Origin of the sequence: Klebsiella sp. Q11, assembly GCF_964241505.1 — a bacterium.
Lineage (GTDB): Bacteria > Pseudomonadota > Gammaproteobacteria > Enterobacterales > Enterobacteriaceae > Klebsiella > Klebsiella michiganensis.
In genome coordinates this window covers 54620-111988 of record NZ_CAXSXW010000017.1, presented here as the reverse complement: position 1 = coordinate 111988, position 57369 = coordinate 54620, and the positions used below count along the sequence as shown (strand labels likewise).

The window sequence follows — 57369 nt, the reverse complement described above, 5'->3', positions numbered from 1 at the left end:
ACGCTAAACCATCGCTGTTCTCTGTACCTGCGCCGGGAGGATCTCTTCCTCCCGGCCATCCTACACGCATATTTGTCGTCGTATAAAAACTATCAGGACACTTGCATATGCAACAACAAAACAAGCCACACCTGCTGCGCGGGCTGAATGCCCGGCACATTCGTTTTATCGCCCTCGGCTCCGCCATCGGTACCGGGCTGTTCTACGGCTCGGCATCGGCGATCAAGGCCGCGGGCCCGGCGGTACTGCTGGCCTATCTGATCGGCGGCGCGGCGGTGTTTATCGTGATGCGGGCGCTGGGGGAAATGGCGGTACGCAACCCCGTTTCCGGCTCCTTCAGCAGCTACGCGCGCCAGTATCTTGGCCCGCTGGCGGGTTTTATTACCGGCTGGACCTACACCTTTGAGATGGTGATCGTCGCCCTCGCGGACGTTACCGCGTTCGGCATCTATATGGGGCTGTGGTATCCCGATGTTCCCCGCTGGATCTGGGTGCTGAGCATTATCTTTTTTATCGGCGCCATGAACCTGTGCAGCGTGCGCGTTTTCGGCGAGCTGGAGTTCTGGCTGTCGCTGATCAAAGTGGTGGCGATTATTGCCATGATTGTGGCGGGCGGCAGCATCATTTTCTTTGGATTCGGTAACGCCTTTCCGGCAACCGGGCTGGAGAATTTGTGGAGCCACGGCGGCTTTGCCCCTAACGGCTGGGAGGGGATTATAGCCTCGCTCGGTATCGTGATGTTTGCCTTTGGCGGCGTCGAGATTATCGGCGTGACCGCGGCGGAAGCGAAGAATCCGCAGAAGGTAATCCCGCAGGCGATCAATACTATCCCGCTGCGAATCGTGCTGTTCTATGTCTGCACCCTGGCGATTCTGATGGCGATTTTCCCGTGGAACAGCTTCGGCGAGCGGGGCAGTCCGTTCGTGCTGATTTTTGATGGTCTGGGGATTCCGGCGGCGGCCACCATCCTGAATATCATCGTGATCAGCGCCAGTATTTCGGCGATTAACAGCGATATTTTTGGCGCGGGGCGCATGATGTACGGCATGGCGAAAGAGGGGCTGGCGCCGAAGAGCTTCCAGCGCATCGCCAGCAACGGGGTGCCGTGGATGACGGTGGTGGTGATGGGCGTGGCGCTGCTGGCGGCGGTGGTGCTGAACTACCTGATGCCGGAGCAGGTGTTTGTGCTGATTGCCTCGCTGGCGGCCTTCGCGACGGTGTGGGTCTGGCTGATGATCCTGCTGGCCCACTTTGCGATGCGTCGCGGCCTGTCCGCTGAAGAGCGCGGCAATATCGCGTTCCCGGTGCCGTTCTGGCCGGTGGCGCCGCTGCTGACGCTGCTGTTTATGGGACTGGTCATCGCGGTGCTGGGGATGGTGGAGGAGACGCGGATTGCGCTTATCGCCGGTCTGGTATGGCTCGGGCTGCTGACGGCGGTGTGGTTTGCGCGGGTGCGCAAAAACGCCGTGCAGGCGGTGACGGAGTCGTGATTGTTTTGGTTTACCCGGGTTGCGGCTGACGCCTTACCCGGGCTACCCAATCGCACTCACCTGTAGCCCGGATAAGGCGTTAACGCCGCCATCCGGGGATTAGCTAAACAGGGCGGTAATCGACGCGCTGCCGAGGCTGTGGAAATGGACGTTAAAGCCGACCATCGCGCCGCTCGCGCCCTCATCGACCGCAATTTTTTCGACGTCCAGCGCGTGGACGGTAAAGATATAGCGATGGGTCTCGCCTTTTGGCGGCGCCGCGCCGCCGTATCCGGCCTGGCCAAAATCGGTACGGGTCTGAATCGCTTCTTCGGGCAGTTCCGCCTGTCCGGAGCCGGCTCCCTGCGGTAACACGCGGGTATCGGCCGGAAGATTGGCCACCAGCCAGTGCCACCAGCCGGAGCCGGTTGGCGCATCGGGATCGAAGCAGGTCACCACAAAGCTTTTGGTTCCGGCCGGCACATCGTCCCACGCCAGATGCGGCGAGATATTATCGCCATCGTAGCCCATGCCGTTAAAGACATGACGATTGGGCAGCTTCTCACCATCCTGTAAATCATGACTGATTAATTTCATCGTCTCTCCTCGTAGTCATCCGCTGATTAGCCAGAAAGTGTAGCGCGAGAGAGGCGCCATTACCGTCGCTTATTCGCTAAAAAATGTTTCTTCCTGAACCGCGGCGTTTACCGCCCGCGTCAGGCGGCTCAGCTGCTCCGGCGTAATGATGTACGGCGGCATCAGGTAAATCAGGCGACCGAACGGGCGGATCCACACGCCTTGTTCGACGAAAAAGCGCTGCAGGGCGGCCATATTCACCGGCCGATGCGTCTCGATCACGCCAATCGCTCCCAGCACCCGCACATCGGCAACCTGCGCGGATTCGCGCGCCGGCGCCAGCTCGGCGCTGAGCTGCGCTTCAATGGCTGCCACCTGCTGCTGCCATTCGCCGCTTTCCAGCAGGCGCAGGCTCTCGGTCGCCGCCGCGCAGGCCAGCGGGTTGCCCATAAAGGTCGGGCCGTGCATAAAGCAGCCGGCTTCCCCGTCGCTGATAGTTTCTGCCACCTGACGGGTGGTGAGGGTGGCGGAGAGGGTCATGGTGCCGCCGGTCAGCGCTTTGCCGAGGCACAGAATATCCGCCGCAATCCCCGCGTGCTCGCAGGCGAACAGCTTACCGGTTCGACCAAAGCCGGTGGCGATCTCATCGGCGATCAGCAGGATACCCTCGCGATCGCACATCCTGCGGATCCGCCTGAGCCACTCGGGGTGGTACATCCGCATTCCGCCCGCGCCCTGAACAATCGGCTCGAGGATCACCGCGGCGATTTCATGGCGGTGGGCGGCCATCAGACGTGCGAACGGCACCATATCCCGCTCATCCCAGTCGCCGTCGAAGCGGCTCTGCGGCGCCGGGGCGAAGAGGTTATCCGGCAGATAGCCCTGCCACAGGCTGTGCATTGAGTTCGTCGGATCGCAGACCGACATCGCGCCGAAGGTATCGCCGTGATAGCCGTTGCGGAAGGTGAGAAAGCGCTGGCGCGGGTCGCCTTTCGCCTGCCAGTACTGCAGCGCCATTTTCATCGCCACTTCGACGGCGACGGAGCCGGAATCGGCGAGGAACACGCATTCGAGGCTTTCCGGGGTCATCGCCACCAGCTGGCGGCACAGGGCGACCGCGGAAGGGTGGGTAATCCCACCGAACATGACGTGCGACATCTGGTCAATCTGCGCTTTCATCGCCGCGTTCAGGCGCGGGTGATTATAGCCATGAATGGCCGCCCACCAGGACGACATGCCGTCAACCAGCTGCCCGCCGTCGGCGAGGGTCAGCTCACAGCCGTGGGCGGCCACGACCGGATAGACCGGCAGCGGCGAAGTCATTGAAGTGTAAGGGTGCCAGATGTGGCGCCGATCGAAAGCGAGATCGTCCGTTGTCATAATCGACTTGTAAACCATTTTGAAAACATTTAGGTTTACGAGTATAAACCGAACCAACAATTAACAAAACCCTTTGGAGAGGCTAATGGCTCACCACCCCCGCTGGACATTGTCGCAAGTCACTGAGTTATTTAATAAACCATTTCTGGATCTGCTGTTTGAAGCGCAACAGATCCATCGCCAGCACTTCGACCCGCGCCAGGTTCAGGTCAGCACGCTACTGTCGATTAAGACCGGCGCCTGCCCGGAAGACTGCAAATACTGCCCGCAAAGCGCGCGCTATAAAACCGGTCTGGAATCCGAACGCCTGATGGAGGTTGAACAGGTGCTTGAGTCGGCGCGAAAGGCGAAACAAGCCGGTTCAACCCGCTTCTGTATGGGTGCGGCGTGGAAGAATCCGAACGATCGCGATATGCCGTATCTTGAGCAGATGGTGAAAGGGGTGAAAGCGCTGGGGCTGGAAGCGTGCATGACCCTTGGCACGCTCAACGATAGCCAGGCCCAGCGTCTGGCCGGCGCCGGTCTGGATTACTACAACCACAATCTCGATACCTCGCCGGAATTCTACGGCAATATCATCACCACCCGCACCTACCAGGAGCGCCTCGATACCCTCGATAAAGTGCGCGATGCCGGAATTAAAGTGTGCTCCGGCGGTATTGTCGGGCTGGGGGAAACGGTCAAAGACCGCGCCGGGCTGCTGCTACAGCTGGCCAATCTGCCGACGCCGCCGGAAAGCGTGCCGATCAACATGCTGGTGAAGGTCAAAGGCACGCCGCTGGCGGATAACGACGACGTGGACGCCTTTGATTTTATTCGTACTATCGCCATCGCGCGCATCATGATGCCGACCTCGCACGTGCGCCTCTCCGCCGGTCGTGAACAGATGAACGAACAGACCCAGGCGATGTGCTTTATGGCCGGGGCGAACTCGATTTTCTACGGCTGCAAGCTGCTGACCACGCCAAACCCGGAAGAGGACAAAGACCTGCAGCTGTTCCGCAAGCTGGGGATTAATCCGCAGCAGACCGAGGTACTTGAAGGCGATAACGCCCAGCAGCAGCGGCTGGAGCAGGCGTTGATGAACCCGGATACCGAGGAATATTACAACGCGGCGGCGCTATGAGCTGGCAGCACCGCATCGAGCTGGCGCTGGCGGAACGGCAGGCGGCGGATGCCTTGCGCAGTCGCCTGCCGGTGACGCTGGGCGCAGGACGCTGGCTCAGCCGCGAAGGGCGGCGCTGGCTCAATTTTTCCAGCAACGATTATCTTGGCCTCAGCCAGCATCCGGCTATCGTCAAGGCCTGGCAGCAGGGCGCGGATCGCTACGGCGTCGGCAGCGGCGGCTCCGGCCACGTCAGCGGCTATAGCGAGGCGCACCGCGCGCTGGAGGAGCAGCTGGCCGGCTGGCTGGGCTTTCCGCGCGCGCTGCTGTTTATTTCCGGCTTTGCCGCGAATCAGGCGGTGATTGCCGCGCTGGCGGGCAAAGAGGATCGGATTGTCGCCGACCGTCTCAGCCACGCTTCGCTGCTGGAAGCCGCCAGCCTTAGCCCGGCGCAGCTGCGGCGTTTTCAGCACAACGACAGCCGCCATCTTGACGGTTTGCTGGCGAAACCGCTATCCGGCCAGCAGCTGGTGGTGACCGAAGGTATTTTTAGCATGGACGGCGATAGCGCGCCGCTGGCTGAGGTTTCTCAGGCGGCGCGGGCGGCCGGCGCGCTTCTGCTGGTTGACGACGCGCACGGTATCGGCGCGCTCGGCGAAGAGGGGCGCGGCAGCTGCTACGCGCAGCAGGTACGCCCGGATCTGCTTATCGTCACCTTCGGTAAAGCGTTTGGCGTCAGCGGCGCGGCGGTGCTGTGCCGCGAGGCGCTGGCGGATTATCTGCTGCAGTTTGCCCGCCATCTGATTTACAGCACCGCCATGCCGCCGGCGCAGGCGGTGGCGCTGAGCGCCGCGCTGGCCGTGGTTCGCAGCGACGAGGGTCAACAGCGGCGGGAAACGCTGGCCGGCCATATCGCCGACTTTCGCCGGGGAATGTCCCACTATCCCGGTGAGCTCACTGATTCCGGCAGCGCGATCCAACCGCTGATCGTCGGCGACAACGCCCGCGCGCTACGGCTGGCGGCGCGTCTGCGTGAGGAAGGCTGCTGGGCGACGGCCATTCGCCCGCCGACGGTCCCCGTCGGCAGCGCGCGGCTGCGCCTGACGCTGACCGCCGCGCACGAGTCTGCCGATATCGCCCGCCTACTGGAGGTGCTGCATGACGGCGGTGAATAAGCGCGCCGTCGCGGCGGCGTTTGGCCGCGCGGCGGGACATTACGCTCAGCACGATGAATTACAGCGTCTTAGCGCCTCTCTGCTGCTGGAACAGCTCGATATCAGGACCTTTCCTGAGGTGCTGGACGCGGGCTGCGGCCCCGGCAGCATAAGCCGCTTCTGGCGCGATGCAGGGAGCCGGGTGACGGCGCTGGATCTTTCCGTCGACATGCTGGCGGAGGCCCGCCGCGGAAACTGCGCGCACCGCTACGTCGAGGGCGACATCGAAGCGCTGCCGCTGGCGGACGGCTGCGTTGATCTGGCGTGGAGCAACCTTGCGGTTCAGTGGTGCGACAATCTCGCGACCGCCATTGATGAGCTGTCCCGGGTCGTGCGGCCCGGCGGCCGCGTGGCGTTTAGTACGCTGCTGTCAGGTTCGTTACCTGAGCTTAATCAGGCCTGGCGAGCCATCGATGAGCGGCCGCACGCCAACCGTTTTCTCAGCGAGCAGGCGGTGCGTCAGGCGCTGGCCGGTCGCCGCGCCAGCGGCCACGTCCATGCCATCACGCTGCCGTTTCCCGACGCGCTTGGCGCGATGCGCTCGCTTAAAGGCATTGGCGCGACCCATTTGCACCACGGACGCAGCCCTGCGCCGCTCAGCCGCGGCAAGCTGCGGCAGCTCCAGCTCGCCTGGCCGCAGCAGCAGGGCCAGTGCCCGCTGACGTATCATCTTTTTACAGGAGTTATCGAACGTGACTAAACGTTTCTTCGTTACCGGCACCGACACCGAGGTGGGGAAAACCGTCGCCAGCTGCGCGCTGCTGCAGGCGGCCAATCGCGAGGGATTTAACAGCGCGGGCTACAAACCGGTGGCTTCCGGCAGCGACTATACGGCCCAGGGATTACGTAATGAGGATGCGCTGGCTTTACAGCGCAATAGCCGCGTGGCGCTGCGCTACGAGCAGGTCAATCCGTTCACCTTTGCTGAACCGACGTCACCGCATATTATCAGCGCCGATGAAGGGAGGCCGATTGACGCCGCCGCGATTTCTGCTGGCCTGCGCGAGCTGGAAGCGCTGTCCGACTGGCTACTGGTGGAAGGGGCGGGGGGCTGGTTTACGCCGCTGTCAGAAACGCTGACCTTTGCCGATTGGGTAGAGGAAGAGCGGCTGCCGGTGATTTTAGTGGTCGGCGTTAAGCTGGGGTGTATCAACCATGCCATGCTCACCGCTCAGGCGGTGCTGCAGGCCGGGCTGCCGCTGGCGGGCTGGATAGCCAACGATATCCAGCCGCCCGCCAGGCGCCACCCTGAATATCTGGCAACGCTGAAGCGCGTGCTGCCCGCGCCGTTTCTTGGCGAGATCCCGTGGCTGGCGGAAGCGGCTCAGCGCGAGGATCTCGGTCAGTATCTCGACCTCAGCGCGCTGGATCGGGCGTCATCCACTTCGCCAGCAGCGGGGCATCCAGTTGGATAACGTCGCCCTGGGCTACGCTGCGTCCACAGTGCAGCAGACAGAAACGATCCGCCACCCGACGAATAAACGGCAGGTGCTGTTCGGCGATCAGCACCGTCAGGCCAATATCGCGGTTCAGGCGCATCAGTAAATCCCCGAGCTTGTGCAGGAAGCGCTGGCCGCCGCCGCGCGAAGGTTCGTCGAGGATCAGCAGGCGCGGACGGGTTATCAGCGCCCTGGCCAGCGCCAGCTGGTACTGATCGTCGGCGCTCAGGGTAATCCCTTTACTTTGGCGCAGAGCGTACAGCTCGGGGAACAGATCGTAAATCTCTCCGGCGACCGCTGACGCCGGTTCGCCGCCCGCCGCAAGGGCAATGTGCAAATTTTCCTCCACGCTCAGCTGCGAAAAAATCCGTTTATCCTGCGGTACATAGCCAATGCCGATGGCGCTGCGCGACTGCGCGGAGAGCGGCATCAGGTCATAGGGCGCCGATCCTCCGTCCTGCCAGGTGATAGTGCCGCTGGCCACCGGTAGATGACCGGTAATACAGTTGACGAGCGTGGTTTTCCCCATTCCCTGGCGCCCCATGACGCAAGTGCATTTACCGGGTTTGAGCTCAAGGTCAACATTCCACAGCGTGTGCTGGCTTCCGTAATAGTGGTTCACGGCGCGTAGACTCAACATAGACGTTTTCTCCTTTCCTGGGATAGCAGGCGACGAGAAGATTCTGCAAATCTCTTGCCAGGAAAAAGAACTCTCGGTATTTGCTGGTCAATACAGGTGCGACCGGGCACAAGCGGACCGACCTTGCACTTTCCCGGTGCCCGCGCGCTGAAATGTGGTGCAAAAAATAACAAAAAATCTAGCCACTCTTCGCCAATAAACAGCAAAAAAAATTCAATTAATTTTTTTCGCGGCGGGTTTGGCCGGGGCGACGGGTTTTGTTCGGGTGGCTCGGGTCATGGGCTGCAGACAGTTATCCACTATTCCTGTGGATAACCTTGTGTATTAGAGTTAGAAAACTTGCGGTAAGCTAGAGAGTACGCGGCCTGCGGCCGAATTGGCGCGAAACCCGTCTTTTATTAAATTCTATTAAATATCAATTATTTAAATAAAATCAATGCCTGTAAGAAAAGTGTCACCGACTGCCATAAAACATTCATCCCCTCGCTTGACAAATGTTAAATGGCCATACTTTTTGGGGATAACCCTGAAGCGTGGTCGATTATCCCGTAAAGCGGTTTTTATTCGTCCATGTTGACGGTAAAAAGCGCTAATTAGTCCGACTACGATAATACGACACTGTTTTTATATCCAGTATTTTTTATTGGCAAAAGCTGAGCCGGCGAGTAGAATTAAACACCTGCCGTTCAACCCTTCTTCAGGTTCTGATTGATGAGTAAACCGTTCAAGCTGCATTCTGCTTTCCGTCCCTCCGGCGATCAGCCGGAAGCCATTCGTCGCCTGGAAGAGGGGCTGGAAGATGGCCTGGCGCATCAAACCCTGCTCGGGGTCACCGGCTCAGGTAAAACGTTTACCATCGCCAACGTCATTGCTGACCTGCAGCGTCCGACGATGGTGCTGGCGCCAAACAAAACCCTGGCGGCGCAGCTATACGGCGAAATGAAAGAGTTCTTCCCGGAGAACGCGGTGGAGTATTTCGTCTCGTACTACGACTACTACCAGCCGGAAGCCTACGTGCCAAGCTCGGACACCTTCATCGAGAAAGATGCGTCGGTGAACGAACATATTGAACAGATGCGTCTGTCGGCGACCAAAGCGCTGCTGGAGCGTCGCGACGTGGTGGTGGTGGCCTCGGTCTCCGCTATCTACGGTCTGGGCGATCCGGATCTGTATCTGAAAATGATGCTGCATCTGACGGTCGGCATGATTATCGACCAGCGCGCTATTTTGCGCCGCCTGGCCGAGCTGCAGTATACCCGCAACGATCAGGCCTTCCAGCGCGGTACCTTCCGCGTGCGCGGCGAGGTGATTGATATCTTCCCGGCGGAGTCTGATGACATCGCGCTGCGCGTTGAGCTGTTCGATGAGGAAGTTGAGCGTCTGTCGCTGTTCGATCCGCTGACCGGTCATATTGAGTCGACGATCCCGCGCTTCACCGTTTATCCCAAAACCCACTACGTCACCCCGCGCGAGCGTATCGTCCAGGCGATGGAAGAGATTAAAGTTGAACTGTCGGAGCGGCGTAAGCGATTGCTGGAGAACAACAAGCTGCTGGAAGAGCAGCGTCTGAGCCAGCGTACGCAGTTCGACCTCGAAATGATGAACGAGCTGGGCTACTGCTCGGGGATTGAAAACTACTCGCGCTATCTGTCGGGCCGCGGGCCGGGCGAACCGCCGCCGACGCTGTTTGACTACCTGCCGGCCGATGGTCTATTGGTCATCGATGAGTCCCACGTCACGATCCCGCAGATTGGCGGTATGTACCGCGGGGATCGGGCGCGCAAAGAGACGCTGGTGGAGTACGGTTTCCGCCTGCCGTCGGCGCTCGATAACCGTCCGCTCAAGTTTGAAGAGTTTGAGGCCCTGGCGCCGCAAACCATCTATGTTTCGGCGACGCCGGGAGCCTATGAGCTGGATAAATCCGGCGACGAGGTGGTGGACCAGGTCGTCCGTCCTACGGGGCTGCTGGATCCGGTCATCGAAGTGCGTCCGGTAGGCACCCAGGTCGACGATCTGCTCTCGGAAATTCGCATCCGCACCGCGATCAACGAGCGCGTGCTGGTCACGACGCTGACCAAACGCATGGCGGAAGATTTAACCGAATATCTGGAAGAGCACGGCGAGCGGGTGCGCTACCTGCACTCGGACATCGACACCGTGGAGCGCATGGAGATTATCCGCGACCTGCGCCTCGGCGAGTTTGACGTGCTGGTGGGGATCAACCTGCTGCGTGAAGGTTTGGATATGCCGGAAGTTTCGCTGGTGGCGATCCTGGATGCCGATAAAGAAGGCTTCCTGCGCTCTGAACGCTCGCTGATTCAGACCATTGGCCGCGCGGCGCGAAATATCAACGGCAAAGCGATTCTCTACGGCGATAAAATCACCCCGTCGATGGCGAAAGCGATCGGAGAAACCGAGCGCCGCCGCGAGAAGCAGCAGGCGTACAACGAAGAGCACGGTATCGTTCCGCAGGGTCTGAATAAGAAAGTGGTCGACATTCTGGCCCTCGGTCAGAATATCGCGAAAACCAAAACCAAGGGGCGCGGCAAGTCTCGCTCACCGGTTGAGGCGGATGCCGTCGCGCTAACGCCGAAGGCGCTCCAGCAGAAGATTCACGAACTGGAAGGGCAGATGATGCAGCACGCGCAGAACCTGGAGTTCGAAGAGGCGGCGCAAATTCGCGACCAGCTTCACCAGCTGCGCGAGCTGTTTATCGCCGCTTCGTAGCGGCGTTGCCAGATAAATATCGCCCGGGCCTTACCGGGTCTTCGGGGCGATGGACGGAATGTGTTTTTCGTGGGTCGGGTAAGGCGCCAGCCGCCACCTGACAGAAAAGCGGGCACATGAGCCGAAACGCTTTGGTTATTTGTTGCCCCTCTGTCGCGATTTTCCGTGATGCTTAATGTTGGCTTAATCTTGTTTGGCGAAACTATCCTCACTTTACTGAGGATAGCGCCATGCAAAAATTAACCTTCCGCGAATACCTGGCAGTCACCTGCGCGTTTGTTATCGTCGTTGCCTTTTTCCATCAGTGGGTGCTGACGTTCTGACGCGAAGCTTTAGGGAAGAGTACCCAGGCGCGAACGCCGGGACCGGGCTGTCGGTTATGTAAAAAGAACTGCGCGTCGTGCAGCTGGGCGATGCGAGTGACGATGCTTAACCCGAGACCAATACCGCCATAGCGGCTGTCCATGCGGACGAACGCTTTGCTTAGCTCACCGCTTTTAGCCTCATCAATTCCCGGTCCTTCATCCTCAACGGCCAGAATGGGCGTTGGGCCAGGCGCTATCGACACTTTAATCGTCGACCCCGTCGGGCTATAACGATGCGCGTTTTCGACCAGGTTACGTAAAATAACCTGCACCAGCGTGGCGTCGCCCGACACGATTGCCTCTCCATCCTTGACGTTGATCGCCAGCGTCTGCTGGCGCTGCTGCAGCATTGTCTCAAGTTCGCTCTGCAGCGGTTCAATCACATCCTCTTTCAGCGCAACCTGCTGATAGCTTCCGGCGGAGAATGACTGGCCAACGCGCGCCAGCTGAAGCAGCTGGGTAATGCTATTGGTCATTTGATCGAGACGCTGAATTAGCGGGTCCACGCTAACGCCATGCACTTTCGCCAGAAGCTCCAGGTGCAGACGCAGCCCGGCCAGCGGCGTGCGCAGCTCATGGGCGACGTCGGCGGTAAACAGACGCTCGCGATCGAGGGTTAAATTCAGGCGGGACACCAGCTGATTAATCGCGGTGGTCACCGCGGTGACTTCAGGAACCGATTCCTTCAGCGTGATAGGCTGCAGGTTGTCCGGGGTGCGGCTTTCCAGCTCGAGCTGCAGTCTGGAAAGCGGCTTTGTGATTTTTTTCACCGCCAGCAGGGAGATATACAGCGCCAGGCCGATAATCAGCAGGCTTGGGATCAGCAGGCTGGCTACCGCTTCGCGAACCTCATGCTCAATATGCTTCTGATTGTTATGCCCTTCAATGGCGCTGGCGACCAGCAGCTGAATCTGCTCCTGACTTTCATGCCACAGCCAGAACACGCTGATGAGCTGACAAACGGCCAGAATAGCGCCAATTGTCAGCAGCAGCCGATGACGCATAGTCCAGTTTTCACTGACAAAAAAAGCCATAGCGTTATTCGGTCTCCGCGTTATCAACCAGCATATAGCCAAAGCCACGGACGGTGCGGATGCGTGATTTGCCGACTTTATCGCGCAGATTATGGATATGCACCTCCAGCGTATTGGTGGCCGGTTCGTTGTCCCAGCTGTAAATGTCGTTGTAGAGAATTTCGCGATGCACCGGGCTGCCCGCTTTCATCATCAGGCGTGAAAGCAGAGCGTACTCTTTGGGCGTTAAATCCAGGGACTGCTCGCCGAGCCAGACCAGCCGCCGGGTGACGTTCAGGCGCAGATTGCCGACGGACAGTTCGTTATCGCCCTGATTATTGTGACGACGCAGCAGGGCGCGAATGCGCGCGTTCAGCTCTTCCAGCGCAAACGGCTTAACCAGGTAGTCATCCGCGCCGGTATCCAGGCCGCTGATGCGGTCATCCACGGTATCGCGGGCGGTGAGGATCAGCACCGGCTGGCTGAACTTCTCCCGTCGCATGCGCGCCAGGAAGTGCAGACCGTCTTCATCCGGCAGGCCGAGGTCGAGAACCACCAGGCTGTAGTGGTTGCTGGCCAGAGAGAGGGCGGCTTCGTGGGCGGTTGATACGCCGTCGCAAACGTAGCCCTCGCTTTGCATCGCCAGAATTAACCCTTGTAACAGGAGCGCATCGTCTTCAATGACTAAAATTTTCATCGGCCTGCCTCTCTACATGGCGTTAAAATATCGTCTGTTGCCTGGTACTCGCGGGTGCTGACCCCGAGCAGACCGAGCAGGGTGGAGAAAAGATTATCCTGCGAATACGCTTGCGTTTTCGCTTTTTGCTGCAAACACTGGCTGGACACGCCATAGCGCTGTTGATAATCCGCTGACAGCCACAGCAGCATCGGGACGTGTTTTTGCGTCTCCGGGGCGATGGACCACGGTAGCCCGTGTAAATACACCCCATCCTCGCCAAGCGACTCGCCGTGATCCGAGAGATACACCAGGCTGGTGGTAAATTTATCCTGCTTTGACTGCAGTAATTTTATCGCTTTGTCGACCACATAATCGACATACAAAATCGTATTATCGTAGGTATTGGTGAGCTGCTGCTGGGTGCAACTCTGAATCTCGTTGGTGTCGCAGGTGGGCGTAAACTGTTTAAACTGCGCCGGATAACGATTGTAGTAGGTTGGGCCGTGGCTGCCGATAGTGTGCAGAACGATAATCCCGTCCTGCTGCAGATTATCGATATAGTTCTCCAGGTTATGGAACAGCACCTCATCGTAGCACTCGCCGTCGATGCACTGGCCGCTAAGCTTGAGATCGGTGACGTTCTGGTGCGGTACCCGGTCGCAGGCTCCTTTACAGCCGCCGTCGTTATCATTCCACTGAACCTGAATTCCCGCGCGCTGCAGGATATCCAGCACGCCTTCCTGATGGTGCGCCAGCTCTTCATCATAGTGGGCGCGCGGCATATTAGAGAACATGCACGGTACAGAAACCGCGGTCGCAGTGCCGCAGGACGTGGTGTCGGGGAAATAGATAACATTATCCTGTTTCAGGCGCGGGTTGGTCTCGCGGGCGTAGCCGTTCAGGGAAAAGTTTGCCGCCCTTGAGGTTTCGCCTAACACCACGATAGTCAGGTTTTTCCGCGGTCCGCTGCGCATCTCCGGCTTCTGAATCGCGTCTTCGCCAATTTTGACCAGAGGAAGATTATCCATCCTGTTATGCGCATACCAGGAGTTCACGGCCACAATGCTGTTTGACGGGCTCAGGGACTTAACCAGCTCTTTGTTATTGCGAAACAGCGAGGCGTAATCTTTATAGAAAAATGCCGCGACCAGAATAATCAGCAGCGCTGAAACCACGATGCTCAACAGCCTTACCGCCACGCTGCGCCACAGGGTTGCCGGTTTGCGGATTTTAACCCACCAGGCCACGACCACCGCCAGAATGCCGGAGAGTCCCAGGATCAGGACCATTTTTCCGGAGAGTAGCGCAAAGCTTTCGGCGGGAGTGGTATCGAGAATATTGGTGATCATCGCCCGATCGATAACCACGCCAAAGGTCCAGATAAAATACTGGGCCGAGGCGCTAAGCAGAATAAACAGGCTGATAACGAGGCGGTCAAGCTTAAGAAATGACGCTAGCGTGGTGATGATATTCATCACGCTGATAGCCACTATCGGCATACTGAGGAACACCAGCCAGTTATGCAGGCCGTTGACCGGCAGCAGGGTAAACGCCTGGCGATAGAAAGCGATGTTCAGCGCCAGGCCAATATAGCAGGCGAACAGAATCAAATAGACCGTACGGTTAAGCATTGGCCGACGTAAAGAAAATAACGACATAGCGAAGTCCACATAAAGAGATGTTCGCTATGCTGCCCGTTTTTTTTTAAGACAACCTTAAGATTTTAAGCCTGCCTGTTTTTGTCGCGAGGATAAGGCCGCGTTGAGGATTAGCCTAAGGCCTGAATCGCTTTATCCAGCGCGCGGCGCAACAGCTGGCGATCGTGACGATAGGGCACATCGCTGGCGTCCAGCGGCGTCTGAATGACGACCCGATCCTTAATCCCTGCGATATCGGCTTTCGGGCCGACAACCAGCGCGTCAATCACCCGTTTACCAATCTGCTGCTCCATAATGGCGACCCTGTCCGCCAGCGTCAGGCTGGCTGCCGGGCTATGCTCTTTGCCGAGGTTATCGATAAACACCATTGGCGCGGGCGTGCGGCGCAGCGCCTTCGCCATCTCATCAAGCAGCAGAATCGGCATCAGGCTGGTATAGAAGCTGCCGGGGCCAATCAGGATTAAATCGGCTTCGGCGATGGCTTCTATCGCTTCACGGGTGGTGGGCACCGGCGGGGAGAGCATAAGCTCGCGCGGCACGCTGGCAAGCTGATCGATATTCACTTCACCGTAAACTTCGTGCCCTTCATGGTCGATGGCCATAAGATCGACCGGTTGTTCCGACATCGGGATCAGAAACGCGTCGACCTTAAGAAGATTCCTGATCAAATTGATCGCTTCAAGCGGGCGCACGCTCAGGTGATCCAGTGCCTTAAGCATCAAATTGCCGAGGTTATGCCCGGAAAGCTCGCCGTTGCCGCTAAAACGGTACTCAAACATCGCCGAGGCCACGCTGGGTTCGGCGATGAGCTGATTAATACAGTTGCGCATATCGCCCCAGGCGATGCCGCCTTCCGCGCGACGAATGCGCCCCGTAGAGCCGCCGTTATCGGTCGTGGTGACGATGCCGGTGAGGCGTGAACCGAGCGAAGAGAGGGATGACATTACCCGGCCCAGCCCGTGCCCGCCGCCGAGTGCCACCACGCGATCCAGATCGGCGAAAGTGCGATTGCGCATAAAAATCCCTTATAACCATTTATCGGGCTCACAGTAACCGATCTACCCCTAAAAGACGATGGGCTGAATCTGACAAACTGACCGACATCAATGCAAAAGCGTGGTTTTTAGCTATTCTGTAGCGAAAATACGCGATCGTATCGATATGTACATGATTATATAACGAAACTGGAAATGGCATAACCGTTATTAAAGCGCTACTATTCGGCGTAACCCACTAACACTCTAGCCTCTGTGCCTGTGTCGAAAGATATGGTGCTTTGGCCGTGACAACTTTGGTTGCCACCAGGGCGCGAAAAGAAATGACCGCGTCTCCCGTATTTGGAAAGGTGTCTATGGCTTCACAGCTTACCGATGCATTTGCGCGGAAGTTTTACTATCTGCGTTTATCAATTACCGACGTATGCAACTTTCGTTGTACCTACTGTCTTCCCGATGGCTATAAGCCCGGCGCCGTCACCAATAAAGGCTTTCTCAGCGTTGATGAAGTTCGCCGCGTGACGCGCGCGTTCTCCACCCTGGGGACGGAAAAGGTGCGCCTGACCGGCGGCGAACCCTCGCTGCGTCGCGATTTTACCGACATCATCGCCGCGGTGCGGGAAAACCCTTCTATTCGCCAGATTGCGGTCACCACCAACGGCTACCGGCTGGCGCGCGACGTTGAAAGCTGGCGCGATGCCGGGCTGACGGCGATTAACGTCAGCGTGGATAGCCTCGATGCGCGTCAGTTTCACGCCATCACCGGCCAGGACAAGTTTCATCAGGTGATGGACGGCATCGATGCCGCATTTGCCGCTGGCTTCGAAAAAGTGAAGGTCAATACCGTGCTGATGCGCGACGTTAACCATCACCAGCTCGACACTTTTCTGGCGTGGATCCAGCCGCGCCGCATTCAGCTGCGTTTTATTGAATTGATGGAAACCGGCGAAGGCAGCGATCTGTTCCGCCGCCATCATATCTCGGGCATGGTGCTGCGCGATGAGCTGCTGCGTCGCGGCTGGATCCATCAGATCCGCCAGCGTAGCGACGGCCCGGCGCAGGTGTTTTGCCATCCGGATTATGCCGGGGAAATCGGTCTGATTATGCCTTATGAAAAAGACTTCTGCGCTACCTGTAACCGTCTGCGCGTCTCTTCCGTGGGTAAATTGCACCTGTGCCTGTTCGGCGAAGGCGGCGTCGATCTGCGCGATCTGCTCGCCGATGATGAGCAGCAGCCGGCGCTGGAGGCGCGCATATCCGAGGCGTTAACGCACAAAAAACAGACCCACTTCCTGCATCAGGGCAACACCGGTATTACCCAGAACCTGTCCTATATTGGCGGATAATTCATTTTAAGGAGCGATCAGATGAGCCAGGCCAGCGCTGAGTTTATCCCGACCCGTATTGCTATTCTCACCGTCTCCAGCCGACGTGGCGAAGAGGACGACACCTCCGGACACTGGCTGCGCGACGCGGCTGAGGAGGCGGGGCACGTCATCGTCGATAAGGCGATTGTGAAAGAGAACCGCTACGCCATTCGCGCCCAGGTGTCGGCGTGGATTGCCGGCGATGAGGTGCAGGTGGTGCTGATTACCGGCGGCACCGGTTTTACCGACGGCGACCAGGCGCCGGAAGCGCTGCTGCCGCTGTTTGACCGCGAAGTGGAAGGTTTCGGCGAGGTGTTCCGCATGCTCTCCTTCGAAGAGATCGGCACCTCGACCCTGCAGTCCCGCGCCGTTGCCGGGGTGGCGAACCGCACGCTGATTTTTGCGATGCCCGGCTCAACCAAAGCCTGTCGTACCGCATGGGACAATATTATTGCGCCGCAGCTCGATGCGCGCACGCGCCCGTGCAACTTTATCTCTCATCTTAAGAAGTAATTTATGACGCAGCTGACCCATATTAACGCCGCCGGCGAAGCGCACATGGTCGATGTCTCAGGGAAAGTGGAGACGGTTCGCGAAGCGCGCGCCGAGGCCTATGTTGAAATGCAGGCCACGACGCTGGCGATGATTATCGACGGTAGCCATCACAAAGGCGATGTCTTTGCCACCGCGCGCATTGCCGGGATCCAGGCGGCAAAACGTACCTGGGAGCTGATTCCGCTTTGCCATCCGCTGATGCTGAGCAAAGTCGAAGTCAATCTGCAGGCGCAGCCCGAGCATAACCGGGTGCGTATCGAATCCCTGTGCCGTCTGACCGGGAAAACCGGCGTTGAGATGGAAGCCCTGACAGCCGCTTCCGTCGCCGCGCTGACGATTTACGATATGTGCAAAGCGGTGCAGAAAGATATGGTGATAGGTCCGGTGCGCCTGCTGGCGAAAAGCGGCGGCAAGTCCGGTGATTTCAGAGTGGAAGATAGCCATGATTAAGGTTCTTTTTTTTGCCCAGGTGCGCGAACTGCTCGGCACCGACTCCCTGACGCTCGATCCGCAAGGCCTGACCACGGTTGAAGCCGTTCGCCAGCAGCTGATCGCCCGCGGCGACCGCTGGGCGCTGGCGCTGGAGGAGGGCAAGCTGCTGGCGGCGGTAAACCAGACGCTGACGACGTTTGATCACCCGCTGGCGGCCGGTGATGAAGTGGCGTTTTTCCCGCCGGTTACCGGGGGATAACATGATGCAGACGCGTATTATCGTCAGCCATGACCGCTTTAAGGTCGGCGACGAATACCCCTGGCTGGCCGAGCGCGATGAAGACGGCGCGGTAGTGACGTTTACCGGCAAGGTCCGCAACCACAACCTTGGCGACAGCGTCAAAGCGCTGACCCTCGAACACTATCCGGGGATGACGGAAAAGTCGCTGGCGGAGATTGTGGAACAGGCGCGCGAGCGCTGGCCGCTGGGCCGGGTGACGGTGATTCACCGTATCGGCGAGATGTGGCCCGGGGAGGAGATTGTCTTTGTCGGCGTCACCAGCGCCCACCGCGGTAGCGCGTTTGCGGCGGGGGAGTTTATTATGGATTACCTGAAGACCCGCGCGCCGTTCTGGAAGCGGGAGGCGACGCCGGAAGGCGAGCGCTGGGTCGATGCGCGAGATAGCGACCGTGAAGCGGCAGAACGCTGGTAGTGTGGTACGCTTAGAAGATAAATTTCGTTAATCAGGAGACAGTCATGGATAGATATCCTCGTTCCGGGGCGATCGTACAGGGTCGCAGCGGACTTCAAACTTATATGGCGCAGGTGTACGGCTGGATGACGGTCGGGCTGCTGCTCACGGCGTTTATCGCGTGGTTTGCGGCCAACACCCCTGCGGTGATGATGTTTGTCTTTTCCAGCAAAATAACCTTTTTCGGCCTGATCATCGCCCAGCTGGGGCTGGTATTCGTGCTCTCCGGCATGGTGCAGCGGCTGAGCGCGGGAATGGCGACTACCCTGTTTATGCTCTATTCGGCGCTAACCGGGCTCACCTTATCCAGTATATTCCTCGTCTATACCTACTCATCGATCGCCAGTACCTTCGTGGTGGCAGGCGGGATGTTTGGCGTGATGAGCCTTTACGGCTATACCACTAAACGCGACCTGAGCGGCTTCGGCAATATGCTGTTTATGGCGCTTATCGGTATCCTGCTGGCGTCGCTGGTTAACTTCTGGCTGAAGAGCGAAGCGCTGATGTGGGCGGTGACCTACATCGGGGTGATCGTCTTCGTCGGCCTGACCGCCTATGACACCCAGAAGCTGAAAAACATCGGCGAGCAGATTGACGTTCGCGATGCGTCGACGCTGCGCAAATACTCGATTCTTGGGGCGCTGACGCTGTATCTGGACTTTATCAACCTGTTCCTGATGCTGCTGCGCATTTTCGGCAACCGTCGTTAACTCGTTCCCGGATGGCGGCGCGATGCGCCTTATCCGGGCTACCAGACCGCAGAAAACGATGAACCTGTAGCCCCGGTCAGCATCCGCGACCGGGGCTTTTTTGACTACTCGCCCGCCAGCTTGCGCTGGTTTTTCTCCCGCAGATGCTTCGCCCGGCTCTCCAGAATCAGGTAGCCGATGGTCGCCAGCAGCAGCGGCAGGAAGTAGTACAGGGCGCGATAGGCAAGCAGGGCGGCAATAATCGCGCCGCGCGAAATCTCTTCCCCGGAAAGCATGGCGATAAATACCGCCTCAAGCACGCCAATGCCTGCCGGAATATGCACGATAACCCCCGCAATGCTGCTGACCAGCAGCACGCCGAGCACGAGAAAATAGTCCACCTGCGGGCCCAGCAGCAGCCAGATAATCGCCCCCATCGCCATCCAGTTCAGGCTGGAAACCGCCATCTGCAATAACGCGAAGCGCCAGGACGGCAGAACCAGCCGCTGGCCTTTTATCGTCAGATGGCGCTTTTTAGCAAAGGCGCAGGCCCACAGGTAAAACGCGGAAATCAGCAGTAAAACGACGCCCAGAATTTGCAGCGACGACTGGCTGATATACCAGCGCTCGGGCACCTTCACCATGCCGGAGCTAAAAATAATGCCGCCGAGCAGAATATAGCCCAGCCAGTTGGTGGTAATGCTCAGGGAGAAGATACGGGTAATGGTTGCGCCGCTCAGGCCGAGGCGCGAGTAGAGCCGATAGCGCATACCAATCCCACCCACCCAGGTGCTGAGCGTCAGGTTAAAGGCGTAGCAGATAAACGACACCAGCATCACCTGGCGTTTAGCCAGCTTGTGGCCGCAGTAAGCGCGCCCCAGCAGGTCGTAGCAGCCATAGATCAGGTAGCTGGCGATAACCAACCCGATGGCGCTGAGCAGCGCCGTACGGTTGTAATCGCGAATGACCTTCCACACGTCCTGCCAGTCGATTTTTTGCGCGTAGACCACCAGCAGAACGACGACGGCGATAAAAAAGAGCACCGTCAGGATTTTTTTCGCCATCCGCCAGCGAGGGTGAGATTTCGCCATCAGGATTTCACCTCCTGGTTTTCCGGGTCCACGCGGTCCTGGGTTTCTATTTCTGGCTGTACCGGGGGCTGAACCCGCGACAGCAGCGGCGTATGGGCCGGTAGCCATCCGACCCAGGCAGGGAAGTGGCGCAGGAAGTGGAACGCCAGCACGCTAATGCCGAGCCGCCACCAGGTTCGTTTCGACAAAATGCGCTTATCGACCTCGCGGCAGTCGTTAAGGATTAAGCCATTGAGATTATCGCGCAGCGTCTGGTTAAACTCGCGGTCGTGAATCACCAGGTTGGCTTCCAGATTCAGCGACAGGCTCAGGGGGTCGAGGTTGCTGGAGCCCACAGTGGCCCAGTGATCGTCCGCCAGCGCCACTTTGCCGTGTAGCGGACGGCGGCGATATTCGAAAATCTGCACGCCGCCTTTTACCAGATAGTGGTAGAGCAGGCGCGCGCCGAATTTGACAATCGGAATATCCGGCTCACCCTGAACGATGAGCTTAACGCGCACGCCGCGGCGGGCAGCGTTGCGCATAGCGTGCAGCAGCCGATAGCCGGGGAAAAAGTAGGCGTTAGCGATAATCACTTCCCGGCGGGCGCTGGTCAGCATCTTCAGATAGTGACGCTCAATATCATCGCGATGATCCTGATTATCCCGCCAGATAAACAGCGCCTGCGCTTCGCCGGGGTTGCGGTTGATTTCAGGCTTATGCCGACGCCGCTGCCACCAGCGTCGGGTCGCTTCGCTGGTGGGGAGGTTTTCGAGTTCAAATTGCAGAATATCGAGCACTACCGGCCCTTCGACCTGTACGGCGTAATCCTGTTTGGCCTCCGGACCGTAATCGGTCATGTGCTCGGCGGAGTAGTTAATGCCGCCGACAAAGGCGGTAACGTCGTCAATCACCACGATTTTGCGATGCATACGGCGAAATAAATTGGTGCGCATGCCGAGCAGGCGCGGGCGCGGATCGTAATAGCGAAAAATCACGCCAGCCGACGTCAGCTCGCCCACAAAGCTTTCGCTTAAATCCGGCGAGCCGTAGCCGTCCAGTAAGACCTCGACGCGCACGCCGCGCTGGGCCGCTTTTAACAGAACGGCATGGAGCTGTTTGCCGACGTCATCTTCAAACCAGATAAAAGACTCAAGGATCACCCGCTGCTGCGCGCGGCCGATGGCGGCAAACAGGGCCGGATAATAGTTATCGCCATTTTCTAATAGCCGAATGCGGTTTCCTTCCTGCCAGCTGCATTTCACAGATGTATCTCCACGCTAAGCGGTGCATGATCGGACAGATGACGCCACTGTTTTAACGCCAGCGCTCTGGGCTGGCTGGCGTGGGCGTTTTTTACGTAGATGCGGTCAAGTCGCAGCAGCGGAAAGCTGACCGGGAAAGTGCGCGCCGGGCGCCCTCTGGCGCGGGTAAAAATCTCCTCCAGCCCGGCCTGGGCTTTAAGCTGGCGGTTCGCCTGCTGCCGCCAGTCGTTAAAATCACCGGCTACCACCACCGGTTCGCCCGCGGGTAAACCGTTCACCCAGTCCGCCAGCATCGTCAGCTGGGCCTGGCGTTGATGAGCGCGCAGTCCCAGGTGCACGCAGAATAAATGGATAGCGATGCCGCTTTCCGGCGGGACGATGCGGCAGTAGAGCAGGCCGCGCTTTTCGCTGTTGCCGACCGAAACATCGAGATTTTGATAATGTTCGATGGGGAAGCGGGAGAGGACCGCGTTGCCGTGATGCCCTTCCGGGTAAACGGCGTTACGACCGTAGGCATAATCGCTCCACATGGTATCGGCCAGAAACTCATAGTGGGTGGTATCCGGCCAGTTTTCGATATGCAGCGGATGAATTTCGTGCGCCCCCATCACCTCCTGCAGGCAAACAATGTCGGCGCTGACGCTGCGCACCGCTTCGCGTAATTCGGGCAAAATAAAGCGGCGATTGAACGCAGTAAACCCTTTATGAGTGTTAATTGTCAGCACGTTTAACGAAAATCGCGGCATTTGTTTGTCCTTATTTCTCTGGGCAATGTCACTTTCCTGTAGGAAATAGTGTAGTAGAGGTCACAAAAAGATGCGGTGATACGGAATTTTCCGTAAAGTGCGGTACTCTGAGTAGCAGAGAAAAATCCTTCAGGAGAGAAGCCATGAAGTGGCAACAACGTGTACGCGTCGCAACGGGTCTTAGTTGCTGGCAGATTATGTTGCATCTACTGGTCGTGGCAGTACTGGTGATGGGTTGGATGAGCGGCGCGCTGGTGCGCGTCGGATTAGGTTTGTGCGTGCTGTACGGCGTCACGTTAGTGTCGATGCTGTTTTTGCAGCGCCATCACGATGAGCGCTGGCGCGACGTCGGTGATTTCCTTGAGGAACTCACCACCACCTGGTACTTCGGTACCGCGGTGATCGTGCTGTGGCTGCTGTCGCGCGTGCTGCACAATAACCTGCTGCTGGCCCTCGCCGGGCTGGCAATACTGGCCGGTCCGGCGGTGGTTTCACTGCTGGCAAAAGATAAAAACAGATACGCTAAATCGTTCGGGCTACAACAAGGCGGCAACGCAGCGAATCCCCAGAAGCATAGATAACTATGTGACTGGGGGGAGCAAGGCGAGCCAGCACAGTTGTGGCTTGAACGATGACGAGTATTACGCGATCTTTCTTCGGAACATCGCATACGCCGCCGAGCCGGTGGTGGCCGCTATGACCAGTAGCGGCCACAAACTTCCCCACACGATTTCCAGACTCGCATCCTTCAAATAGATCTGCTTGGTGATATCGGTGAAATGACGAATCGGGTTCACCCACGTCAGGTTTTGTAGCCATACCGGCATATTTTCCACCGGCGAAACGTAGCCGGAGAGTAAAATCGCCGGCATCATAAAGACGAATACGCCGATAAACGCCTGCTGCTGCGTGGAGCACAGCGACGAAATCAGCAGTCCGAATCCTACCAGCGACAGACCGTAAACGATCATCGTGAAGTAAAACAGCAGCAGTGAGCCAGCGAAGGGAATCTGATAGGCCCAGATACCGATCCCCAGCACGATGGTCGCCTGCAGGGTGGCGACAATCAGCGCCGGGACCGCTTTACCGATAAAGATCTGCCAGGTTGCCAGCGGCGAGACCAGCAGCTGGTCGAGCGTCCCCTGTTCGCGCTCGCGGGCAACGGAGAGCGAGGTGACGATCATTACGCCGATGGTGGTGATCATGGCGATCAGCGACGGCACCACGAACCATTTGTAATCGAGATTCGGGTTATACCAGTTGCGTACCACCAGCTCGCTATTGTTCGGTTTGGCTTTGCCTTCCAGCAGGTCCTGCTGATAGCTTTTGACGATCTGCTGGAGGTAGTTGGCGGCAATTTGCGCGCTGTTGGAGTTGCGCCCGTCCAGCAGCAGCTGGAGCGGGGCGGTCTGGTTGGTGTCGAGGTTGCGCGAAAAATCCGCCGGGAAACGCACGACCAATAGCGCTTTTTGTTCATCGATGGTCGGTCTTATTTCCTGAGGGCTTTTCAGTAACAGCACGTGGGTGAAGGCTTTGGCGCGGGCAAAGCGCTGGGTCAGCTCCACGGCGTGCTTGCCGTTGTCTTCGTTATAGATAGCGATGGTGGCGTTTGTTACCTCCAGCGTGGCGGCAAAGGGGAACAGCAGCACCTGAATGAGCACCGGCATAATCAAAATCGCCCGCGTCTGCGGTTCACGCAACAGCGACTGTAGCTCTTTGCGGATTAACGTCCATAAGCGATGAAACATCTTATATTCTCTCTTTGTGAGCCCCGGATTGCGCTGCGCTTATCCGGGCTACCCGTTTGCCAGCCCTTGTACCGGGGGGCACGCAGGCAAATTAATCCAGACGCCGTTTGGTTTTCAGCCACGTCAGGCCGATAAACATCACCGCCGAGGCGATTAAAAACATCACGTTCACCAGCAGCACCACCGGGATGTTGCCCGCCAGAAACAGGCTTTGCAGGGTGCTGACAAAATAGCGCGCCGGGATCACGTAGGTCACCGCGCGGATTATCGCCGGCATGCTGTCTATCTGAAAAATAAACCCGGACAGCATAATTGAAGGCAGGAATGCGGCATTCAGCGCCACCTGCGCGGCGTTAAACTGGTTGCGGGTAATGGTGGAAATCAGCAGCCCCATTCCCAGGGTGCTCAGCAAAAACAGGCTGGTGATAAAAAACAGAATCACCAGCGAACCGCGAAAGGGCACGCCGAGAATAAACACCGCCACCAGCATACACAGCAGCATCGCCAGCATGCCGAGGAAATAGTAGGGGATCAGCTTGCACAGCAGCAGCTCGGCGCGGGTAATCTCGGTCGACAGCAGCGCCTCCATGGTGCCGCGCTCCCACTCGCGGGCCACCACCAGCGAGGTCAGGATCGCGCCGACTACCGTCATAATGATGGTAATCGCGCCGGGGATAATAAAATGCTGGCTGATCGCGGCCGGGTTAAACCAGTAGCGCGTCTGCACGTCGATTAGCGGCTCGAAGGTTTCGCCGCGATCTTCCGCCCGCTGCTGCTGCCAGATTTGCCAGATGCCTTCGACGTAGCCCTGGGCGAAGTTAGCGGTATTCGGTTCGCTGCCGTCGGTGATGAGCTGGATCGGCGCATCGTCGCCGGGGCGGGCCATCTTCTGGTCGAAGTCCACCGGCAGGGTTACCAGGGCGCGAATGCGTCCCGCCTGCATCATCTGCACCAGTTCCTGGCGGTTATCGCTGATGGTGGCGTCGATATAAGGGGAGCCGGTCATGGTATGGACAAAATCCAGCGCCTCTTCGCTCTGCTGCTCCAGCAGCACGCCCACCCGCAGCTTGCTGGAGTCGAGGTTAATCCCGTAGCCAAAGATAAACAGCAGCAGCAGGGGGATGACCACCGCAATCAGCCAGCTGCTGGGGTCGCGGACAATCTGCCGCGTCTCTTTCACGCACAGGGCGCGTACGCGCCGCCACGATAGCAGTTTAGCGCTCACCGGCGTTCTCCTTATCCCAGTCGTGAATGAGGGTGATAAACGCCTGCTCCATCGTCGGGTCAGGCTGTTCATCATCCGCCGCCAGCGCCTTCAGATCGTCCGGCGTGCCGCTGGCGATCAGTTTGCCGCGATAGACCAGGCCGATACGATCGCAATACTCCGCTTCATCCATAAAGTGGGTGGTGACCATCACCGTCACGCCTTTATCCACCATGCTGTTGATATGCAGCCAGAATTCGCGGCGGGTGAGGGGGTCGACCCCGGAAGTGGGTTCATCAAGAAACAGGATATCCGGCTCGTGCATCAACGAGCAGGCCAGCGCCAGGCGCTGCTTATAGCCGAGCGGCAGATTGTCGGCGGCCTGCCGGGCGATGCTTTTCAGGCCAAACGCCTCGCTCATGCTGGCGATTTTGTCGTTCTGCGCCCGTCCGCGCAGGCCGTAGACGCCGGAGAAGAAGCGCAGGTTCTGCTCAACGGAAAGGTTGCCGTAGAGCGAGAACTTCTGCGCCATATAGCCCAGATGCTGACGCGCCTTGCCGGAGCTGACTTTCAGGTCCATGCCCAGCACCAGCGCTTTCCCGGAGGTGGGGACCAGCAGGCCGCACATCATCTTAAACGTCGTGGACTTTCCCGCGCCGTTAGGCCCGAGGAGGCCGAAAATCTCCCCGCGTTTGACCTGAAAATCAACGTGGTCGGTGGCGGCAAAATCGCCGAATTTCTTGGTCAGGGTCTGCGCTTCAATCACCGTGTCCTCATGGGAGCCTTCCACGGTGTGGATAATGTTGCCCAGCGGCGATTCGGCAGTACCGGCGCCGCCCAGCAGGTCGATAAAGGCATCCTCGAAGCGCGGCGCGGTTTCGGCGACCTCCAGCGGCGGCATATCGCCAGCCTTCTGTACATCGCTGATGCTGGCCTCTTTTTTAAGGATCAGGCGTACCGATTTACCCTGAATCACGCCATCGCTGACCTGCGGCAGCTTCAGCGTACGCTGGAGGAGGCGGCGGTTATTCTCCCGGGCGCTGGAAACCAAAAAGCTGCGTCCGGCCATGGTCTGCGTCAGCTCTTTTGGCGCCCCCTGGTAGAGCAGCTGGCCCTCGTTCATCAACAGAACGTCCCGGCACTGCTCGGCCTCATCAAGATAAGAGGTGCTCCAGAGGATCAGCATTCCGTCGCCCGCCAGTTCGTGCACCATCTGCCACAGTTCGCGGCGGGAGATAGGGTCGACGCCGACGCCGGGTTCGTCCAGCAGCAGGACTCTCGGTTCGCCGACGAGGGTGCAGGCCAGGCCAAGTTTCTGCTTCATGCCGCCGGAAAGCTTGCCCGCCAGCCGGCCGGTAAAGGGGCCGAGGGAGGTAAACTCCAGCAGCCTGGCGAAGGTTTTTTCCCGCGCCTCGCCGGTCACGCTGCGCAGATCGGCGTAGAGCGTCAGGTTTTCCATCACCGTCAGATCTTCATACAGGCCGAATTTCTGCGGCATATAGCCGAGCACCGCATGCAGGGCGCTATCGTCGGCAATCGGGTCGAAGCCGATCACTTTTGCGCTGCCTGCGTCGGGCTTCAGCAGCCCGGCGAGCATGCGCATCAGGGTGGTTTTTCCGGCGCCATCCGGGCCCACCAGACCGGTCACATAGCCGGAGTGAATGGTGCAGTCCAGCGGCGCGACGGCCGGGCGATCCATGCCGGCAAAGCGCCGGGTCAGGCCGCTCAGCGTAATCACGTCCTCGCTCATTGGCCGTTTCCGTGACTGAAGGTGACGGTGACCGGCATCCCCTGGCGCAGCGCGTCGTCGGCATCAGTGACCACAATACGCAGGCGATAAACCAGATCGGTGCGCAGGTCCGGCGTTTCCACGGTTTTCGGCGTGAATTCAGCGGTAGGGGAGACGAAGCCGATTTTGCCGCGGTAGGGTTTATCCGGGCGACTATCGGTGTAAAGCAGCACTTCGCGACCCGGCTGGGCCTGACCGAGGTTTTTTTCATCGATATAGGCGCGCACCCACACCGGATGGGTTAACGATAACGTCATCACCGTGCCGCCAGCGCTGAGCATGCTGCCCGGCTCGACGGCGCGGGTCATCAGCGTCCCGTCGGACGGTGAGGTCAGCGTGGTATCGTACAGATCCAACTTCGCCTGCGCCAGCGCGGCCTGCGCCTGTTCAAGGCTGGCTTTGGCCTGGGCGATTTCCTGCGGACGATTACCGGCGCGGTACTGGCGCAGCTTATCCTGCGCGGACTTCAGCGTCGCCTGGGCCTGATCGCGCGATGAGCGGGCGTTTTCCAGGTCGTTAGCGGAGATGGCGCTGCTTTTGCGCAGCCCCAGCTGGCGCTGGTAAAAATTCTGCGCATAGTCGTAAGCGGCCTGCGCCTGGTTGACCGCGGCGGCGGCCTGGGCGATCTCTTCCGAGCGATACCCCGCCATCATCAGGTCGTACTGCGCCTGGGCGGTGGAAACGTTGGCCTGAGCCTGCTGCAGGGCATTCTCGTAGGGCGCGCGGTCCAGCTCGCCCAGGGTCTGCCCGGCTTTAATCGCATCGCCCTCGTCGACGCTGAGCGACGCCAGCCGCCCGCCCACGCGGAAGCTGAGGTTGACGGTACGAATATCCACGTTGCCATACAGCGTGAGCGCTTTCTGCTGGCTGCTCTGGTACCACCACCAGCCTCCGCCAATGACAGCGGCCAGCAGGAGAAGCAGCACAACGACGATGAGCGGTTTTTTCATGACTCCAGACTCCTTTGCGATAATCCTTCCAGAACGAAATCAATATGGCAGGTGATAACCTCAATAATTTGCGCGGTTTTGTCCCGATCGAACTCAGCCCAGCCCGCGCGGCGCAGCACCGTTTCCCTACCAAGGCGAAAAGCGAGAACTTCGCCCAGCAGCGCGTGGGTGTGGAGGACCATTTCCGTGCTGTCAGGGTTAAGGCCGGTATAGGCGGCGATTAAGCGGGTCAGGTAGCAGTGTAGCGGAGCAATCACCTGATCGTGGATGAGCCGGTAGGCCGGCGTTGGTGACAGCTGCTCGCGGGAGATAAATTTGCTCAAATTGACGGTGTCGTCCTGGGTCAGCAGCAAAATCATATTCTGGCAGGCGCCCAGTATCAGGGTGCGCATGGCGGCTTTATCCGGAACAGGCTCAGCGCACAGCGCTTCCGCCGCCTGCGCGTGGGGGCGGAAATTGTGCTCGATAAAATCGGCAATCCACTGGGCGCAGGCGAGATAGAGATCGTCCTTGGAACCAAAATAGTAGGTAATGGCGGCGATATTCTGCCCGGCCTGGGCGGCAATATCGCGGGTTGTGGCGTGCAGGCCGTATTCGCCAAACTGTGCGATTGCGGCGGCGATAAGCTGGCTTTTCGCCTGCTCGCCCTTACTGGTCGTGGGATTGGTTGTCATCGCGCGAGAAAAGTTAATCAATCGATTGATTAACTCTAGGCGCAGGTTGGCGGTTTGTCCACCGTTTGCTGCTAGATATGAAATCCTTCGCGACTCAGCTCTTCGGCAACCCAGGCAAAGAAGATCTTCACTTTCTCTTTTTGTTCATTCGGGTGCGGTAAAACGAAGTGATGCGCGTTAACCGGCATGCTGACGTCGCGGGTAAAGACGGGTTCCAGGTGGCGTTGGCTCACGCTCTGCCCGGCCAGCAAATTACTCTCAAGAATAATCCCCATTCCCATCCGGGCAGCCTCAATACTCATATAGGAGCGGTCAAAATTAAAAATAAAGTTTTTATTCCAGCCGCGAACCTTATGCCACGACAGCCAGTTGCTCCAGCCGATCAGCGTGCTATCGGAATGAATAAGGTCGCAGGCCAGCAGGTCTTCAATGGACTGAACGTCGCGGCCGGCTAAATAAGTCGATGAGCTAAAGGGGAGCACGCGTTCATTTTTTATGGTCTTGACCACCAGGGTTGGCCACTGTGAGAGCCCGTGGCGAATATCGATATCAATATTATCGCGGGAGAACTGGATGCTTTCATAAGAGCAGGTCAGGCTAATTTTAAGCTCCGGCCAGGCCTGGCGAAATTTATTCAGACGGGGCATCAGCCACAATAATCCAAAGCTCGGCGCGGAATGAATCCGTAAATAATCCTGGTGGATATCATTAATCACCTGGTTAGTGGCCTGACCAATAATATTTAACGCCCCGGAAACCTCTTTAAGGTATTTTTCGCCAATTGTGGTTAATACCATCCCTTTACTGCTACGGGAAAATATTTTTTTTCCCAGATACTGTTCCAGGCTGGCTATCTGATGACTTACCGCGGAGGCCGTAATATTAAGATTCTCTGCCGCCAGGTTCAGGCTGCCGGTATCAGCCACTTCAATAAAGGCCTGAATATTACGTAAGGATGGCATCGGCAAGCTTTTATTCTGCAGCGGCTGGTTCATGATTTCCTCCGGCGGGGGGAATAACGCAAGGCGGTTTTTTTACTCAAAAAGAAGGACGTCCAGCCGTTATCCCAGAAAATGATGGTCAGCATAGCACAGCCGGAAAATAAGTGATGGCGCAATCCGTGATGAAGTTAACAGTTTTAAATGCAAAACTCTCGAAAAAAATAATTGACAGGAATTTGAGTGCAGTCACGAAGCAAATTTTTCTCACGCGCAATTGAGCTTTTTTGAATACTCTTTCTTTTTGGGATTGTTATATTGCAACTACAGGCCTGATAACAGGGCGCGATGCGGTAAGGGTCGCGACAAAAAACATAAAAAAATAAAGAGGATACCCTATGTCACGTATAGATACTGTTGTCTGTACTGACGCCAGAAAAACAAAATATCGTTTCGTGGTTTTGACGATGATTTTCCTGGTGTATGCCATAAATTACGCCGACAGAACGAATATCGGTGCGGTACTGCCGTTCATTATTGACGAGTTTCATATCAACAACTTTGAGGCCGGGGCCATCGCCAGCATGTTTTTCCTCGGCTATGCGGTAAGTCAGATCCCGGCCGGTTTTTTTATTGCCAGACGCGGTACCCGGGGACTGGTCTCGCTGTCTATTTTCGGCTTTTCCGCTTTTACCTGGCTGATGGGCACCGTGAGCTCGGTATTTGGCCTGAAGATGGTGCGACTGGGGCTGGGGCTTAGCGAAGGGCCGTGCCCGGTGGGGCTGGCTTCAACCATTAATAACTGGTTCCCGCCGAAAGAGAAGGCCACGGCAACGGGCGTCTACATCGCCGCCACCATGTTTGCGCCGATAATCGTACCGCCGCTGGCGGTGTGGATCGCGGTTACCTGGGGCTGGCGATGGGTCTTTTTCTCCTTTGCGATACCGGGGATTGTGGCGGCGGTCGCGTGGTACCTGTTGGTTAAGTCAACGCCCGCGGAAAGCGGATTTGTTTCGCAACGCGAACTGGAAGAGATTAATGCCGGGCGTGAAACCGATAAAAACGCCGTCCGCGAAAATATATTAATTGCCGACCGCTTCACCTGGCTGGATAAAATTATTCGGGTGAAAAAGATGGCGCCTATCGATACGGCGAAAGGATTATTTACCTCGAAAAATATTCTTGGTGACTGTCTGGCCTATTTTATGATGGTCAGCGTGCTGTACGGGTTATTAACGTGGATCCCGCTGTATTTAGTGAAAGAGCGCGGTTTTGACGTGATGAGTATGGGCTTCGTGGCGAGTATGCCGTGCATCGGCGGCTTTATTGGCGCGATTGGTGGAGGCTGGATCTCGGATAAAGTGTTAGGCCGCCGGCGTAAACCCACCATGATGTTCACCGCGATTTCAACCGTGGTCATGATGCTCATTATGCTGAACATTCCAGCAAGCACCTTGGCGGTATGTATTGGATTATTCTTTGTCGGTTTTTGTTTGAATATTGGCTGGCCGGCTTTTACCGCCTACGGAATGGCCGTTTCGGACAGTAAAACCTATCCGATTGCCTCTTCTATTATTAATAGCGGCGGCAACCTTGGCGGCTTTGTCGCCCCGATGGCCGCCGGTTTTTTACTTGATCAGACCGGCAGCTTTAATTCTGTATTTACCTATTTTGGTATCTGCGCCGCAATAGGTCTGGTGGTGATTCTTTTCCTCGATGAGCCACAATAACGGCAATATTTCTGTTAATTAATATGACGTCATGTCATGGAGTGAAAATATGTTATTAAAAGATAAAGTCGCCATTATTACTGGCGCGGCCTCCGCACGCGGTTTGGGTTTTGCCACCGCCAAACTATTTGCCGAGAACGGCGCCAGCGTGGTCATTATCGACCTCAATGGCGAAGCCAGCAAAGCCGCTGCGGCGGCTCTGGGCGAAGGACACCTTGGTCTGGCAGCGAACGTCGCCGATGAAGTTCAGGTGCAGGCGGCAATCGAACAGATTCTGGCGAAATATGGCCGAGTCGATGTGCTGGTGAATAACGCCGGCATTACCCAGCCGCTGAAGCTGATGGAAATTAAGCGCGCCAATTATGACGCGGTGCTGGACGTCAGCCTGCGCGGCACGCTGCTGATGTCGCAGGCGGTTATTCCGGCGATGCGGGCGCAAAAATCGGGCAGCATTGTCTGTATCTCATCGGTTTCCGCCCAGCGCGGCGGCGGTATCTTCGGCGGCCCGCACTACAGCGCGGCAAAAGCCGGTGTGCTCGGCCTGGCGCGGGCGATGGCGCGCGAGCTTGGCCCGGATAACGTCCGCGTAAACTGCATCACGCCGGGGCTGATTCAGACCGATATTACCGCCGGCAAGCTGACCGACGACATGACGGCCAATATCCTCGCCGGGATCCCGATGAACCGTCTGGGCGATGCGGTGGATATCGCGCGCGCCGCCCTGTTCCTCGGCAGCGATCTCTCTTCCTACTCGACCGGTATCACCCTGGACGTGAACGGCGGCATGTTAATCCACTAAGCGAGGCAATCAGATGAAGATGACAGAAACACAACAAGTTGCCGCGGCGGCGTGGCGTATCCGTCGCTATGCCCTGCAAATGGGCGAAGTCCAGGGGCAGGGCTATATCGGCCAGGCATTAGGCTATGCGGATGTGCTGGCCACCGCCTTCAGCCACGCGATGCGCTACCGTCCGGCAGATCCACAGTGGGAAGGGCGTGACCGTTTTCTGCTCTCTCACGGTCATTACGCCATCGCCTATTATGCGGCGCTGCTGGAATCGGGAATTATCCCGGAAGAGGAGCTGGAGACCTACGGTTCCGACGACAGCCGCCTGCCGATGTCGGGCATGGCGACCTATACGCCTGGAATGGAGATGTCCGGTGGCTCGCTGGGGCAGGGGCTCTCCATCGCCGTCGGGATGGCGCTCGGTCTGAAGAAGAAGGGCAGCGCATCCTGGGTTTTTAACTCTATGTCGGATGGGGAGCTGGACGAAGGTTCAACCTGGGAAGCGGCGATGTCGGCGGCCCACTACGGCCTGACTAATCTGATTAACCTCGTTGACGTGAACAAACAGCAGGCGGACGGCGATTCGCGCAAAATTCTCGGCTTTGAGCCGCTGCATGAAAAATGGGCCGCCTTCGGCTGGTACGTGCAGCGCGTGGACGGTAACGATCTGGCGGCGGTGGTGGCCGCCTTTGATAACGCGAAAAATCATGCGGGCAACCAGCCGCGGGTCATTTTATGCGACACGCTGATGGGCAAAGGGGTGCCGTTCCTTGAAACCCGCGATAAGAACCATTTTATCCGCGTCGATGCCGACGAATGGCAAAAAGCGATTGCGGTGCTGGACGCCAACAAACCGGAAGGAGTGCTGTAATGAGCCAGAGTAAACCACGCTTAAAAACGTCGGCGATGATCGCCTCCATTGCTGATGAAGGTCAGGCGACCGTTTCCGCGCCGTTTGGCGTCGCGCTCTCGAAGCTGGCGGCCCAGCGCCCGGAAATCGTCGGTATGACCGCGGACCTGTCAAAGTATACCGATCTACATATTTTCGCCCAGGCCTTTCCGGATCGCTTCTTCCAGATGGGAATGGCGGAGCAGCTGCTGATGGGGGCCGCCGGGGGAATGGCGAAGGAGGGATTTATTCCCTTCGCCACCACCTATGCCGCTTTTGCCACCCGTCGCGCCTATGATTTTATCCATCAGGTGATTGCCGAAAAGCATCTGAACGTGAAGATCTGCGCGGCGCTGCCGGGCCTGACCACCGGCTACGGGCCGAGCCATCAGGCAACGGAAGATCTGGCGATTATGCGCGGCATTCCCGGCATGGTCATCGTCGATCCCTGCGATGCGCTGGAGATAGAGCAGGCGGTACCGGCGATTGCCGACCACGACGGTCCGGTATATATGCGTCTATTGCGCGGTAAGGTGCCGCTGGTGCTCGATAAATATGATTATCAGTTTGAGCTGGGCAAGGCGAAGCTGCTGGAGGACGGTAACGATGTACTGATTATCTCTTCCGGGCTGATGACCATGCGCGCCCTCGAGGCGGTTGAAAAACTGCGGGCCGATAATATCAGCGCGGCGGTGCTGCATGTCCCCACCATCAAACCGCTTGATGAAAAAACGATCGTTGCGCAGGCTTCGAAGCCCGGCCGTCTGGTGGTGACCGCGGAAAACCACACGTCGGTCGGCGGGCTGGGGGAGGCGGTTGCCGCGCTGCTGATGCGTAAAGGCGTACGCTGCGAGCTGGATACCGTCGGTTTGCCTGACGAATTCCTGCTGGCCGGCGCGCTTCCGACGCTGCACGACCGCTACGGCATCTCCACCGCGAAGATGGTCGAAAAAATTAAGTATCGCCTGCGTTAATCGCCTTCGCCGCCGCGTTCTGCGGCGGCGTTTCTCTGCTTTTGTTCGCGGTTTCCCCGTCGAGGCATTAAACGGGCTATTTCGGGGACGCCTGGCGCGAAGCGCCATCGCCGCTTCTCATCGACAGGACGGGGAACAGTGGTTTGTTAGCCGGAGGATTCTTTTCGGCAGATTTTATGCGGTTCGTCACAAAATCTGCTAGACTGCGCAGCTTCATGGCATTGTGGTTTTTGCCATCTCTTTCGCAATAATCTCCCTGAAAACTACGCCTGTGACGGGCCGGGGCGGTTCGGAGTTGTTATGTCTTTTGATTCCCTTGGCCTGAATCCTGAAATCCTGCGCGCCGTCGCTGAGCAGGGCTACGTTGAGCCAACCCCAATTCAGCAGCAGGCTATCCCGGCAGTATTACAGGGTCGCGATCTGATGGCCAGCGCTCAGACCGGTACCGGCAAAACGGCGGGATTTACGCTGCCGCTGCTTCAGCATCTGATCCAAAAGGAGCCGCATGCTAAAGGGCGTCGCCCGGTGCGTGCGCTGATCCTGACCCCAACGCGCGAGCTGGCGGCGCAAATTGGCGAGAACGTCCGTGATTACAGCAAATACCTCAACGTTCGCTCGCTGGTGGTGTTCGGCGGCGTGAGCATTAATCCGCAGATGATGAAGCTGCGCAGCGGCGTCGATATCCTGGTGGCAACGCCGGGTCGTCTGCTGGATCTTGAACATCAGAACGCCGTGAGCCTCGACAAAGTCGAAGTGCTGGTGCTGGACGAAGCCGACCGTATGCTGGATATGGGCTTTATTCACGATATTCGCCGGGTGCTGGCGAAGCTGCCGGCCAGACGTCAGAACCTGCTGTTCTCCGCAACCTTCTCCGATGACATTAAATCGCTGGCGGAAAAGCTGCTGCATAACCCGCTGGAGATCGAAGTCGCCCGCCGCAACACCGCCTCTGAGCAGGTGAGCCAGCTGGTGCATTTTGTCGATAAAAAGCGCAAACGCGAGCTGCTGTCGCAGATGATCGGTGAAGGTAACTGGCAGCAGGTGCTGGTCTTTACCCGCACCAAGCACGGCGCAAACCATCTGGCGGAACAGCTCAATAAAGACGGCATCCGCAGCGCCGCTATTCACGGCAACAAGAGCCAGGGCGCGCGTACCCGCGCATTGGCTGACTTTAAATCCGGCGGCATTCGCGTACTGGTGGCCACCGATATCGCCGCGCGCGGTCTGGATATTGAAGAGCTGCCGCACGTGGTGAACTACGAGCTGCCAAACGTACCGGAAGACTATGTGCACCGTATCGGTCGTACCGGGCGCGCCGCGGCAACGGGTGAAGCGCTGTCGCTGGTTTGCGTTGATGAACATAAACTGCTGCATGATATCGAACGCTTGCTGAAAAAAGAGATCCCGCGTATTGCCCTGGCGGGCTACGAGCCGGATCCATCGATTAAAGCCGAGCCGATTCAGAACGGTCGTCAGCAGCAGCGCGGCGGCGGTCGCGGTGGCCAGAGTCAGGGCCGCGGTGGCCAGGGGCAAGGTCGCGGTCAGCAGTCCGCTCCGCGTCGTACCGATGGCGAAGCGTCGAAAGCGCGAACTCAGGACGGTAAGCCTCCTCGCCGTCGTCGCCCGCGTAAACCCGCCGCGGCGGAGTAACACTATCCCGTCACTCCTGTGGCGAGTGTCGCAATCGCGCGGCTAAGCCACTGATGGGTTGTCCGGGTAAGACTCCTTACCCGGACGCGCTTCGCTCAGCATAACCTCGAGCGTGATTCCAGTTTGCTCAGAAAGACGTTCCTTCCGACGGCTAAAAAATGGCACAATAGTGGCTGTTTATACAGTATTCAGGTTTTCTCATGGCTTTGACCGCAGCGCTGAAAGCGCAAATCGCCGCCTGGTATAAGGCGCTTCAGGAACAAATCCCTGACTTTATTCCCCGTCCTCCGCAGCGGCAGATGATTGCCGATGTGGCGAAGACGCTCGCCGGGGAAGAGGGGCGACATCTGGCGATAGAAGCCCCGACCGGCGTCGGCAAAACCTTGTCATACCTGATTCCCGGCATCGCCATTGCCCGTGAAGAACAAAAAACGCTGGTGGTCAGTACCGCCAACGTTGCTCTGCAGGACCAAATCTACAGTAAAGACCTGCCGCTGCTGCGCAAAATCATTCCCGACCTGCGATTTACCGCCGCCTTTGGCCGCGGGCGCTACGTCTGCCCGCGTAACCTGGCCGCGCTTGCCAGCACCGAGCCAACGCAGCAGGATTTACTGGCCTTTCTTGATGACGAACTCACGCCTAACAACCAGGCGGAACAGAAGCTGTGCGCGACGCTGAAAGCGGACCTTGATAGCTACAAATGGGACGGCCTGCGCGATCATACCGATAAAAATGTGGATGATTCATTATGGAGCCGCCTGAGCACCGATAAAGCCAGCTGCCTGAACCGCAACTGCCACTATTATCGCGAATGTCCGTTTTTTGTCGCCCGCCGGGAAATCCAGGAAGCAGAAGTGGTGGTGGCGAACCATGCGCTGGTGATGGCGGCGATGGAAAGCGAAGCGGTGCTGCCGGAACCGAAGCATCTGCTGCTGGTGCTGGATGAAGGCCACCATCTTCCGGAGGTGGCCCGCGATGCGCTGGAAATGAGCGCGGAAATCACCGCCCCCTGGTACCGCCTGCAGCTGGATCTTTTTACGAAGCTGGTCGCGACCTGCATGGAGCAGTTTCGCCCTAAAACCACGCCGCCGCTGGCGAATCCCGAGCGTCTGAATGGGCATTGCGAGGAGCTCTATGAGCTTATCTCCTCCCTGAATAATATCCTCAATCTGTACATGCCGGCCGGGCAGGAGGCGGAGCACCGCTTCCCGATGGGGGAGCTGCCGCAGGAAGTGATGGAGATTTGCCAGCGGCTGGCGAAGCTCACCGAAACGCTGCGCGGTCTGGCGGAGCTGTTCCTTAACGATCTGGGCGAAAAAACCGGCAGTCACGACGTGGTGCGTTTGCACCGGGTTCTGCTGCAGATGAACCGAGCGCTGGGGATGTTTGAAAGCCAAAGTAAACTGTGGCGGCTGGCATCGCTGGCGCAGTCCTCCGGCGCGCCGGTGACCAAATGGGTCACCCGCGACCTGCGGGATGGCCAGATGCATATCTGGTTCCACTGCGTGGGGATCCGCGTCAGCGATCAGCTGGAGAGGCTGCTGTGGCGCAGCGTCCCGCATATCGTCGTTACCTCTGCGACGCTACGCTCGCTTAATAGCTTTTCGCGTCTGCAGGAGATGAGCGGGCTGAAAGAGAAAGCGGGAGACCGCTTTGTGGCGCTGGATTCGCCCTTTAATCACGTCGAACAGGGTAAAATCGTCATTCCGCAGATGCATTATGAACCTCTTATCGATAACGAAGAGCAGCATATTGCCGAGATGGCCGCCTATTTCCGGGAACAGGTTGAGAGCAAAAAGCATCTCGGCATGCTGGTACTCTTCGCCAGCGGAAGAGCGATGCAGCGGTTTCTCGAACAGGTTACCGATCTGCGCCTGCTGCTGCTGGTTCAGGGGGATAAGCCTCGCTACCGGCTGGTCGAGCTGCATCGTAAACGCGTTGAAGGCGGCGAGCGCAGCGTACTGGTTGGGCTGCAATCCTTCGCGGAAGGCCTGGATTTAAAAGGCGAACTGTTAAGCCAGGTGCATATCCACAAGATCGCTTTCCCGCCGATTGACAGCCCGGTGGTGATCACCGAAGGCGAATGGCTCAAAAGCCTCAACCGCTATCCGTTCGAAGTTCAGAGCCTGCCCAGCGCGTCATTCAACCTGATTCAACAGGTTGGCCGCCTGATCCGTAGCCATAGCTGCTGGGGAGAGGTGGTAATTTATGATAAACGCCTGTTGACCAAAAACTACGGTAAGCGTTTATTGAATGCATTACCCATATTTCCGATAGAGCAGCCAGCCGTCCCTGAGGTTATAGTAAAAACTAAAACAAAACAGACGCGTCGCAAACGGCGTTAGCGGTGCAATGTCGACGCGGTGAGACGCTCAGAGGAGCCTGCAATGGACTACAGCAAGATCGTTAAAGAAGTCGGGCGCGGAAAAAACCACGCTCGCGACCTGGACGTGGAAACGGCCCGCGCGCTCTACTCGCGGATGCTTAACGGCGAGGTGCCTGACCTTGAGCTCGGCGGCATTCTTATTGCCCTGCGCATCAAGGGCGAAGGTGAAGCGGAGATGAAGGGCTTCTATGAAGCGATGCAGGAGCACACCATTAAGCTGACGCCGCCGGTCGGCAAGCCGATGCCGATTGTGATCCCCAGCTATAACGGCGCGCGTAAACAGGCTAACCTGACGCCGCTGCTGGCCGTCCTGCTGCATAAGCTCGGCTTCCCGGTTATCGTTCACGGCGTGAGCCACGATCCCACCCGCGTGCTGACGGAAACCATTTTTGACCTGATGGGGATCCCGGCAACGCTTCACGCGGGCCAGGCACAGGCGCGGTTAGATAGTCACCAGCCGGTTTACGTTCCGGTCGGCGTATTTTGTCCGCCGCTGGAAAAACAGCTGGCGATGCGCTGGCGCATGGGCGTGCGTAACAGCGCACACACCCTGGCCAAGCTGGCGACGCCGTTTGCCGAAGATGCGGCGCTGCGCCTGTCGAGCGTTTCTCACCCTGAGTACGTCGGTCGGGTCGCGAAATTTTTTGCCGGGATCGGCGGCCGGGCGCTGCTGATGCACGGTACCGAAGGCGAGGTTTACGCTAACCCGCAGCGCTGCCCGCAGATTAGCCTGATTGATGAGACCGGTACGCGGGTGGTTAACGAGCGTCAGGATGGCGCCGCTGCGCAGGCAGTCGCCCTGCCGGAGTCAAAAGATCCCGAAGTGACCGCGCGCTGGATCGAGCGCTGTATGGTCGGGAGCGAACCGCTGCCGTCATCGTTGAAAATTCAGCTGGCCTGCTGTCTTTTGGCCACCGGCGTGGTCTTGTCTCTGGAGCAGGGGCTGGCGAAGGTGGCTGAGAGCTGGTAACCCTATCGCCGGATCGCAGGCAAAAAAAAGCCCGTCCAGTGGCATGGACGGGCAAGGCAAGGGTATTAAAGGATCTTACAGGGTTAAAACAGTGGCATTACAGGGTGTTGCTGTTGCTACAGGGATAACTGACGATTATTTATAGATAACCGCAGTACCGCTCAGTTTGTTGTTGCTGTTAGCGGAGGTAATGCTATAGCCGGTTGCACCAGCGGCCTCGGCTTTTTCAGCCAGTTTAGCTTCCAGTCCATCCAGCGTCGTCGCGCCTTCAGCGGAAACCACACCAATTTTGTTCATGCTCTCTGCCTGAGCCGATGTCACCGGCTGAGCGGCGAACGCGCCGAAAGACAGAGCGGAAAGGGCGATAGCGGCGGCAGCATATTTGATGTTTTTCATAGTTAATCTCTCGCAGGTTGTTCTGTATAGGGGACGATGTTCCGTCGATGTGATAAGTATCACGGTTTTTAGTGGGAGATAAAATCGAAGGAAATTAACAGTCTTCATCTAATTTTTTGAACGACTATTAATTTATTGAATATTAATAAATTATTTTAGCCGGCGGCGGCGAAACAGGTCGGGGCGGCGAACGGGGGGCTGGAAGGGCACATTTTGCCACGCCGTTTGCCAAAAAACGTGCGCGAAAAGATAACGCGATGTGCGTAATGAACGGTAAATATTGGTCAGCGAAGCTGGCTATCCTTGGAGCCTCTGCGATTATATCCTGAAAATGTATTGTTATGTAAATCTTTCTCCTGTTGGCATTTTACGCAGTATTTCACCCCCGCCACCGCCCGTCGGCGCGCCTCAGGAATCGGCTCCCCGCATTCTTCACAAAATTTGTTGCTTTCCCCCGATGACAGTTCGTTTCGCGCCCGAGCTATCGCGTCGTTGATGGTGCTGTCGATCTGTTCCTGCACCGCGTCATCATTCGCCCAGCCTGATGCCATAGTTCACCTCGCTATCTCGCCTCTCTTTAGTATAGAGAATATGGGGATAAAAAATGACCAGACAAGGCTCAGATCTCTGACCATTCGCGCAGCAGGTTATGGTACAGATTAAGCAGAGACAGGACTTCGTCACTTTCGCCGTGGCGGCTTTTTAATTTCTGAATATTGCCATCCAGTTCAAACAGCATACTGCGGCGTTTATCGTCGCGGATCATTGACTGAACCCACAAGAACGAGGAGACGCGAACGCCTGAGGTCACCGGAGTGACGCAGTGCAGGCTGCTTGAAGGATAGAGCACCAGGTCCCCGGCAGGGAGCTTAACCGAATGCTGTCCGTAGGTATCGTTCACGACCAGCTCACCGCCTTCGTAGCTCTCCGGGGGGCTTAAAAAGAGCGTGGCGGAAAGATCGGTGCGCATCCAGCCTCCCTGCGCCTGGCTGCGTACCGCGCCGTCGACGTGGAAACCATAAGTTTCGCTCTGCTGATAACGATTAAACAGCGGGCTGGAAATCGCTTTCGGCAGTGCGGCGGCAAAAAACAGCGAGCTGCGATTCAGCGCCGCCAGTACGTTGCCCTGAAGTTCGCCGTAAAGATTGCTGTGGGTATCAACCTGCTGGTTATTTTTGACCTGGGCGCCCAGATCGCCGGTCGTCACGCGCCCGTCGACCCATTCCGCCTGCTGCAGCTGAGCGATAAAATCGTCCACTTCCTGAGAGCTGAGAACGGCGGGAATATGATACATCATCGTTTTATCTCCGGAGAAAACGGGGCGTAGCCGCCCCGGGGTGGATCAGAAGTGCATATTGGCGGTGAGCACGAAGGTTCGCGGTTCGCCCGGGTGATAACGGTAGCCGCTCTTGTTAATCGAGGCGACATAGTCGGTATCAAACAGGTTGTAGACGTTCAGCTGCAGGTCGAGATTACGGTTAATGCGATAGCCGACTTTGGCATCGGCCACCCAGTAGCCTTCGGTATAGGAAGGCGTGCCGACCGCACCGTCGCTGCCGCGATGCATGCTGCCGACGTATCGCGCGCCGGCGCCGACGGCGATCGCATCGGTGGCCTGATACTGGCTCCAGAGGGTGAACGCGTGCTCTGGCGTATACGGCAGCGCGCTGGTGCCATCCTGGGCGGTATTCGCGCCTTCACGAACGCTGGCGTGCTGTTGGGTATAGCCGCCAATAACCTGCCAGTCGGGCGTGATATTACCGGCCAGAGAGATCTCATAGCCTTCAACGCGCTTCTTACCGTACTGCGAATAGCTGCCGTCGTCGTTCTGCTCGACTTCGTTTTCAATATCGGTGCGGAAGAGGGCGGCGGTCAGCAGCAGGCGCTTATCCATCAGCTCCCACTTGGTGCCGACTTCGCTGGTTTTGGCCTTCTGCGGTTTAAAGTCGGTTCGGTTGGCGCTGCTGCCGGTGCCGCTTTGCGCGAGGGTGAAGTTGCTCCCTCCCGGCGGCTGCTGGGAGACAGCGTAGTTGACGTAGAGGTTGCCGTTATCGGTCAGGTGGTACAGCGCGCCGGCCTTCCAGTTAACCAGGTTACCGCTGGTTGAGGTATCGACGGTGGTGACGGGGGTATTTTTCGCAACTCCGGTCGGGCAGGCGATGGCGCCGCGTCCGGTACCGCCGCACAGGCTGGCGCTATCGTATTTGGTCTGGTAGTTATCCAGACGGATCCCGCCGTTAAGTTCGACGTCCTGGGTTATCTGCAGCGTATCGAAAGCATAGACGCCGACGGTATCCGTCTGTCCGTTAGCGTTGGCGCCGCTGCGGTTCAGGCCGCCGATGGAGATATCGCTGTTCGGATGATAAATATTCACCGCCGGAGGCGTGAGCGGATATACTCCGTAGTTGGTCTGGGTTTCGCGGGTAAATTCCACACCGGTGCTGACGTCATGACCGATGGCCCCGGTATAGAACGTCGACGTCAGGTTAGTCTGGTTGGTCAGGATCTTGTTGCTAATGTCTTTGGTATTCGCCAGGCGCGACCAGGTCCAGGTGCCGACATCGTTGGGGTTTGGCTGAGTGATGTTTGACGCGCCGCCCATCACCGCAGTCATCAGGTAATCCTGCTTCACGCGAGACCAGCGGGTGGTGTTGCGAATCGTCGTCGTGTCGCTCAGGTCGTGCTCGAAGCGCATCGTCACGGTATCGGTTGTGGAATCATCGTAGTCGGAGTCGGTGCCGTAGAAGTTGCTGGTGGCGACCTTGCCGGAGTGATTCAGCGCCGAGGTGCTGGCTCCAGGGGCGGAATAGCCCGGCAGACCGATGGTGGGAATGCCGCCGTCGGGCGTGTTGTGCTGGGTTACGTGCAGATAGTTAAGATACAGGCGGTTGTCGGTGCCGAGGCCAAATGCGGCCGATGGCGCGACGCCGTAACGCTCGTTTTTCACCTTGTCCCGGCCCGCATCGTGGGTTTTCTCGCCCATCAGATTCAGACGCACCGCGCTGGTTTCGCCAATGGCCTCGTTAATATCCAGGGTGCCGCGTCGGAACCAGGCGCTGCCCGCGCTGGCGGAGGCGTCGATGCCGGAATCGAGGCGCGGCTGTTTGCTGATCATATTGATTGAACCGGTCGGCGCGCTGCGTCCGTAGTCGGAGCCTGAAGGTCCCTTGATGACTTCGATCTGCTCGGTATTAAAAGTATCGCGGCTGACGCTGCCGATATCGCGGATGCCGTCGACGTAAATGCTGTTGGAAGTGTCCGCCCCGCGCATGTAAATCGCGTCGCCGGTCGTCGAGTTGCCGTTTTCGCCGGCAAAGAAAGCGCCGACGCCGGGAACGTTTTTCAGCGCGTCGGTGAGGTTAGTGACGCCCTGGTCCTTCATCACCTGCTCAGAGACCACGCTAACCGTCCGCGTCGTGTCGGCGATCGGGCGTGAAAATTTAGGATCGGCGGAGCGGGTCGGCGCGTACAGCGATGGCGTCTGCGCTTCGACCACCAGCGTTTCGCCGCTATTTTTTTCAGTGCTATCCGCGGCAAGCAGCTGGCCGGTCGGGGAAAGACTCAGGCATAAGCCGGTGAAGAGAGTGAGCGAGTGAAAACTGCTGAACGGCAAATTGTTATTTTTTTCCATATCAATAAGTGACTTATAATTTTAATTAGGCCATAACGACCGCAGACGAAGCGTTGCTTCGCCCCGACCACTGCAGGTGATTTTTTACAAAAGCAATGAGTTTGATAATGATTGTGATAATCATTATCAAACAACAGGCGAATTTCTATCACTCATTTATAAAAAAATAAATACATTTATTTACATTGGCTGCATTTTTTCTACATAAAGGCGCGCCGGGCAGGCGAGGTTGTTGCGCGAAAATGGCATTCAGCTACCCGGCCTGGAAAACGGCGCTAGTACAGGCCGGGTGGGAGGGTTAGCGGGCGTCCGGACGAACGAGGTCAAAGCGCAGGCTTTCATCAATGCCATAATAGGCGCTGGGGCCTCCGGCGCGCAGAATCGGCTGGGCTTTGGCGGTCTGGTAAATTCCGTCTTCCAGCAGCGATTCATCGATATGCACCGCCACCACTTCGCCCAGCACCAGCCAGGTGTCAACCGCTCGTCCTTCTGCGGTTGTTAACTGGATGCATTGTGAAAGGCGACACTCGAAGTTTACCGGGCTTTCGGCGACCCGCGGCGCGCTGACGATGCGGCTGGGAGCGGCAGTCAGCCCGGCGCGGATGAATTCATCTTCATTATGGGGAAGGGTGGCGGAGGTTTCGTTCATCGCGACCGCCAGAGGCCGGGTGGCCAGATTCCAGACGAACTCTTTAGTCTCAGCGATATTCTGTACGCTATCTTTCCAGCCGCTGCTGGCAAAACCAATAATCGGCGGCCGATAGTTAAAGCAGTTGAAAAAACTGTACGGCGCGAGGTTACGCTGGCCGCTGTTATCAAGGGAGGCTATCCAGCCGATGGGGCGCGGCCCGATAATGGCGTTAAGCGGGTCGTGCGGCAGACCGTGTCCGTGCGAAGGTTGGTAGAAATACATACGACACCCGTGACAAAAAAAGAGATAACCAGACTCACTTATTTACCGCGCCGCCGTCAACGGGTATCTTACGCGGCTGTTCAAAGGAGATTGCCATGAAAGCCCAGAAACCGGGGTTACACCCGCGTAACCGTCACCAACAACGCTACGACCTGCCCGCGCTGTGCCAGGCCCACCCTAAGCTCCAGGGCTTTATCACCCTTAACCCGGTGGGTGAGCAGACCATCGACTTTGCCAATCCGCTGGCGGTGAAGGCGCTGAATAAAGCGCTGCTGGCGCACTTCTACGCGGTGAAACACTGGGATATTCCCGACGGCTTTCTCTGCCCGCCGGTGCCGGGCAGGGCGGACTACATCCATCATCTCGCCGATCTGCTGGCGCTGGATAGCGGGACGATCCCGGCCAACGCCAGCATTCTCGATATTGGCGTTGGCGCAAACTGCATCTATCCGCTCATTGGCGTGCACGAGTACGGCTGGCGTTTTACCGGCAGCGAAGTGAACGCCGACGCGTTCGCCAGCGCCCAGGCTATCGTCAACGGCAATCCCGGCCTTACTCGCCAGATCCGCCTGCGTCGTCAAAAAGACGCCAAAGCGATTCTGACCGGCATTATTCATAAAAATGAGACCTACGACGCGACCCTGTGCAACCCGCCGTTCCATGATTCCGCCGCCAGCGCGCAGGCGGGCGGTGAGCGTAAACGTCGCAACCTGGGACTGGGCGAGGAGAGCGTGCTGAACTTTGGCGGCCAGCAGCAGGAGCTGTGGTGCGAAGGGGGCGAGGTTGCGTTTATTACGCAGATGATTGCGGAGAGCCAGCAGTTTGGCCGTCAGGTGAAGTGGTTTACCTCCCTGGTTTCTCGCGGCGACAATTTGCCGCCGCTCTACCGTGCGCTGACCGACGTCGGCGCGGTGAAAGTAGTGAAAAAAGAGATGGCCCAGGGAAATAAGCAGAGCCGCTTTATCGCCTGGACCTTTATGGACGAAGCCAAACGTCGCCGCGCTTTATAACGTGGGCTCGGCGGGTGCCGGCGGTCCCGCCGGTGCCGGCATCGGCAGAACCTGGTAAGTTTGTACCGGCGCCCGCACGCCCGCGAGGTCAAAATGCCTTTTCACCTGAGTGTCGAGGGCGAACCTTACCGTCCACTGCTTCAACGGCAGGGTGGTAAAGGTGACGCGCAGGGTGAAGGCAGTATTGCTTAAGCCCACCAATCCTGCGAAAGAGGGCTCGCCAATGATCAGCCCGCGAATCTCTTCCTGCGCCATCACTTCCGCGACCGCGTCTTTCAGCGCCTGGTTGGCCTTATCCAGATCCTCCTGTCGATCAACGTCATAGTTGGCCACCACCGAGCCGATCCCGCGCACGAAGTTGGCGAAGGTGGTTATCGAAGACCACGGAATAATGTGATAAGCGCCAGTATCCTGGCGTACGCCGACGGAGCGAATCGACATGCGTTCTACCGTCCCGGTTAACGGCCCGATGGTCACCAGATCGCCGGTATTCATGCCGTTCTCAAACTGGATGAAAATCCCGGTAATAATATCTTTAACCAGGGTTTGCGCGCCGAACGAAATCGCAAGGCCCAGCGCGCCGGCGCCGGCCAGCAGCGGGGCAATGTTCACGCCCACTTCCGAAAGCAGGATCATGATAGTAATGGTGCTAATGACCACTGCCAGCGCGTTGCGAAACAGCGTCAGCAGCGTTCGGGCGCGGGCGCTGGGCAGCGGGCGGCCGTGAATATCCGATGCCAGCCGGTTCTCAATCAGGCTGGCGAGCAGCGTCCAGCCAATTGCCGAGAAGAAGAGGATCAGCGCGATACGAATCAGCACATCGACCGCTTTTTGCCCGCTGCCGTTATGCATCCACTGCCAAAAATCGAACAGCCCCCACGCGCTGAGCAGCAGCATGATCGCCACGCAGACCGTCAGGATACGCGCGGCTTTCAGCGACGCGGAGATCCAGCCGTTCAGCCGTTTTTGCAGTTCGGGGTAGTTGCGCTGGGTTTCCGGCGACAGGGTGATGGTTTTCGCAATCCAGCGCGACAGAATACCGGAGACCAGCGCGGCAGCGCCGATGATGGCCAGGCTGCGCAGCGTCGCGCCCATCATAAATTTCAGGCTGTTGCCGGGGTCGAACAGGGAGAAGAAAAACAGCACGATAAAATAGGCGCAGGCCAGCCAGTGCCAGATCAGCGCAAAGGCGCGGATAAACAGGCTAAAGAAGGCCAGCGAGCGGTCGGCGAGATGGATAAGCCCTTGGGTAATCAATTTCTTATTGTGAAATATCAGGTACAGCGCCCACAGCGTAATGCACAGCATAATCACCACGTTGGCCAGCGCTCCGAACTGTACGTTGACCTGGTTGGAGATAATCGGCACCGCGACGATGAGCCCGTAGCCAATCAGGCTGCTCAGCGCGCTGAGACGCAGGTTCCAGTATTTCGCCGCTTCATCGCTGAGGTTGAACGGGCGTAGCTCCGGGATGCGGGGGCAAAAAATAAGCCGCAGAATGGCCTTGAAAAATTCAATCAGCGCGAAGGCGTTGAGAAACAGGCTTTGTTGAAAGGCGATGGTGGGATTGTTACCGTTCAGGCGGTCGCTTAAAAGCTGGCCCACGAAGAGCGTGAGCGCCAGCAGAAGCAGGTCAAAAATAAACGCGCCGGCGATCGTTGCAGGTAGCTGAAGCCAGTTGCTGCGGTCGCGGTTTTTATGCCGTCCCCAGTGGCCCATTTTGCGATACAGCGGCAGGGCCGCCAGGCGTACCAGCCACCAGAACGCAAAGACCAGGCCCGCCAGCAGCAGGAAATGCCAGGCGGCGTTGGTGAAAGTCTGAGAATTAAACGCTTTGTGCGGAGAGCCGGTGATGTTGCGCCACAGCTGGGAGAAGCGCGAAGAGAGCTGCTCTCCGTATTCGCGGCTGATGTGGGTTACGTTCTCCAGCACCGTGGTCTCGTCTTTTATTTCCGGCGGCGTCAGCTTCGGCGTACTGTCCGGCGGCGGCGTGGCGGCGGCTTTCCGCAGCTGCTCGATAAGCTCCTGACGGGCGTCGGCGTTTTCAAGCACGTCGGCCAGCGCGCCGTAGGCCGCTTTCTTCTGCGCCAGATCGGGTTCACTACTGCTGGACGGGTCCGCTGTGGTTGCCGGAACGCCTGGCAGCGTCGCGGCCCATAGCGGAGCGGTGAAGAGTAGGGCAAGCAGTAACAAAATCCGCGGCACAGGCACCTCCATTGCATCTCAAACCAATAAGTATAGAAGATGAGATCCGCAGAGCGAGGTTGGGATGATTCTGGAAAGCGGCTCTCCCGCGAAGGGAGAGCCGGGGGATGTATTTTACCAGCTGTATCGGACGTTGAGGCTGCCGTTAAGGTCGTCGTAATGATTGCTGCCTTTCTGACCCGTCACCATTCCTGTTACGCTCCACTGATTATTGAGATTCACCTCAATTCCCGCTTTGAGTTCGGCGCGATTTGCCGGTAAATCCATCTGAACGTCAGCATGATTAAATGCAACGGAGATATCATCATTGGTATGCAACCAGTTGACTTCAGCAAAGGGTTGAATGACAGAGGTGCGATTTTTATATAGCTTGCCATCCACGCGCAGACCGAGGCGGGAGGCCCAGCTGCTGCTGCTTTGCCCATCAATTCGCGTTCTTCCTTTGTCGATAACGGTATCAGCAGAATAATTCTGCCAGATGATTTGCGCCTGTGGCGTCAGGCTAATCTGATGTCCCTCTTTCAGAGGGATGTCGTATCGATATCCCGCTTCCAGCGAGGCCGTATGGGTGTGGGAATCATAGTCCGTTGAGCCAATATCCCCGTTTTTCACTGTGTTACTATACATCCCGTACTGGTACCAGCTGTCAATGTATAGCCCTCGGTGCGTTTGGGAATCGGCAAACCAGGTCGAGTAAATGCCTACGTTGTACCCGGAAACGTTGCCGCTGGCTGACAGTTGACTGCCATCCATACCTCGATTACCGGTACTGTCAGTATCGGCATTGATATAGCTGCCCATAATGCCTGTGACCAGGCTTTGTTCACCGTTATCCCAGGCGAGTATGTCCCCGCCTATCTGGATTTGAGAGTAGTTGTTGTTAATATCAACGTTGCCGCTAACGGCCTGGGAATCGGCACGTCCAGCTTTAAACCGCATCCACATATTGCCATTAGCGGTACGAAGCTGACTGCCTTCGCGATCGTAAAGCGTTTGCATTTGCAAATTGCGCACCATCCACTGATTACCAAGATATGCCCCTATATCAGCGCGATATTGATGCGAACCTGATGGGGTGGTATCGCTATGGTTACCCTCATCGGGTTTCACCGGGTCGATATTGCCGTTGTTGCCGTCATCAGGCTTAACCGGGTCGACGCTGCCGTTGTTGCCTTCATCAGGCTTAACCGGGTCGACGTTGCCGTTATTGCCGTCATCAGGCTTAACCGGGTCGACGTTGCCGTTGTTGCCGTCATCAGGTTTAGGATCTACAGGTGTGTTTGATTGCGAGCGTAGATACCAGTCTCCGGTATCCTTGTACAAACGGTATTCATACAAGCCAATTTGGACCTGATTTCCCTGGGTGAAGACACCGTTTGAATTTCCTGAAATATCAATTAATTCAATGCCTTTATTCGTCAATTCACCCTTGCCATCCACGTTAGTGATATACACGGTAGAATTACCGTTTGAATCACCGGAGATCGTCAGTTTATCGGTTAACGAGTTATCGCCACCTAACCGGGTGTTGAAAAAGAGGTTGCCGTTATTACCGGTATAGTCGCCATTGATGATCAGGTTGTTGCCAACCTCTCCGCTTTTGCTCATGGCAAGATTGCCGCTATTAAAGACGTTACCATTAACAATGCCGCTACCGCCGAAACGAGCTGCTGATGCGATGTTAATTTTTTGCTTACTTCCAGCGGAGCCAATTATTCCACTGTTTTCCAGCCATAAGGTGCCCTCTTTAACGTGAGTATCACCGCTGTAGGTATTGGCCGCGGAGAGAATCAACGTACCGTCGCCCAGTTTAGTCAGTGATTTCCCATCCCAGCCGCTGCTATTGGTTGAAGCCAGCGTATTTGTGACATCATCGAGATGATTATTTACTGTAAATTCGCCGTTCGCTGCACTTAGCGTAAAGGTTCCGTGCGCATCGGTTGCGGCATTGTGTTTATCTGCATACCAGGAAAGTGCAGTGACTAACTCATATTGCGCTTTGTTATCAGGATTAATTCGTCCATCTATGGTTAAAAAGTCGGTTTCTTTCGCATCTATTCCGGCAACGGTGAAATTATTGAAGTCTCCGTTGATTTCATTTTCTGCGCTAATAAGCGTAAATGTGTACGGCGTGGTTATTAATGAATTATTAATATTACCGATGCCACTAATATTCAACGCCCCATTAAGGCTGCTGTAGCTTGTGACAATAACCGGTTCACCAACGCTGCGATCCAATTGTATGTTGAGTACGCTGCTGTCGGTGAGCATTAATTTCGCTGCATAAAGAGAACCTGAAGCAGTATTGAGATTAATGATGCCAGCGTTGGTAAGATTGCCGATAGCGGAATCACCGCGAACATTCCAGAGGCTGGTTTTGTCCAGGTCGACCGTGACATTGCTGTTTCCGGCCTGAACGGCACCGCTCAGGGTACTGTCATTTTCGGCACGGAATATAACGTTATTCCAGTTGTTATCATTAACCGTCAGCAGATTTGCAGCACTGACGTTTTGCAGATTATCAACGGTAATATCTGCGGCACCTGCATTGACATAAAATGCACTCCCGTCCTTTGCTGTGGCGGTAACGCTGCCGCCGGTGATATTTAGCGAATTGACCTCATCGTCGTAATAAGCATATGACGAATCCAGATAATAGGCCGCGCTATCGCCAGTTATCTGGCTATTGGTTAATGATGCCGATGCCGAATTCCAGCTTTTGTCCAGTAATACACCAGATGCTCTATTACTGAACACATTTAGATCATCACCCGAAAGTGTTCCTTTGTCACTGATTCTGAGTCCATGGGCATATTTTCCCTGAGTTTCTATCGATATCTGCTTCAATTCAACATCTGAATGGTAAACATCGATTCCGTTAGCATTATTTCCAATGGTTTTAATGCTTCCGCCCGTTACCGTAATATGACTGCCTTCCCGGGAGTATATTCCGGCAGCAATAGAACCTGAGGTTAATATGTCGACATCATTAAGTAATATTTTGGCAAAATATGCATAGGTTGCATGAGCCTCGTTACCTGAGGTTTCCAGGTGAGAATTATTTAGGGTGGTTTGGCTTGTATTGTCAGCTTCTAATCCATAAGCAAATTCACCGTGAGTCAGTACGTTAATATTATCCAGATGGACATTCGCGTTATCCAACGCAATTCCATAGCCACGATCGCCAGACGTGGTCACTTTACTGTTTACTAAGTGAATATCACCACTGTTGGTAAACAGTCCCAAAGCGTTATCACCTTTAGTTGATATATTGACATTGCTGAGTTGCAAAAGAATATTGCTGCTGTTTCTGACTCCATCAGAGTAGTTTCCGCTAGTCTGTATGCTGCTATCACTCATGCTGATATTTCCACGTGAGAATAATCCATAAGACCACTCACCCGAGGTAGATATTGTGACGCTGTTCAGGTTGATTTGGCTATCCACATACCCAGAATAGATACCATTAGCATAATCACCTGTTGTTGTAATACTGCCACCTGTAGTATTGATAGAGCCATTGAAGCTTGCTGACAAGCCGTCAGAATTGTTACCCGAGGTTAAAATCGTCACGTCTTTCAGCGTAACTACGCTGTTGTTATAGGATGTCACTCCATGTGAATATATTCCTGCAGTGGCTACGCTACCGCCTGTCATTGTAACATGAGCGCCTTTGTTGGCTGATAGCGCAGTACTCCAGTCACCTGCCGATGAAACAGATACGTTATCGAGGTCAATGATGCTTTCTGATGAAGATGCAAGGACGCTGGTTGCTGAATATCCTTCAGTGATGATACTGCCGTCCGTCAGCGCAATTTTTCCACCATCATAGGCAATCAGACCGCCAGCCCGGTCCCCTGCTGTCGTAATCGTGACATCATTGAGGGTGGCTATGCTGTTAACATCAGAAGTAGATACTGCAAACGAATTTTCACCTTGGGTAGCGATTGAACCGCCGCTGAGGGATATCTGGGCTCCTGAAACTGCGGTCACCGCCGATGAGCTATTGCCCGCGGTGAGTATTGACCAACCCTGATTATCAAGCGTTAGGCTACTATTGGCTCCGTCAATGTATATGCCATTAGTTTGCGAACCTGAGGTCCTGATCGTGACTACACCCTCGTCACTGATAACAATTTCCTCATTACCCCAACCCCATGCTGAGATTGCAGTTGTTCCTCTGCTATTGGGGTCGTGGTTGCTGGAAAGATAGGTTCCGCTTAATTTATATTCACCAGAATTATAAGTTGTAAAAGTGCGGTCTTCCGCCAGGGCGACGCCAGACACGCATAAAAATGATGCCGCCAGAACGTTGATTCGGGTATGGCTGAGAAGGCGTCCATTACTGCTGGCAAATTCCGGCGCGACGACAAACATATTACGTGTAGCGCTCCAGACGATATTAAAGCTTCGGTTCATAGTTCATCATTCCCTAATAAACGGTGCGGCTAAGAAAAGCTGTTTAGCTATAGAAGCATGATATTTTTACTTTTTATTGTGAAATGATTTTGTTTTTGATGCTCATCACAAAAAGAATATGAATGCTTTTACGTCATGCTGAACTGAAGAGGGGGGAGTCGGTGGAGAATGCAGGAGTGAAAAGTTTATAAAGGGATAATTATTGGCGAAGAGCAGACTTCATATATCCACGGTGTAAATAATAGCTATTCAATGACTCTTGATGTGGATGAGTTTAATAACTCCGGGTTATTATGTTTAATAAGAATAATATCAATTGATCCCTTGCACGTTTATCTTTCTTAACAGGAGAGGAGACTTTCTCAACGCAGTGATTCTGGAAAGCGGCTCTCCCGCGAAGGGAGAGCCGGGGGGCATCAGGCTACGTGCTGCAAAAACTCGCGCAGGCGCGGGCTGGGCGGGTTATTCACCAGCATCTGCGGATCGCCATCTTCCGCAATGCGCCCTTTATCGATAAAGATCAGGCGCGACGCCACTTTTTCGGCGAAGCCGATTTCGTGGGTAACGATAACCATGGTCATGCCTTCTTCGGCCAGATCCTGCATAACTTTCAGTACTTCATGACGCAGTTCAGGGTCAAGCGCGGAAGTCGGCTCATCAAACAGCATCATTTTGGGTTTAACCGCCAGCGCCCGGGCAATGGCCACGCGCTGCTGCTGTCCGCCTGAAAGCTCAGAAGGATAGTGGTGCGCACGTTCCGCGAGGCCCACTTTCTCCAGCAGGTCTTTCGCCAGTTTTTCCGCCGCCGCTTTATTGGTACCGCGAACGCGCAGCGGGCCGAACATCACGTTTTCCAGGGCCGTCAGGTGCGGGAACAGATAAAACTGCTGGAACACCATCCCGGCTTCCTGACGAATCAGCCGCTCGTCAACCTTCGGGTCGTTGACCTTCAGACCGTCGACGATCAGATCGCCGCTGGTAATCTCTTCAAGTTTGTTAATACAGCGCAGCAGGGTCGATTTACCGGAACCGGACGGCCCGATAATCACCACGACTTCGCCCTGGTTGATCTTCAGATCGATATCATGCAGCACCTTGGTTGGGCCAAAATGCTTGGAAACGTTTTTAAATTCAATCACAGGATTTTCATCCTTCTTTCAAGACGACGCAGAACAAAGCTCAGCACCAGGGTGATGATCAGGTAGATAACCGCAACGGCGCTCCAGATCTCCAGCGCGCGGAAGTTACCGGCAATAATTTCCTGACCCTGACGGGTCAGTTCGGCCACGCCGATGACGATAAACAGCGAGGTATCTTTGATGCTGATAATCCACTGGTTGCCCAGCGGCGGCAGCATACGGCGCAGCGCCAGCGGCAGGATCACGTAGCGGATAGTTTCGCGACGAGAAAGGCCCAGCGCGAGGCCGGCTTCCCGGAAGCCTTTATGGATCGACAGCACCGCGCCGCGGGTGATTTCCGCAATATAGGCGCCGGAGTTGATCATAATAGTCACCACCGCCGCCGAGAACGGGTCGATGCGTAAATCGCTAAACGCCATCGGCAGGGCGAAGTAGATGAACATGACCTGCACCACAATTGGGGTGCCGCGGATGATTTCGATAAAGACCAGCGCGATGTGGTTGGCAATCCAGCCGCCGAAACAGCGGGCGAAACCGGCCACCAGACCGATTATCAGACCGCCGACCAGGCCGAGGACCGAAATCCACAGCGTCATTTTGGCGCCTTCCAGTAAAATTGGGATGGCGGGCCAGATGGCACTCCAGTCAAACTGCATAATGTGTTCCTGTTACCGTGTCGAAAACAGAGGAAAACCCCCTGAGAAAACTATTCAGGCCTGCTGACGGGTAGCCCGGAGAGCTCCAGGTCTACCAGACCACAGCAGGCCTGGAAGAGAGTATCGCTAATTATTATTTGGGTTCAGTACCGAACCATTTTTTATAAATTTCGTTGTAAGTGCCGTTCTCACGCAGCGTTTTCAGCGCGCCGTTCACTTTTTCACGCAGCTCGTCGCTGCCTTTCGGGAAGGCGATACCGTAGTTTTGCGCTTCCAGCGAGTCGCCTACCGCTTTGAACTTGCCGTTACCCGCAGTTTTGATGAAGTAAAGGATGTTTGGCGTATCGTGCAGAACCGCATCAGCGCGACCGGTACCCAGTTCCATATAGGCGTTATCGATGTTCGGGAACTGGCGCAGATCTTTGGTTTTGATATTGGCTTTCGCGTAATCAACGGAGCCGGTGCCGCCCTTCACGGCAACCACTTTACCGTTCAGATCTTTGACATCTTTAATATCGTTATTATTCGCGTTAACCATGACCAGCAGGCCGCTTTTGTAGTAGCCGTCAGAGAAGTCGATCGCTTTTTTACGTTCGTCGGTGATGGTGATCCCCGCCAGCGCGAGATCGATGTTTTTGGTCTGCAGCGCCGGAATGATACCGCTGAAGTCCATTGGCTTCAGGGTGTAGTCAAGCTTCAGCTCTTTCGCAATGGCAGCCCACAGGTCAACGTCGAAACCGACATACTTATCGCCCTGTTTAAATTCGAACGGTACAAACGCCGTGTCGGTCGCGACAACCAGTGTTTTATCAGCGGCGTGAGAAGAAACCGCAAAAGCCAGGGTCAGTGCAGCCAGTGAAACTTTAAATACAGACTTCATAGCATTTCCTTTTATATCCACGGGACGATCCCCTGCGAGAACGAGTTGCCTTATGAAAAAATCATGCCACTTTTACAACCTGTTGTTTTATAACAAGCAGGAAGGCGCCTGTTGCACAATTTTGATAACGGATAACGTTAAATGCACCGATATGGGGCGCCGTTTTGGTGCGTCATAAAGGCATCGCATAACAAGAGCATTTTTAACGCAAACCCTGATGTTAAAACAATCTCGGCGTAACGATTGTGTGAGGTGATTATTACAATTGATTTACTTTTGCGCGTATTTTGTACATTCTCATGCACTGTAGTGGTGCGCTGCGGGGAAGTGGAAAGAAAAAAGCCGCCAGCGTGGCTGACGGCAGTTGGCCTTACTCGATATTGGCTTCGATGAACCACAGGAATTTATCCAGGTCGCGGGAAGCGGCGGTAAAGATATCAGCGGTATCTTCATCTTTGGCTTCATCGATGGCTTTACGCACATCGTTGGCGACGATCGCATAGCGGTCGGCCAGCTCTTTCAGATGGTCCTGGACGCTATGGATATCCAGCGGGTAGCTTTTCAGCGGGCTTTTGCTGTTGATGACCTGAGTCGTACCCAGCGCTACGCCACCAAGCTGTACGGCACGTTCTGCCATCGTATCAAGGTGGTCGACGAGCGCAGTGCGGAAGCCGTCCAGCATCTCATGAACGGCAATAAAGTTTGCACCGCGCATATTCCAGTGAGCCTGTTTGGTAATCAAAGACAGGTCAATGAACTGGATCACCTGGCGATTCAGCAGCTCAACGGTCGCTTTCTTCGCGCTATCAGCGACGTCGTTACGGGTATAGAGCAGATTCGTTGCTTTAGTTTTAACCAGTTTTGCGGTACTCATAGTGTCATATCCTCTTGATATTTGTACTCGTCATACTTCAAATTCGAATTATTCGGAGCGTCTCATCCCAATAACTTGCGGAATTAAGTATAGCAACGGATTTGAGCTTTGCAGCGGCGGTAGTCTCTATCGGTCTGATAGCGCAGGGCTGTTAGTCAGGAAAAATAGTCTATAAATTAAGGAGATGATTGATTTTCTCGTCAATCAGCTCCTTTTCGCTAGCTGATGTCGACCTTTTGTATCTTCGTTTCCCGACGCATCGTCAGCGTGGATCCCATCGAGGCAAGAATAATCGCCCCCAGCGCCAGCGTTTGGGTCGCGGTTAGCGTTTCGCCAAGAAACACCATTCCGGAAAGCGCGGCGAGAGCCGGCTCCATGCTCATCAGGGTGCCAAAGGTCTTGCTGGGCATGCGGGTCAAGGCAACCATTTCCAGAGAGTAGGGCAGCGCGGTCGATAAAATGGCGATCCCCAGTCCCGGCAGCAGCAGCCCCCACTGAAAGAGCGTATCGCTGGCCTGGATCATCCCCATCGGGACGAAGACCACCGCAGCGATCAGCGACCCCATAGCGACCGTTGCGGGGCCATGCTCTTCGCCGGCGCGCTGGCCGGTCAGAATGTAGACCGCCCAGCAGGCGCCAGCGCCGAGGGCCAGCAGCGCGCCAATGGGATCGATCTGCGCCACGCTTTGCCCCAGCGGCAGCAGAAACCAGAGCCCGAGCACCGCCAGCGCCACCCAGACGAAATCGAGAGGGCGACGGGAGCCAAAGAGCGCCACCGCCAGGGGGCCGGTAAATTCCAGCGCGACGGCGACGCCTAGCGGAATGCGTTGAATCGATAAATAGAACAGGTAGTTCATCGCACCGAGCGACAGGCCGTAGAAGAGCAGCGGCAGGCGCTGCTCCGGGGCAAAGCGCAGGCGCCAGGGTTTGAAGATAACCACCAGGATGAAGGTGCCGAGCGCGAGGCGCAGGGCGGTAACGCCTGGCGCACCCACCAGCGGGAAGAGTGACTTGGCCAGCGAGGCGCCACTCTGGATCGAAATCATGGCAATTAAAATAACCAGTATCGGCAACCATGCCGGTACTTTGCGGGACGAGCCGGGCATCCTTTCTCCTGTCAATTTTGTCAAATGCGGTAAAGGTTCCAGTGTAAATGAATTACCCCGCGCCGGTTGAGCTAATGTTGAAAAAAAGGGGTGTAAAAGCAGTACAATAGCGCTGGGTTGAAGATAATTTCACCAGAAGATTAGGAATAATCTGGATACACGTCTGGCGCTTTATGAGCCTTAATAGGAGTATATTTGTAAAAAAGGTTTGTTTTCCAGTTTGTTATAGAAACGTAGAAACCTTTAGTTACATGAAAAAGTACGTTAGACAATGTAAAGTGAAAAGAGTTTCCCAAAAGTTTTTGTTATATTTAATGCTTAGGACTTATTAGAAACACATTTGAGGTGGTTATGAATAAAATTGCACGTTTTTCAGCACTGGCCGTTGTTCTGGCTGCATCCGTAGGTACCACTGCTTTCGCTGCGACTTCTACCGTTACCGGTGGCTACGCGCAGAGCGACATGCAGGGTGAAGCGAACAAAGCAGGCGGTTTCAACCTGAAGTACCGCTACGAGCAAGACAACAACCCGCTGGGTGTTATCGGTTCTTTCACCTACACCGAAAAAGATCGTTCTGAGTCTGGCGTTTACAAAAAAGGTCAGTACTACGGCATCACCGCAGGTCCGGCTTACCGTCTGAATGACTGGGCGAGCATCTACGGCGTAGTGGGTGTTGGTTACGGTAAATTCCAGGACAACAGCTACCCGAACAAATCTGACATGAGCGACTACGGTTTCTCTTACGGTGCTGGTCTGCAGTTCAACCCGATCGAAAACGTTGCTCTGGACTTCTCCTACGAGCAGTCTCGCATTCGTAACGTTGACGTTGGCACCTGGATTGCTGGCGTAGGTTACCGCTTCTAATCACTCCGGTGATATAAAAAATCCGCCTCAAGGGGCGGATTTTTTTTGCCTGCGGTTCACGCGACTCTGTTAATTGACGGTAAACGCGTCGGTACCCAGATGGGTATAGTCCACTTTCTTTAGCTGGAAGTTAGTGATGTAGATGGGGCCGGCCTTCTGTTCCGAGATAAAACGATAGCGCGGGACAATCTCCTGAGCGCTGATGCCGGTCCACTGTGAAAAGAAGCTGAGGAAGTCGTTGGCGGACCGCCGCGCTTTAATGACCTTATGCGCTTTATCATCGCTGGAGATCACCATAAAGGGGACCTGGAAATTCTGCTGGTACTTATCGTCGTGCGCCAGATACTGCACCTCTTTCCCGCGCTCTTTAAAAGCCAGACCGTGATCGGAAAAATAGGTCATCGAGAAGGTTTCGCCCGAGTTTTGTAGCTGAGTATAAAGATCGCTCAGC

At 56.4% G+C, this 57369-nt stretch carries 51 protein-coding genes and 1 riboswitch (1 of these 52 running past the window's edge); of the genes, 22 read left to right on the top strand and 29 right to left on the bottom strand.

Annotation, left to right across the window (positions count from 1 at the left end):
- Positions 1 to 107: 107 nt before the first annotated feature.
- Positions 108 to 1490 (top strand): amino acid permease, encoded by a 1383-nt coding sequence (locus ACESQ2_RS23715; RefSeq protein WP_373171424.1) that lies wholly within the window; start codon positions 108 to 110, stop codon positions 1488 to 1490.
- Between the two features lie 99 nt (positions 1491 to 1589).
- Here the strand turns inward: ACESQ2_RS23715 and ACESQ2_RS23710 are convergent, their stop codons facing one another.
- Both ACESQ2_RS23710 and bioA read right to left on the bottom strand, forming a co-directional pair.
- Positions 1590 to 2066, bottom strand: coding sequence for a kinase inhibitor (locus ACESQ2_RS23710; protein WP_009653774.1), 477 nt, complete (start codon positions 2064 to 2066; stop codon positions 1590 to 1592).
- 69 nt (positions 2067 to 2135) lie between these two features.
- Positions 2136 to 3425: an adenosylmethionine--8-amino-7-oxononanoate transaminase gene (gene bioA, locus ACESQ2_RS23705; RefSeq protein WP_014228483.1), complete on the bottom strand. Its 1290-nt coding sequence runs from the start codon at positions 3423 to 3425 to the stop codon at positions 2136 to 2138.
- Between the two features lie 85 nt (positions 3426 to 3510).
- Here bioA and bioB point away from each other — a divergent pair, with 85 nt between their 5' ends.
- From bioB to bioD, 4 genes are read left to right on the top strand one after another with little or no spacing between them, the layout of a single operon-like run.
- Positions 3511 to 4551: a biotin synthase BioB gene (gene bioB, locus ACESQ2_RS23700; protein WP_049069245.1), complete on the top strand. Its 1041-nt coding sequence runs from the start codon at positions 3511 to 3513 to the stop codon at positions 4549 to 4551.
- Complete coding sequence (bioF, locus tag ACESQ2_RS23695; RefSeq protein WP_373171423.1) at positions 4548 to 5705, top strand: 8-amino-7-oxononanoate synthase; 1158 nt, start codon at positions 4548 to 4550, stop codon at positions 5703 to 5705. Before bioB ends, bioF begins: the two co-directional genes overlap by 4 nt.
- Positions 5689 to 6444: a malonyl-ACP O-methyltransferase BioC gene (gene bioC / locus ACESQ2_RS23690; protein ID WP_373171421.1), complete on the top strand. Its 756-nt coding sequence runs from the start codon at positions 5689 to 5691 to the stop codon at positions 6442 to 6444. Before bioF ends, bioC begins: the two co-directional genes overlap by 17 nt.
- Positions 6437 to 7159 (top strand): dethiobiotin synthase, encoded by a 723-nt coding sequence (bioD, locus tag ACESQ2_RS23685; RefSeq protein ID WP_373171420.1) that lies wholly within the window; start codon positions 6437 to 6439, stop codon positions 7157 to 7159. Before bioC ends, bioD begins: the two co-directional genes overlap by 8 nt.
- On the opposite strand, the gene ACESQ2_RS23680 is transcribed toward bioD, so the two are convergent.
- Complete coding sequence (locus ACESQ2_RS23680) at positions 7101 to 7823, bottom strand: ABC transporter ATP-binding protein (protein WP_014228488.1); 723 nt, start codon at positions 7821 to 7823, stop codon at positions 7101 to 7103. The genes bioD and ACESQ2_RS23680 overlap by 59 nt on opposite strands.
- Positions 7824 to 8534: 711 nt before the next feature.
- Here ACESQ2_RS23680 and uvrB point away from each other — a divergent pair.
- Positions 8535 to 10550, top strand: coding sequence for an excinuclease ABC subunit UvrB (uvrB, locus tag ACESQ2_RS23675; protein WP_182158141.1), 2016 nt, complete (start codon positions 8535 to 8537; stop codon positions 10548 to 10550).
- A gap of 301 nt (positions 10551 to 10851) precedes the next feature.
- Here uvrB and pmrB read toward each other — a convergent pair whose 3' ends face one another.
- The 4 genes from pmrB to yvcK form a co-directional block, all read right to left on the bottom strand.
- Entirely contained in the window at positions 10852 to 11949 is a 1098-nt protein-coding gene (gene pmrB / locus ACESQ2_RS23670) for a two-component system sensor histidine kinase PmrB (RefSeq protein WP_014228490.1), read from the bottom strand.
- Between the two features lie 4 nt (positions 11950 to 11953).
- Positions 11954 to 12625 carry a two-component system response regulator PmrA gene (gene pmrA, locus ACESQ2_RS23665; protein WP_004849045.1) on the bottom strand — a complete coding sequence of 224 codons (672 nt, stop codon included), beginning with the start codon at positions 12623 to 12625 and terminating at the stop codon, positions 11954 to 11956.
- Positions 12622 to 14265 (bottom strand): phosphoethanolamine transferase EptA, encoded by a 1644-nt coding sequence (gene eptA, locus ACESQ2_RS23660; protein WP_373171418.1) that lies wholly within the window; start codon positions 14263 to 14265, stop codon positions 12622 to 12624. The genes pmrA and eptA overlap by 4 nt, the downstream gene beginning before the upstream one ends.
- Positions 14266 to 14375: 110 nt before the next feature.
- The gene (gene yvcK, locus ACESQ2_RS23655; RefSeq protein ID WP_004849048.1) at positions 14376 to 15281 is read right to left on the bottom strand and encodes a uridine diphosphate-N-acetylglucosamine-binding protein YvcK; all 906 of its coding nucleotides are present in this window, start codon (positions 15279 to 15281) and stop codon (positions 14376 to 14378) included.
- Between the two features lie 209 nt (positions 15282 to 15490).
- Positions 15491 to 15629, top strand: a riboswitch (molybdenum cofactor riboswitch).
- Between yvcK and moaA the strand changes: the two genes are divergently transcribed.
- The 6 genes from moaA to ACESQ2_RS23625 all read left to right on the top strand — a co-directional run bounded on the left by moaA (position 15617) and on the right by ACESQ2_RS23625 (position 19076).
- Positions 15617 to 16606 (top strand): GTP 3',8-cyclase MoaA, encoded by a 990-nt coding sequence (gene moaA / locus ACESQ2_RS23650; protein WP_373171417.1) that lies wholly within the window; start codon positions 15617 to 15619, stop codon positions 16604 to 16606. (Overlaps the previous riboswitch by 13 nt.)
- 21 nt (positions 16607 to 16627) lie before the next feature.
- A complete protein-coding gene (gene moaB, locus ACESQ2_RS23645) occupies positions 16628 to 17140 on the top strand; it encodes a molybdenum cofactor biosynthesis protein B (protein WP_009653795.1) in 513 nt (170 codons plus the stop codon).
- A 3-nt stretch (positions 17141 to 17143) separates the two neighbouring features.
- Entirely contained in the window at positions 17144 to 17632 is a 489-nt protein-coding gene (gene moaC, locus ACESQ2_RS23640) for a cyclic pyranopterin monophosphate synthase MoaC (protein ID WP_345911855.1), read from the top strand.
- Entirely contained in the window at positions 17625 to 17873 is a 249-nt protein-coding gene (moaD, locus tag ACESQ2_RS23635; protein WP_004849056.1) for a molybdopterin synthase sulfur carrier subunit, read from the top strand. The genes moaC and moaD overlap by 8 nt, the downstream gene beginning before the upstream one ends.
- Before the next feature lies 1 nt (position 17874).
- Positions 17875 to 18327 carry a molybdopterin synthase catalytic subunit MoaE gene (gene moaE / locus ACESQ2_RS23630; RefSeq protein WP_224260080.1) on the top strand — a complete coding sequence of 151 codons (453 nt, stop codon included), beginning with the start codon at positions 17875 to 17877 and terminating at the stop codon, positions 18325 to 18327.
- Positions 18328 to 18371: 44 nt separating this feature from the next.
- Complete coding sequence (locus ACESQ2_RS23625) at positions 18372 to 19076, top strand: Bax inhibitor-1/YccA family protein (RefSeq protein WP_004849060.1); 705 nt, start codon at positions 18372 to 18374, stop codon at positions 19074 to 19076.
- 104 nt (positions 19077 to 19180) lie between these two features.
- Here ACESQ2_RS23625 and ACESQ2_RS23620 read toward each other — a convergent pair whose 3' ends face one another.
- Genes ACESQ2_RS23620 through ACESQ2_RS23610 form a run of 3 tightly spaced genes read right to left on the bottom strand, consistent with a single transcriptional unit; the run spans position 19181 to position 22136 of the window.
- The gene (locus tag ACESQ2_RS23620) at positions 19181 to 20146 is read right to left on the bottom strand and encodes a YbhN family protein (RefSeq protein ID WP_025108110.1); all 966 of its coding nucleotides are present in this window, start codon (positions 20144 to 20146) and stop codon (positions 19181 to 19183) included.
- Positions 20146 to 21390 carry a cardiolipin synthase ClsB gene (gene clsB, locus ACESQ2_RS23615; protein WP_014837867.1) on the bottom strand — a complete coding sequence of 415 codons (1245 nt, stop codon included), beginning with the start codon at positions 21388 to 21390 and terminating at the stop codon, positions 20146 to 20148. The genes ACESQ2_RS23620 and clsB overlap by 1 nt, the downstream gene beginning before the upstream one ends.
- The gene (locus ACESQ2_RS23610; protein WP_014228498.1) at positions 21387 to 22136 is read right to left on the bottom strand and encodes an endonuclease/exonuclease/phosphatase family protein; all 750 of its coding nucleotides are present in this window, start codon (positions 22134 to 22136) and stop codon (positions 21387 to 21389) included. The genes clsB and ACESQ2_RS23610 overlap by 4 nt, the downstream gene beginning before the upstream one ends.
- 143 nt (positions 22137 to 22279) lie before the next feature.
- Here ACESQ2_RS23610 and ACESQ2_RS23605 point away from each other — a divergent pair, with 143 nt between their 5' ends.
- Positions 22280 to 22717, top strand: coding sequence for a YbhQ family protein (locus tag ACESQ2_RS23605; RefSeq protein WP_004130686.1), 438 nt, complete (start codon positions 22280 to 22282; stop codon positions 22715 to 22717).
- A 60-nt stretch (positions 22718 to 22777) separates the two neighbouring features.
- Here ACESQ2_RS23605 and ACESQ2_RS23600 read toward each other — a convergent pair whose 3' ends face one another.
- The 6 genes from ACESQ2_RS23600 to ACESQ2_RS23575 all read right to left on the bottom strand — a co-directional run bounded on the left by ACESQ2_RS23600 (position 22778) and on the right by ACESQ2_RS23575 (position 29496).
- Positions 22778 to 23884, bottom strand: coding sequence for an ABC transporter permease (locus ACESQ2_RS23600; RefSeq protein ID WP_004849064.1), 1107 nt, complete (start codon positions 23882 to 23884; stop codon positions 22778 to 22780).
- Between the two features lie 91 nt (positions 23885 to 23975).
- Positions 23976 to 25109 (bottom strand): ABC transporter permease, encoded by a 1134-nt coding sequence (locus ACESQ2_RS23595; RefSeq protein ID WP_038424238.1) that lies wholly within the window; start codon positions 25107 to 25109, stop codon positions 23976 to 23978.
- Complete coding sequence (locus tag ACESQ2_RS23590) at positions 25099 to 26838, bottom strand: ATP-binding cassette domain-containing protein (RefSeq protein ID WP_046876460.1); 1740 nt, start codon at positions 26836 to 26838, stop codon at positions 25099 to 25101. Before ACESQ2_RS23590 ends, ACESQ2_RS23595 begins: the two co-directional genes overlap by 11 nt.
- Complete coding sequence (gene hlyD / locus ACESQ2_RS23585; protein WP_373171414.1) at positions 26835 to 27827, bottom strand: secretion protein HlyD; 993 nt, start codon at positions 27825 to 27827, stop codon at positions 26835 to 26837. Before hlyD ends, ACESQ2_RS23590 begins: the two co-directional genes overlap by 4 nt.
- The gene (gene cecR, locus ACESQ2_RS23580) at positions 27824 to 28501 is read right to left on the bottom strand and encodes a transcriptional regulator CecR (protein WP_373171412.1); all 678 of its coding nucleotides are present in this window, start codon (positions 28499 to 28501) and stop codon (positions 27824 to 27826) included. The genes hlyD and cecR overlap by 4 nt, the downstream gene beginning before the upstream one ends.
- A 71-nt stretch (positions 28502 to 28572) precedes the next feature.
- On the bottom strand, positions 28573 to 29496 hold the full coding sequence (locus ACESQ2_RS23575) for a LysR substrate-binding domain-containing protein (protein ID WP_014837871.1): 924 nt from the start codon (positions 29494 to 29496) through the stop codon (positions 28573 to 28575).
- Positions 29497 to 29837: 341 nt separating this feature from the next.
- Here ACESQ2_RS23575 and ACESQ2_RS23570 point away from each other — a divergent pair, with 341 nt between their 5' ends.
- The 7 genes from ACESQ2_RS23570 to ybiB all read left to right on the top strand — a co-directional run bounded on the left by ACESQ2_RS23570 (position 29838) and on the right by ybiB (position 38825).
- Positions 29838 to 31169, top strand: coding sequence for an MFS transporter (locus ACESQ2_RS23570; protein ID WP_032748828.1), 1332 nt, complete (start codon positions 29838 to 29840; stop codon positions 31167 to 31169).
- 49 nt (positions 31170 to 31218) lie between these two features.
- Positions 31219 to 31968 (top strand): SDR family NAD(P)-dependent oxidoreductase, encoded by a 750-nt coding sequence (locus ACESQ2_RS23565; protein ID WP_014228506.1) that lies wholly within the window; start codon positions 31219 to 31221, stop codon positions 31966 to 31968.
- A 13-nt stretch (positions 31969 to 31981) separates the two neighbouring features.
- Positions 31982 to 32827, top strand: a complete 846-nt coding sequence (locus tag ACESQ2_RS23560; protein ID WP_064358399.1) for a transketolase — start codon at positions 31982 to 31984, stop codon at positions 32825 to 32827.
- The gene (locus ACESQ2_RS23555) at positions 32827 to 33819 is read left to right on the top strand and encodes a transketolase family protein (RefSeq protein WP_373171410.1); all 993 of its coding nucleotides are present in this window, start codon (positions 32827 to 32829) and stop codon (positions 33817 to 33819) included. Before ACESQ2_RS23560 ends, ACESQ2_RS23555 begins: the two co-directional genes overlap by 1 nt.
- A gap of 300 nt (positions 33820 to 34119) precedes the next feature.
- Entirely contained in the window at positions 34120 to 35469 is a 1350-nt protein-coding gene (gene rhlE / locus ACESQ2_RS23550; protein WP_032694521.1) for an ATP-dependent RNA helicase RhlE, read from the top strand.
- 200 nt (positions 35470 to 35669) lie between these two features.
- Positions 35670 to 37814, top strand: coding sequence for an ATP-dependent DNA helicase DinG (dinG, locus tag ACESQ2_RS23545; RefSeq protein ID WP_014228509.1), 2145 nt, complete (start codon positions 35670 to 35672; stop codon positions 37812 to 37814).
- Positions 37815 to 37856: 42 nt separating this feature from the next.
- Positions 37857 to 38825: a DNA-binding protein YbiB gene (ybiB, locus tag ACESQ2_RS23540; RefSeq protein WP_014228510.1), complete on the top strand. Its 969-nt coding sequence runs from the start codon at positions 37857 to 37859 to the stop codon at positions 38823 to 38825.
- 135 nt (positions 38826 to 38960) lie between these two features.
- Here the strand turns inward: ybiB and ybiJ are convergent, their stop codons facing one another.
- The 5 genes from ybiJ to ACESQ2_RS23515 all read right to left on the bottom strand — a co-directional run bounded on the left by ybiJ (position 38961) and on the right by ACESQ2_RS23515 (position 43765).
- On the bottom strand, positions 38961 to 39221 hold the full coding sequence (gene ybiJ, locus ACESQ2_RS23535) for a DUF1471 family protein YbiJ (RefSeq protein ID WP_004130722.1): 261 nt from the start codon (positions 39219 to 39221) through the stop codon (positions 38961 to 38963).
- 284 nt (positions 39222 to 39505) lie between these two features.
- Positions 39506 to 39772 carry a DksA/TraR family C4-type zinc finger protein gene (locus ACESQ2_RS23530; protein ID WP_004130731.1) on the bottom strand — a complete coding sequence of 89 codons (267 nt, stop codon included), beginning with the start codon at positions 39770 to 39772 and terminating at the stop codon, positions 39506 to 39508.
- A gap of 68 nt (positions 39773 to 39840) precedes the next feature.
- Positions 39841 to 40518, bottom strand: coding sequence for a PKHD-type hydroxylase YbiX (gene ybiX / locus ACESQ2_RS23525; protein ID WP_014228511.1), 678 nt, complete (start codon positions 40516 to 40518; stop codon positions 39841 to 39843).
- A gap of 45 nt (positions 40519 to 40563) precedes the next feature.
- Positions 40564 to 42852, bottom strand: a complete 2289-nt coding sequence (locus ACESQ2_RS23520; protein ID WP_373171409.1) for a catecholate siderophore receptor Fiu — start codon at positions 42850 to 42852, stop codon at positions 40564 to 40566.
- 298 nt (positions 42853 to 43150) lie between these two features.
- The gene (locus ACESQ2_RS23515; protein WP_014228513.1) at positions 43151 to 43765 is read right to left on the bottom strand and encodes a flavin reductase family protein; all 615 of its coding nucleotides are present in this window, start codon (positions 43763 to 43765) and stop codon (positions 43151 to 43153) included.
- Between the two features lie 95 nt (positions 43766 to 43860).
- Between ACESQ2_RS23515 and rlmF the strand changes: the two genes are divergently transcribed.
- Complete coding sequence (gene rlmF, locus ACESQ2_RS23510; protein ID WP_373171407.1) at positions 43861 to 44775, top strand: 23S rRNA (adenine(1618)-N(6))-methyltransferase RlmF; 915 nt, start codon at positions 43861 to 43863, stop codon at positions 44773 to 44775.
- On the opposite strand, the gene ybiO is transcribed toward rlmF, so the two are convergent.
- The 7 genes from ybiO to rhtA all read right to left on the bottom strand — a co-directional run bounded on the left by ybiO (position 44770) and on the right by rhtA (position 56054).
- On the bottom strand, positions 44770 to 46980 hold the full coding sequence (gene ybiO / locus ACESQ2_RS23505; RefSeq protein WP_154904452.1) for a mechanosensitive channel protein: 2211 nt from the start codon (positions 46978 to 46980) through the stop codon (positions 44770 to 44772). The two genes, rlmF and ybiO, sit on opposite strands and share 6 nt — an antisense overlap.
- Before the next feature lie 114 nt (positions 46981 to 47094).
- Positions 47095 to 51399 (bottom strand): autotransporter outer membrane beta-barrel domain-containing protein, encoded by a 4305-nt coding sequence (locus ACESQ2_RS23500; protein WP_373171405.1) that lies wholly within the window; start codon positions 51397 to 51399, stop codon positions 47095 to 47097.
- A gap of 416 nt (positions 51400 to 51815) precedes the next feature.
- Positions 51816 to 52538 (bottom strand): glutamine ABC transporter ATP-binding protein GlnQ, encoded by a 723-nt coding sequence (gene glnQ / locus ACESQ2_RS23495; protein ID WP_122117512.1) that lies wholly within the window; start codon positions 52536 to 52538, stop codon positions 51816 to 51818.
- Positions 52535 to 53194: a glutamine ABC transporter permease GlnP gene (gene glnP, locus ACESQ2_RS23490; protein ID WP_004100490.1), complete on the bottom strand. Its 660-nt coding sequence runs from the start codon at positions 53192 to 53194 to the stop codon at positions 52535 to 52537. The genes glnQ and glnP overlap by 4 nt, the downstream gene beginning before the upstream one ends.
- Before the next feature lie 133 nt (positions 53195 to 53327).
- On the bottom strand, positions 53328 to 54074 hold the full coding sequence (gene glnH / locus ACESQ2_RS23485; protein ID WP_004849110.1) for a glutamine ABC transporter substrate-binding protein GlnH: 747 nt from the start codon (positions 54072 to 54074) through the stop codon (positions 53328 to 53330).
- A 370-nt stretch (positions 54075 to 54444) separates the two neighbouring features.
- Positions 54445 to 54948: a DNA starvation/stationary phase protection protein Dps gene (gene dps / locus ACESQ2_RS23480; protein ID WP_004130751.1), complete on the bottom strand. Its 504-nt coding sequence runs from the start codon at positions 54946 to 54948 to the stop codon at positions 54445 to 54447.
- Between the two features lie 218 nt (positions 54949 to 55166).
- Positions 55167 to 56054 (bottom strand): threonine/homoserine exporter RhtA, encoded by an 888-nt coding sequence (gene rhtA, locus ACESQ2_RS23475; RefSeq protein ID WP_004100495.1) that lies wholly within the window; start codon positions 56052 to 56054, stop codon positions 55167 to 55169.
- A 351-nt stretch (positions 56055 to 56405) separates the two neighbouring features.
- On the opposite strand from rhtA, the gene ompX reads away from it, so the two are divergent.
- The gene (gene ompX / locus ACESQ2_RS23470) at positions 56406 to 56918 is read left to right on the top strand and encodes an outer membrane protein OmpX (protein WP_004130755.1); all 513 of its coding nucleotides are present in this window, start codon (positions 56406 to 56408) and stop codon (positions 56916 to 56918) included.
- A gap of 69 nt (positions 56919 to 56987) precedes the next feature.
- On the opposite strand, the gene ACESQ2_RS23465 is transcribed toward ompX, so the two are convergent.
- Positions 56988 to 57369, bottom strand: partial view of a phosphoethanolamine transferase gene (locus ACESQ2_RS23465; protein ID WP_014837876.1) — the final stretch only. 1196 nt of this gene lie beyond the right edge of the window; 382 of the gene's 1578 nt are visible here — the last part of the coding sequence; its start codon lies beyond the right edge, outside the window; its stop codon occupies positions 56988 to 56990.

Excerpts from the sequence above, each read along its gene's own strand:
- glnP (WP_004100490.1), bottom strand. The coding sequence starts at position 53,194 with ATGCAGTTTGACTGGAGTGCCATCTGGCCCGCCATCCCAATTTTACTG.
- uvrB (WP_182158141.1), top strand. The coding sequence starts at position 8,535 with ATGAGTAAACCGTTCAAGCTGCATTCTGCTTTCCGTCCCTCCGGCGAT.
- dps (WP_004130751.1), bottom strand. The coding sequence starts at position 54,948 with ATGAGTACCGCAAAACTGGTTAAAACTAAAGCAACGAATCTGCTCTAT.
- pmrB (WP_014228490.1), bottom strand. The coding sequence starts at position 11,949 with ATGGCTTTTTTTGTCAGTGAAAACTGGACTATGCGTCATCGGCTGCTG.
- ACESQ2_RS23560 (WP_064358399.1), top strand. The coding sequence starts at position 31,982 with ATGAAGATGACAGAAACACAACAAGTTGCCGCGGCGGCGTGGCGTATC.
- bioF (WP_373171423.1), top strand. The coding sequence starts at position 4,548 with ATGAGCTGGCAGCACCGCATCGAGCTGGCGCTGGCGGAACGGCAGGCG.
- moaE (WP_224260080.1), top strand. The coding sequence starts at position 17,875 with ATGATGCAGACGCGTATTATCGTCAGCCATGACCGCTTTAAGGTCGGC.
- ACESQ2_RS23610 (WP_014228498.1), bottom strand. The coding sequence starts at position 22,136 with ATGCCGCGATTTTCGTTAAACGTGCTGACAATTAACACTCATAAAGGG.
- hlyD (WP_373171414.1), bottom strand. The coding sequence starts at position 27,827 with ATGAAAAAACCGCTCATCGTCGTTGTGCTGCTTCTCCTGCTGGCCGCT.
- ybiX (WP_014228511.1), bottom strand. The coding sequence starts at position 40,518 with ATGATGTATCATATTCCCGCCGTTCTCAGCTCTCAGGAAGTGGACGAT.
- eptA (WP_373171418.1), bottom strand. The coding sequence starts at position 14,265 with ATGTCGTTATTTTCTTTACGTCGGCCAATGCTTAACCGTACGGTCTAT.
- ACESQ2_RS23555 (WP_373171410.1), top strand. The coding sequence starts at position 32,827 with ATGAGCCAGAGTAAACCACGCTTAAAAACGTCGGCGATGATCGCCTCC.
- bioA (WP_014228483.1), bottom strand. The coding sequence starts at position 3,425 with ATGACAACGGACGATCTCGCTTTCGATCGGCGCCACATCTGGCACCCT.
- glnH (WP_004849110.1), bottom strand. The coding sequence starts at position 54,074 with ATGAAGTCTGTATTTAAAGTTTCACTGGCTGCACTGACCCTGGCTTTT.
- ACESQ2_RS23590 (WP_046876460.1), bottom strand. The coding sequence starts at position 26,838 with ATGAGCGAGGACGTGATTACGCTGAGCGGCCTGACCCGGCGCTTTGCC.
- moaC (WP_345911855.1), top strand. The coding sequence starts at position 17,144 with ATGACGCAGCTGACCCATATTAACGCCGCCGGCGAAGCGCACATGGTC.
- bioC (WP_373171421.1), top strand. The coding sequence starts at position 5,689 with ATGACGGCGGTGAATAAGCGCGCCGTCGCGGCGGCGTTTGGCCGCGCG.
- rhlE (WP_032694521.1), top strand. The coding sequence starts at position 34,120 with ATGTCTTTTGATTCCCTTGGCCTGAATCCTGAAATCCTGCGCGCCGTC.
- ACESQ2_RS23520 (WP_373171409.1), bottom strand. The coding sequence starts at position 42,852 with ATGGAAAAAAATAACAATTTGCCGTTCAGCAGTTTTCACTCGCTCACT.
- dinG (WP_014228509.1), top strand. The coding sequence starts at position 35,670 with ATGGCTTTGACCGCAGCGCTGAAAGCGCAAATCGCCGCCTGGTATAAG.
- moaD (WP_004849056.1), top strand. The coding sequence starts at position 17,625 with ATGATTAAGGTTCTTTTTTTTGCCCAGGTGCGCGAACTGCTCGGCACC.
- bioB (WP_049069245.1), top strand. The coding sequence starts at position 3,511 with ATGGCTCACCACCCCCGCTGGACATTGTCGCAAGTCACTGAGTTATTT.
- ACESQ2_RS23625 (WP_004849060.1), top strand. The coding sequence starts at position 18,372 with ATGGATAGATATCCTCGTTCCGGGGCGATCGTACAGGGTCGCAGCGGA.
- rlmF (WP_373171407.1), top strand. The coding sequence starts at position 43,861 with ATGAAAGCCCAGAAACCGGGGTTACACCCGCGTAACCGTCACCAACAA.
- moaA (WP_373171417.1), top strand. The coding sequence starts at position 15,617 with ATGGCTTCACAGCTTACCGATGCATTTGCGCGGAAGTTTTACTATCTG.
- ACESQ2_RS23605 (WP_004130686.1), top strand. The coding sequence starts at position 22,280 with ATGAAGTGGCAACAACGTGTACGCGTCGCAACGGGTCTTAGTTGCTGG.
- ACESQ2_RS23600 (WP_004849064.1), bottom strand. The coding sequence starts at position 23,884 with ATGTTTCATCGCTTATGGACGTTAATCCGCAAAGAGCTACAGTCGCTG.
- rhtA (WP_004100495.1), bottom strand. The coding sequence starts at position 56,054 with ATGCCCGGCTCGTCCCGCAAAGTACCGGCATGGTTGCCGATACTGGTT.
- ACESQ2_RS23570 (WP_032748828.1), top strand. The coding sequence starts at position 29,838 with ATGTCACGTATAGATACTGTTGTCTGTACTGACGCCAGAAAAACAAAA.
- cecR (WP_373171412.1), bottom strand. The coding sequence starts at position 28,501 with ATGACAACCAATCCCACGACCAGTAAGGGCGAGCAGGCGAAAAGCCAG.
- ACESQ2_RS23565 (WP_014228506.1), top strand. The coding sequence starts at position 31,219 with ATGTTATTAAAAGATAAAGTCGCCATTATTACTGGCGCGGCCTCCGCA.
- ACESQ2_RS23620 (WP_025108110.1), bottom strand. The coding sequence starts at position 20,146 with ATGGCGAAATCTCACCCTCGCTGGCGGATGGCGAAAAAAATCCTGACG.
- ompX (WP_004130755.1), top strand. The coding sequence starts at position 56,406 with ATGAATAAAATTGCACGTTTTTCAGCACTGGCCGTTGTTCTGGCTGCA.
- ACESQ2_RS23680 (WP_014228488.1), bottom strand. The coding sequence starts at position 7,823 with ATGTTGAGTCTACGCGCCGTGAACCACTATTACGGAAGCCAGCACACG.
- ybiJ (WP_004130722.1), bottom strand. The coding sequence starts at position 39,221 with ATGAAAAACATCAAATATGCTGCCGCCGCTATCGCCCTTTCCGCTCTG.
- ACESQ2_RS23715 (WP_373171424.1), top strand. The coding sequence starts at position 108 with ATGCAACAACAAAACAAGCCACACCTGCTGCGCGGGCTGAATGCCCGG.
- ACESQ2_RS23515 (WP_014228513.1), bottom strand. The coding sequence starts at position 43,765 with ATGTATTTCTACCAACCTTCGCACGGACACGGTCTGCCGCACGACCCG.
- pmrA (WP_004849045.1), bottom strand. The coding sequence starts at position 12,625 with ATGAAAATTTTAGTCATTGAAGACGATGCGCTCCTGTTACAAGGGTTA.
- ACESQ2_RS23710 (WP_009653774.1), bottom strand. The coding sequence starts at position 2,066 with ATGAAATTAATCAGTCATGATTTACAGGATGGTGAGAAGCTGCCCAAT.
- ybiB (WP_014228510.1), top strand. The coding sequence starts at position 37,857 with ATGGACTACAGCAAGATCGTTAAAGAAGTCGGGCGCGGAAAAAACCAC.
- yvcK (WP_004849048.1), bottom strand. The coding sequence starts at position 15,281 with ATGCGCAATCGCACTTTCGCCGATCTGGATCGCGTGGTGGCACTCGGC.
- ACESQ2_RS23575 (WP_014837871.1), bottom strand. The coding sequence starts at position 29,496 with ATGAACCAGCCGCTGCAGAATAAAAGCTTGCCGATGCCATCCTTACGT.
- ACESQ2_RS23530 (WP_004130731.1), bottom strand. The coding sequence starts at position 39,772 with ATGGCATCAGGCTGGGCGAATGATGACGCGGTGCAGGAACAGATCGAC.
- moaB (WP_009653795.1), top strand. The coding sequence starts at position 16,628 with ATGAGCCAGGCCAGCGCTGAGTTTATCCCGACCCGTATTGCTATTCTC.
- ACESQ2_RS23500 (WP_373171405.1), bottom strand. The coding sequence starts at position 51,399 with ATGAACCGAAGCTTTAATATCGTCTGGAGCGCTACACGTAATATGTTT.